Source organism: Streptomyces sp. NPDC050263 (assembly GCF_040655955.1).
Lineage (GTDB): Bacteria > Actinomycetota > Actinomycetes > Streptomycetales > Streptomycetaceae > Streptomyces.
Genome location: NZ_JBFAKW010000025.1, coordinates 1 through 56,351, shown reverse-complemented (window position 1 = coordinate 56,351; position 56,351 = coordinate 1). Strand labels below are relative to the sequence as shown.

At 70.8% G+C, this 56,351-nt stretch carries 54 protein-coding genes, 1 rRNA gene and 1 pseudogene (1 of these 56 running past the window's edge); 18 read left to right on the top strand and 38 right to left on the bottom strand.

Annotated features, from left to right (window positions below):
• The 3 genes from AB0J04_RS14625 to AB0J04_RS14615 all read right to left on the bottom strand — a co-directional run.
• Window positions 1–2,828: the start of a polymorphic toxin type 44 domain-containing protein gene (locus AB0J04_RS14625; protein ID WP_363168744.1), read on the bottom strand. Its footprint begins 3,577 nt before the window's first position; only the first 2,828 of its 6,405 coding nucleotides appear in the window; the start codon lies at window positions 2,826–2,828; its stop codon lies beyond the left edge, outside the window.
• 105 nt (window positions 2,829–2,933) lie between these two features.
• Complete coding sequence (locus AB0J04_RS14620) at window positions 2,934–6,545, bottom strand: LamG domain-containing protein (RefSeq protein WP_363168783.1); 3,612 nt, start codon at window positions 6,543–6,545, stop codon at window positions 2,934–2,936.
• A gap of 242 nt (window positions 6,546–6,787) precedes the next feature.
• On the bottom strand, window positions 6,788–6,940 hold the full coding sequence (locus tag AB0J04_RS14615) for a hypothetical protein (RefSeq protein ID WP_363168743.1): 153 nt from the start codon (window positions 6,938–6,940) through the stop codon (window positions 6,788–6,790).
• Between the two features lie 50 nt (window positions 6,941–6,990).
• Here AB0J04_RS14615 and AB0J04_RS14610 point away from each other — a divergent pair, with 50 nt between their 5' ends.
• Entirely contained in the window at window positions 6,991–7,812 is an 822-nt protein-coding gene (locus AB0J04_RS14610) for an SAM-dependent methyltransferase (protein ID WP_363168742.1), read from the top strand.
• A 75-nt stretch (window positions 7,813–7,887) separates the two neighbouring features.
• Here AB0J04_RS14610 and AB0J04_RS14605 read toward each other — a convergent pair whose 3' ends face one another.
• The 8 genes and pseudogenes from AB0J04_RS14605 to AB0J04_RS14570 form a co-directional block, all read right to left on the bottom strand.
• On the bottom strand, window positions 7,888–8,478 hold the full coding sequence (locus AB0J04_RS14605) for a sigma-70 family RNA polymerase sigma factor (RefSeq protein ID WP_363168741.1): 591 nt from the start codon (window positions 8,476–8,478) through the stop codon (window positions 7,888–7,890).
• Window positions 8,479–8,633: 155 nt separating this feature from the next.
• Window positions 8,634–9,341, bottom strand: coding sequence for a hypothetical protein (locus AB0J04_RS14600; protein WP_363168740.1), 708 nt, complete (start codon window positions 9,339–9,341; stop codon window positions 8,634–8,636).
• A 149-nt stretch (window positions 9,342–9,490) separates the two neighbouring features.
• Window positions 9,491–9,667: pseudogene (locus AB0J04_RS14595) on the bottom strand (peptidase M20); the annotation flags it as partial.
• A 134-nt stretch (window positions 9,668–9,801) separates the two neighbouring features.
• Complete coding sequence (locus AB0J04_RS14590; RefSeq protein ID WP_363168781.1) at window positions 9,802–11,229, bottom strand: HAMP domain-containing sensor histidine kinase; 1,428 nt, start codon at window positions 11,227–11,229, stop codon at window positions 9,802–9,804.
• A gap of 38 nt (window positions 11,230–11,267) precedes the next feature.
• Entirely contained in the window at window positions 11,268–11,984 is a 717-nt protein-coding gene (locus AB0J04_RS14585) for a response regulator transcription factor (RefSeq protein ID WP_363168739.1), read from the bottom strand.
• A 102-nt stretch (window positions 11,985–12,086) separates the two neighbouring features.
• Window positions 12,087–12,674: an FMN reductase gene (locus AB0J04_RS14580; protein WP_363168738.1), complete on the bottom strand. Its 588-nt coding sequence runs from the start codon at window positions 12,672–12,674 to the stop codon at window positions 12,087–12,089.
• On the bottom strand, window positions 12,671–13,777 hold the full coding sequence (locus AB0J04_RS14575) for an LLM class flavin-dependent oxidoreductase (RefSeq protein ID WP_363168737.1): 1,107 nt from the start codon (window positions 13,775–13,777) through the stop codon (window positions 12,671–12,673). Before AB0J04_RS14575 ends, AB0J04_RS14580 begins: the two co-directional genes overlap by 4 nt.
• 96 nt (window positions 13,778–13,873) lie before the next feature.
• Window positions 13,874–14,488, bottom strand: coding sequence for a TIGR03086 family metal-binding protein (locus tag AB0J04_RS14570; protein ID WP_363168736.1), 615 nt, complete (start codon window positions 14,486–14,488; stop codon window positions 13,874–13,876).
• Window positions 14,489–14,577: 89 nt separating this feature from the next.
• Between AB0J04_RS14570 and AB0J04_RS14565 the strand changes: the two genes are divergently transcribed.
• Complete coding sequence (locus tag AB0J04_RS14565) at window positions 14,578–15,399, top strand: helix-turn-helix domain-containing protein (protein WP_363168735.1); 822 nt, start codon at window positions 14,578–14,580, stop codon at window positions 15,397–15,399.
• A gap of 122 nt (window positions 15,400–15,521) precedes the next feature.
• Here AB0J04_RS14565 and AB0J04_RS14560 read toward each other — a convergent pair whose 3' ends face one another.
• From AB0J04_RS14560 to AB0J04_RS14545, 4 genes are all read right to left on the bottom strand, one after another.
• Window positions 15,522–16,334 (bottom strand): TIGR03943 family protein, encoded by an 813-nt coding sequence (locus AB0J04_RS14560; RefSeq protein WP_363168734.1) that lies wholly within the window; start codon window positions 16,332–16,334, stop codon window positions 15,522–15,524.
• Window positions 16,331–17,362, bottom strand: a complete 1,032-nt coding sequence (locus AB0J04_RS14555; protein WP_363168733.1) for a permease — start codon at window positions 17,360–17,362, stop codon at window positions 16,331–16,333. The genes AB0J04_RS14560 and AB0J04_RS14555 overlap by 4 nt, the downstream gene beginning before the upstream one ends.
• 129 nt (window positions 17,363–17,491) lie before the next feature.
• Window positions 17,492–17,977, bottom strand: coding sequence for a MarR family winged helix-turn-helix transcriptional regulator (locus AB0J04_RS14550; protein ID WP_363168732.1), 486 nt, complete (start codon window positions 17,975–17,977; stop codon window positions 17,492–17,494).
• Window positions 17,978–18,109: 132 nt separating this feature from the next.
• The gene (locus AB0J04_RS14545; protein WP_363168731.1) at window positions 18,110–18,589 is read right to left on the bottom strand and encodes a hypothetical protein; all 480 of its coding nucleotides are present in this window, start codon (window positions 18,587–18,589) and stop codon (window positions 18,110–18,112) included.
• Window positions 18,590–18,744: 155 nt separating this feature from the next.
• On the opposite strand from AB0J04_RS14545, the gene AB0J04_RS14540 reads away from it, so the two are divergent.
• The 3 genes from AB0J04_RS14540 to AB0J04_RS14530 all read left to right on the top strand — a co-directional run bounded on the left by AB0J04_RS14540 (window position 18,745) and on the right by AB0J04_RS14530 (window position 20,285).
• Window positions 18,745–19,080 (top strand): YnfA family protein, encoded by a 336-nt coding sequence (locus AB0J04_RS14540; RefSeq protein ID WP_363168780.1) that lies wholly within the window; start codon window positions 18,745–18,747, stop codon window positions 19,078–19,080.
• Window positions 19,081–19,137: 57 nt separating this feature from the next.
• Window positions 19,138–19,914 carry an SDR family NAD(P)-dependent oxidoreductase gene (locus AB0J04_RS14535; protein ID WP_363168730.1) on the top strand — a complete coding sequence of 259 codons (777 nt, stop codon included), beginning with the start codon at window positions 19,138–19,140 and terminating at the stop codon, window positions 19,912–19,914.
• Window positions 19,915–20,003: 89 nt separating this feature from the next.
• Complete coding sequence (locus AB0J04_RS14530; protein ID WP_363168728.1) at window positions 20,004–20,285, top strand: hypothetical protein; 282 nt, start codon at window positions 20,004–20,006, stop codon at window positions 20,283–20,285.
• A 41-nt stretch (window positions 20,286–20,326) separates the two neighbouring features.
• Here the strand turns inward: AB0J04_RS14530 and AB0J04_RS14525 are convergent, their stop codons facing one another.
• A complete protein-coding gene (locus tag AB0J04_RS14525) occupies window positions 20,327–21,520 on the bottom strand; it encodes an RtcB family protein (RefSeq protein ID WP_363168727.1) in 1,194 nt (397 codons plus the stop codon).
• Window positions 21,521–21,741: 221 nt separating this feature from the next.
• Between AB0J04_RS14525 and AB0J04_RS14520 the strand changes: the two genes are divergently transcribed.
• From AB0J04_RS14520 to AB0J04_RS14510, 3 genes are all read left to right on the top strand, one after another.
• Entirely contained in the window at window positions 21,742–22,596 is an 855-nt protein-coding gene (locus AB0J04_RS14520) for a DUF3558 domain-containing protein (protein WP_363168726.1), read from the top strand.
• A gap of 118 nt (window positions 22,597–22,714) precedes the next feature.
• Window positions 22,715–23,707 (top strand): DUF3558 domain-containing protein, encoded by a 993-nt coding sequence (locus tag AB0J04_RS14515; protein ID WP_363168725.1) that lies wholly within the window; start codon window positions 22,715–22,717, stop codon window positions 23,705–23,707.
• Between the two features lie 76 nt (window positions 23,708–23,783).
• Window positions 23,784–25,106 (top strand): DUF2637 domain-containing protein, encoded by a 1,323-nt coding sequence (locus tag AB0J04_RS14510; protein WP_363168724.1) that lies wholly within the window; start codon window positions 23,784–23,786, stop codon window positions 25,104–25,106.
• Window positions 25,107–25,196: 90 nt separating this feature from the next.
• Here the strand turns inward: AB0J04_RS14510 and lysS are convergent, their stop codons facing one another.
• The gene (lysS, locus tag AB0J04_RS14505; RefSeq protein ID WP_363168723.1) at window positions 25,197–26,969 is read right to left on the bottom strand and encodes a lysine--tRNA ligase; all 1,773 of its coding nucleotides are present in this window, start codon (window positions 26,967–26,969) and stop codon (window positions 25,197–25,199) included.
• 182 nt (window positions 26,970–27,151) lie between these two features.
• Between lysS and argS the strand changes: the two genes are divergently transcribed.
• Window positions 27,152–28,921, top strand: a complete 1,770-nt coding sequence (argS, locus tag AB0J04_RS14500; RefSeq protein WP_363168722.1) for an arginine--tRNA ligase — start codon at window positions 27,152–27,154, stop codon at window positions 28,919–28,921.
• A 69-nt stretch (window positions 28,922–28,990) separates the two neighbouring features.
• Here argS and AB0J04_RS14495 read toward each other — a convergent pair whose 3' ends face one another.
• The gene (locus tag AB0J04_RS14495; RefSeq protein WP_363168721.1) at window positions 28,991–29,368 is read right to left on the bottom strand and encodes a peptidase inhibitor family I36 protein; all 378 of its coding nucleotides are present in this window, start codon (window positions 29,366–29,368) and stop codon (window positions 28,991–28,993) included.
• Between the two features lie 266 nt (window positions 29,369–29,634).
• Between AB0J04_RS14495 and AB0J04_RS14490 the strand changes: the two genes are divergently transcribed.
• Genes AB0J04_RS14490 through AB0J04_RS14480 form a run of 3 tightly spaced genes read left to right on the top strand, consistent with a single transcriptional unit; the run spans window position 29,635 to window position 31,557 of the window.
• Window positions 29,635–30,453 (top strand): peptidoglycan-binding protein, encoded by an 819-nt coding sequence (locus AB0J04_RS14490; protein ID WP_363168720.1) that lies wholly within the window; start codon window positions 29,635–29,637, stop codon window positions 30,451–30,453.
• Entirely contained in the window at window positions 30,450–31,430 is a 981-nt protein-coding gene (locus tag AB0J04_RS14485; RefSeq protein ID WP_363168719.1) for a DUF2690 domain-containing protein, read from the top strand. Before AB0J04_RS14490 ends, AB0J04_RS14485 begins: the two co-directional genes overlap by 4 nt.
• Window positions 31,399–31,557, top strand: coding sequence for a hypothetical protein (locus AB0J04_RS14480; protein WP_363168717.1), 159 nt, complete (start codon window positions 31,399–31,401; stop codon window positions 31,555–31,557). Before AB0J04_RS14485 ends, AB0J04_RS14480 begins: the two co-directional genes overlap by 32 nt.
• Here the strand turns inward: AB0J04_RS14480 and AB0J04_RS14475 are convergent.
• Both AB0J04_RS14475 and AB0J04_RS14470 read right to left on the bottom strand, forming a co-directional pair.
• Window positions 31,547–31,864 (bottom strand): type II toxin-antitoxin system PemK/MazF family toxin, encoded by a 318-nt coding sequence (locus tag AB0J04_RS14475; RefSeq protein ID WP_363168715.1) that lies wholly within the window; start codon window positions 31,862–31,864, stop codon window positions 31,547–31,549. The genes AB0J04_RS14480 and AB0J04_RS14475 overlap by 11 nt on opposite strands.
• 200 nt (window positions 31,865–32,064) lie before the next feature.
• Window positions 32,065–32,496, bottom strand: coding sequence for a hypothetical protein (locus tag AB0J04_RS14470; RefSeq protein ID WP_363168714.1), 432 nt, complete (start codon window positions 32,494–32,496; stop codon window positions 32,065–32,067).
• Window positions 32,497–32,599: 103 nt separating this feature from the next.
• On the opposite strand from AB0J04_RS14470, the gene AB0J04_RS14465 reads away from it, so the two are divergent.
• Window positions 32,600–33,385 carry a DUF4253 domain-containing protein gene (locus AB0J04_RS14465; RefSeq protein ID WP_363168713.1) on the top strand — a complete coding sequence of 262 codons (786 nt, stop codon included), beginning with the start codon at window positions 32,600–32,602 and terminating at the stop codon, window positions 33,383–33,385.
• Window positions 33,386–33,392: 7 nt separating this feature from the next.
• Here AB0J04_RS14465 and AB0J04_RS14460 read toward each other — a convergent pair whose 3' ends face one another.
• Entirely contained in the window at window positions 33,393–34,592 is a 1,200-nt protein-coding gene (locus AB0J04_RS14460) for a PLP-dependent aminotransferase family protein (protein WP_363168712.1), read from the bottom strand.
• Between the two features lie 181 nt (window positions 34,593–34,773).
• Between AB0J04_RS14460 and AB0J04_RS14455 the strand changes: the two genes are divergently transcribed.
• Window positions 34,774–35,007 (top strand): hypothetical protein, encoded by a 234-nt coding sequence (locus AB0J04_RS14455; protein ID WP_363168711.1) that lies wholly within the window; start codon window positions 34,774–34,776, stop codon window positions 35,005–35,007.
• On the opposite strand, the gene AB0J04_RS14450 is transcribed toward AB0J04_RS14455, so the two are convergent.
• Window positions 34,947–36,290: a helix-turn-helix transcriptional regulator gene (locus AB0J04_RS14450; RefSeq protein ID WP_363168710.1), complete on the bottom strand. Its 1,344-nt coding sequence runs from the start codon at window positions 36,288–36,290 to the stop codon at window positions 34,947–34,949. The genes AB0J04_RS14455 and AB0J04_RS14450 overlap by 61 nt on opposite strands.
• 188 nt (window positions 36,291–36,478) lie before the next feature.
• Here AB0J04_RS14450 and AB0J04_RS14445 point away from each other — a divergent pair, with 188 nt between their 5' ends.
• Window positions 36,479–37,261 (top strand): DUF4232 domain-containing protein, encoded by a 783-nt coding sequence (locus AB0J04_RS14445; RefSeq protein ID WP_363168709.1) that lies wholly within the window; start codon window positions 36,479–36,481, stop codon window positions 37,259–37,261.
• A gap of 61 nt (window positions 37,262–37,322) precedes the next feature.
• Here AB0J04_RS14445 and hemB read toward each other — a convergent pair whose 3' ends face one another.
• The 6 genes from hemB to AB0J04_RS14415 form a co-directional block, all read right to left on the bottom strand.
• Window positions 37,323–38,315: a porphobilinogen synthase gene (hemB, locus tag AB0J04_RS14440; RefSeq protein ID WP_363168708.1), complete on the bottom strand. Its 993-nt coding sequence runs from the start codon at window positions 38,313–38,315 to the stop codon at window positions 37,323–37,325.
• Between the two features lie 232 nt (window positions 38,316–38,547).
• Window positions 38,548–40,254: a bifunctional uroporphyrinogen-III C-methyltransferase/uroporphyrinogen-III synthase gene (locus AB0J04_RS14435; protein ID WP_363168707.1), complete on the bottom strand. Its 1,707-nt coding sequence runs from the start codon at window positions 40,252–40,254 to the stop codon at window positions 38,548–38,550.
• Entirely contained in the window at window positions 40,251–41,207 is a 957-nt protein-coding gene (gene hemC / locus AB0J04_RS14430; RefSeq protein ID WP_363168706.1) for a hydroxymethylbilane synthase, read from the bottom strand. The genes AB0J04_RS14435 and hemC overlap by 4 nt, the downstream gene beginning before the upstream one ends.
• A gap of 5 nt (window positions 41,208–41,212) precedes the next feature.
• Window positions 41,213–42,937, bottom strand: coding sequence for a glutamyl-tRNA reductase (locus tag AB0J04_RS14425; RefSeq protein WP_363168705.1), 1,725 nt, complete (start codon window positions 42,935–42,937; stop codon window positions 41,213–41,215).
• Window positions 42,934–43,698, bottom strand: coding sequence for a redox-sensing transcriptional repressor Rex (locus AB0J04_RS14420; RefSeq protein ID WP_363168703.1), 765 nt, complete (start codon window positions 43,696–43,698; stop codon window positions 42,934–42,936). Before AB0J04_RS14420 ends, AB0J04_RS14425 begins: the two co-directional genes overlap by 4 nt.
• A gap of 261 nt (window positions 43,699–43,959) precedes the next feature.
• Window positions 43,960–44,232, bottom strand: a complete 273-nt coding sequence (locus AB0J04_RS14415; protein ID WP_363168702.1) for a glutaredoxin family protein — start codon at window positions 44,230–44,232, stop codon at window positions 43,960–43,962.
• 102 nt (window positions 44,233–44,334) lie between these two features.
• Between AB0J04_RS14415 and AB0J04_RS14410 the strand changes: the two genes are divergently transcribed.
• The 3 genes from AB0J04_RS14410 (at window position 44,335) to AB0J04_RS14400 (ending at window position 47,977) form a co-directional block, all read left to right on the top strand.
• Window positions 44,335–45,282: an HAD-IB family hydrolase gene (locus AB0J04_RS14410; RefSeq protein WP_363168701.1), complete on the top strand. Its 948-nt coding sequence runs from the start codon at window positions 44,335–44,337 to the stop codon at window positions 45,280–45,282.
• A 403-nt stretch (window positions 45,283–45,685) separates the two neighbouring features.
• Complete coding sequence (locus AB0J04_RS14405) at window positions 45,686–46,462, top strand: ECF subfamily RNA polymerase sigma factor, BldN family (RefSeq protein WP_363168700.1); 777 nt, start codon at window positions 45,686–45,688, stop codon at window positions 46,460–46,462.
• Between the two features lie 279 nt (window positions 46,463–46,741).
• Window positions 46,742–47,977, top strand: a complete 1,236-nt coding sequence (locus tag AB0J04_RS14400; protein ID WP_363168699.1) for a DUF5667 domain-containing protein — start codon at window positions 46,742–46,744, stop codon at window positions 47,975–47,977.
• A gap of 83 nt (window positions 47,978–48,060) precedes the next feature.
• Here the strand turns inward: AB0J04_RS14400 and AB0J04_RS14395 are convergent, their stop codons facing one another.
• The 10 genes from AB0J04_RS14395 to rrf all read right to left on the bottom strand — a co-directional run bounded on the left by AB0J04_RS14395 (window position 48,061) and on the right by rrf (window position 56,295).
• Entirely contained in the window at window positions 48,061–49,122 is a 1,062-nt protein-coding gene (locus AB0J04_RS14395) for a lysophospholipid acyltransferase family protein (RefSeq protein ID WP_363168698.1), read from the bottom strand.
• A gap of 14 nt (window positions 49,123–49,136) precedes the next feature.
• Complete coding sequence (locus tag AB0J04_RS14390) at window positions 49,137–50,228, bottom strand: NAD-dependent epimerase/dehydratase family protein (protein WP_363168697.1); 1,092 nt, start codon at window positions 50,226–50,228, stop codon at window positions 49,137–49,139.
• A 284-nt stretch (window positions 50,229–50,512) separates the two neighbouring features.
• Window positions 50,513–50,611 (bottom strand): AURKAIP1/COX24 domain-containing protein, encoded by a 99-nt coding sequence (locus tag AB0J04_RS14385; protein WP_003948845.1) that lies wholly within the window; start codon window positions 50,609–50,611, stop codon window positions 50,513–50,515.
• Window positions 50,612–50,799: 188 nt separating this feature from the next.
• Complete coding sequence (locus AB0J04_RS14380; protein ID WP_004984898.1) at window positions 50,800–51,012, bottom strand: helix-turn-helix domain-containing protein; 213 nt, start codon at window positions 51,010–51,012, stop codon at window positions 50,800–50,802.
• A gap of 134 nt (window positions 51,013–51,146) precedes the next feature.
• Entirely contained in the window at window positions 51,147–51,962 is an 816-nt protein-coding gene (locus AB0J04_RS14375) for a phosphatase (RefSeq protein WP_363168696.1), read from the bottom strand.
• A gap of 267 nt (window positions 51,963–52,229) precedes the next feature.
• Window positions 52,230–53,402: an acetoin utilization protein AcuC gene (locus AB0J04_RS14370; protein ID WP_363168695.1), complete on the bottom strand. Its 1,173-nt coding sequence runs from the start codon at window positions 53,400–53,402 to the stop codon at window positions 52,230–52,232.
• Window positions 53,353–54,573: an MFS transporter gene (locus tag AB0J04_RS14365; protein ID WP_363168694.1), complete on the bottom strand. Its 1,221-nt coding sequence runs from the start codon at window positions 54,571–54,573 to the stop codon at window positions 53,353–53,355. Before AB0J04_RS14365 ends, AB0J04_RS14370 begins: the two co-directional genes overlap by 50 nt.
• 75 nt (window positions 54,574–54,648) lie before the next feature.
• On the bottom strand, window positions 54,649–55,380 hold the full coding sequence (locus AB0J04_RS14360; RefSeq protein WP_363168693.1) for a VC0807 family protein: 732 nt from the start codon (window positions 55,378–55,380) through the stop codon (window positions 54,649–54,651).
• Window positions 55,381–55,461: 81 nt separating this feature from the next.
• Window positions 55,462–56,106, bottom strand: coding sequence for an HAD family hydrolase (locus tag AB0J04_RS14355; RefSeq protein ID WP_363168692.1), 645 nt, complete (start codon window positions 56,104–56,106; stop codon window positions 55,462–55,464).
• A gap of 72 nt (window positions 56,107–56,178) precedes the next feature.
• Window positions 56,179–56,295 (bottom strand): 5S ribosomal RNA (gene rrf, locus AB0J04_RS14350).
• Window positions 56,296–56,351: the final 56 nt, after the last annotated feature.

Below are 56,351 nucleotides of genomic sequence, written 5' to 3'. Positions count from 1 at the left end.
TCGCCGCCGTCGTCCACGGTGAGGGGCATGCCGTACGTGGTGTCGTACGTCGTCTTCTGCTTGACCGTGCGGGTGCCGGTCGAGGTCTTGGTGCGGTTCGCGGTCTCACCCGGCTGGACGATCCAGGAGTCCGTGGTGCCCCAGCTGTAGGCGTGGCTGCCGGTCTTGTGGGACCAGGGGGTGTTGATGGTGCCGCTGACCTCTTCGGCGCCGTTGTACACGATGGTCTCGCGGACGAAGCCGGCGTACTGGCGGGAGTCGTCGAGGGCGGTGCCGACGGAGTCGGTGACCTTCTCCACCCGGGAGGTGCCGTCGAGTTCCTTCTCGCCGTTCAGGCCGCGCATGTAGAGCGTGGACTTCTTGGAGCGCGGGCCCTCGTCGGTGTCGCCGGAGGTCTCCACGACCTTGCCGTAGCCGCGCCACTGCGACCAGGTGCGGTTGGACGCCTTGGTCAGGCCCTCGTCGTCGGCGTAGGCCCAGCCCGCGCCGCCCTGGTAGTCGTAGTACGTCTCGCCGGTGTCGCCGTGGCCGTAGGGGTCGTCCTGGAAGACGGACGTGACCACGTACTTGTGGAACCAGTCCAGCACCGGGGTCGCCCCGGACTGCGACCACTTGACGGGGAAGCAGCGGCGGGTGTTCTTGTCGACGTCCGCCGGCATGCTGGAGCCCCAGATGCAGTCGGGGCCGGAGTAGTTGGCGGTCAGCGTCGAGCCGGTCTCGGACTTGATGGTCCGCACCCGCCACTTGATGTAGCGCAGGGTGTCCGGGCCGCTGCCCTCGACGTGGTTGGAGAGCTGGACGCCGCCGAAGACCACCGGCGGCATCGCGGCCGCGGTGCCGTTGGCCTTGCCGGTGTTCTGGATGGACTTCAGCCACAGGCTCGCCGAGGAGGCGTCGCCGGTGTCGGGGAAGCTCTGGTCCAGGTGCCAGGTGTCCACGTCCCGGCGGGTGGTGCCGGCGCCGGTCCACACCGAGGTGGTGACGTCGGTGAGGCGCTTGCGGGTGAAGAACGCCGGGCCGATCTGGGTGGTGCACTTGGTGCTCGCCGCGCAGATCATGTCGAAGGGCACGTCGGGCCAGTTGGCCTTGGTGTCCTTGGTCAGGTCGGCGCAGCCGCCCGAGACGACGCAGCGCTCGGCGTAGGCGAAGCGGACCTGCTGGGCGGCGGGCTTGGCGTAGATCAGGTCGCTGCGCAGGCCGTAGTCGATGCGGTTGAGGTAGCCGCCGCGGGTGTAGCCGGTGCCGTTCACCGACGTGTCGGCGTTCTTGGAGTAGTAGTTCGTCTCCTTGCCGTACCAGTACGCGGAGGCGTTGTCGTGGGTGTCGACGACGTAGTCCAGGTTCCAGCGCCAGGCCTGGCTGCAGAAGGAGTCGCCGAAGCCGGTGGACTTGTAGCAGGGCTCGCCGGAGTCGTCGCCGAAGACCGGGACGGTGAACACCGAGTTGGTGACCGGGTCGTCGTCGGCGGTGCCGTTGTCGCTCCAGCCGGGCAGGCGCTGCTTGCCGAAGAAGTACTGGGTGCCGGACACGTCCGTCACCTTCCAGTACTCGGTGTTGTTGTCGCCGTTGCCGGTGGCGCCGGTCAGGTGCTCGACGCGGGTGCCGTCCTCGTTCTTCAGCTTCCACGAGCCGCCCGACGCCTCGGACAGGGCCGCGGTGTCACAGGCCGCCTTGTCGGCACAGGCGTTGACCAGCTCGACGGCCTTGCCGTTGAGGACCAGCGTGGAGTTGGCGTACTTCCAGCACAGGTCGCCCTTGCCGGACTGGCCGTCGTCCTTGCAGGAGCCGTACTTGCGCTCGATGTAGGACTCGGTGATCGAGAAGCCCTCGCCGACCACCGAGGTCTGGCTGTTCTCCCCGGCCGTGCGTCCGTCCACCGAGGCGGAGTCGTAGGAGATCGACAGATTCGGGGACGGGCCGGCCGTCGCCGGGGGAACCCGCAGCGGGTAGCTCCAGGTGAAGTCGCCCGTGCTGCCGCCGGCCTCCCAGGTCGCGGTCGGGGACAGCGGGGTGGCGCTGTAGTCGCCCCCGCCGCCCGAGCCGTCCGCAGCCGCGGCCGCCGCGAGCAGCATCGGGGTACGCGCCGAGACGGTGCCCGTCACGGTCTGCGCCCCGGCGTCGTTGCCCGCGCCCGGCACCGGGGTCTGGGTGCGGCAGGCCTTCTTCTCCGGGGTGGTCAGGGCACACGCCGGGAGCGTCACCAGGGTCAGCCGGGGACCGAAGTTGCCGCCGTAGACGTCCTTGAAGGAGGCGTAGCTCAAGGAGACCCGGAGCTTGTCGCTGTCGCCCTTGCCGGACACGGCCGCCGCCGGCGCGACGGTGAGCAGGACGCCGTTGACGCCCGCCTTCTTCGCCGCCGCCGAGGACTGCACGCCGAGCGCCACCCGTTCGGCCGGGCCGGAGGCCACCGCCCGCTTCTTCGCGGCCTTGGCCGCCGGGGCGGCCGGCACCTGGGCCAGCTTGATCCCGAGCCCGCCCACGCTGACCGCGGCCTCGCCCCTCGCCGCGACCTCGGCCGTGACCTTGCCGGGGCCCGGCCAGGCGGCCTTCTTCACCCGCTCACGGGTCTGCTGGGCGGCCAAGGCGGCCTTGTCCTTCGGCGCCTTGGAAGCGCCGGCCTTGAGCACGCCGACCTTGTCGATCTTCGCGTCGGCCGGATCCTCCAGCTTCCTTCCGGCCGCCGGGGTCTGGGCCTGGGCGGCGAAGTCGTAGCCCGCGGGAGTCACGAGCTGTGGAAGGAGGGACAGGGAGAGGACGAGCCCGCCACGACCGAGCCAGCGACGGACGACCGCCCCTGGCGGGCGTTTACGGAAGGGTCTTGAAGACACGGTGATTTCCCCCGGTGTTTCGGAAACGGGAACGGTCAGGCGAAAGGGGCAGCGCGAGGCAGGGCAGGGCGGGCGACTGCGCCCGCCCTGCCCGTCCCGCGGCTGCTACTGCTCGGTGTTGCGCCGGTCGGCGATCGCGCTGGTGGAGGTGGCTCCGGCCCAGACACGGACGCTGTCGATCGTTCCGGGGAAGTAGCGCGCGGCGGCGCCGTTGATCTTCGCCCGGCCGATCTCGAACGCCCCGCCGCCCTGCCACGGGGCCGAGTACGACACCCCGTCCTCATCGCCCATCTGGGCGCTGTCGACGTAGAGCTTGAGCGCGCCGAGCCTGGAGGTGTCGTCGAGGTCGGCCGCCGCCTGGGCGTCGTGGACGACGGTCAGCATGACCGGCACGCCCAGTTGGGCCGTGGTCAGCGCGGTGGACTCGCTCTCGGTCCAGACCGCCCCGGCGCCGTCCTTGTCGGGACGGCCGAAGGTCCAGCGGCCCTGGGTGCTGCCGACCGGCTGCTCGTACCAGACGCCCCAGGAGGACTGGCTCGTCCCGGACTGGCCGAACACCTGCACCGCGTACGACTTGCTGGTGTCGGCGAGCTTGGCCGGGTCCAGCGTCACCCAGGCGGTCGCGGTGAACGAACCGGAGTCGTCGACGACCGGACCGGTGGCCGTGGCGTACCCGCTGGTGCCGTTCAGGGTCATCCGCTGCGTGGTCGTGACCTCTTCGCCGATGTCCGGGTCGCCGGTGGTGAACTGGGCGAGCGCGGCCCCGTTGAGGGTGAGGTTGCGGCCGAAGCCGCTGGTGTCCTTGACCGTGGTGCCGGTCGCGTTGGCGAGGTCCGTGGCGTCCCACTTGGCGACGAGCGTCGGGACCGGGTCCCCCGAGGTGCCGTCGCTGACGTCCTCGTCCTCCAGCCAGGCCTCGTGGGCGACCTCGGTGTCCGCGAGCGCGCGGGACCAGACCTTCACCTCGTCGATGGTTCCGGCGAAGTTCTCCTTGCCGGCCGCGGCGTGCCACAGCCGTCCGACCTGGAGGTTGCCGGACGCCTTCCACGGGGTGACCGTGAACGGCGTCGGATTGCCCTGCGGAACGCCGTTGACGTAGAGCTGGATGGTATGCGCCGCCGCGTCGTAGACGCCGGTCAGGTGCGTCCAGACGTTCAGGACCGGCGGCTTGGCGCCGATCGAGCGGGTGATCGCGGGTTCGGCGACGTCCGTCTGGTGGCGGTTGAAGATCCAGGCGTTGTAGGCGGTGGAGTAGTACAGCTGGAACCCGGAGGCGTTCGTGCCCGCCTGGGACAGGACGGTGTAGTTGACGTCCTTCTTCGTCAGCCGCGCCCAGGCCGAGACGGTGAAGGACTTGGTGGTGTCCAGGACCGCGCCGGAGGTGGCGAGGTAGGCGCTCGTGCCGCCCAGCTTCGCCGCGCCGGAACCGCTGCGGGCGAGCGTGTCCCAGGTGGCCCCCGAGGAGGTCAGCGGGTGCTGGGTGGCGGTGGTGGCGTCGGTCAGGGCGTTGTCCAGGTGCCAGATCCCCGAGGGCTGCTCTGCGCCCTTCACCAGGAAGCTGTAGTAACCGGTCAGCGAGCTGTGGCCGGCCGCGTCGTAGCCCCAGACCTGGACGGTGTTCTCACCGGCCTGGTTCGGCGTGATCGACTGGGTGTGCGAGGCGCCCTTGGCGACGGTGATCGGCGAGGAGACCGAGCCGCTGTTCAGCTTCCACTTGTAGCTGACGACGTCCGACTGGATGCCGGCGGTGTTGGGGTTGGTGTCCGCGGGGGTGAAGGTGAACTTGCCCGGGGTGCCCACCCCGCCCGCGGCCGGGTCGGTCTCGGCCGGCTTGTAGACGCCGTCCGCGCTGGTCACCACCGGAGGCGGCGGCGAATCGGTGTCGACCCGGAAGTAGCACCAGGAGGACCAGGCCGAGTCCAGGACGCCGGTCACGCCCCGGTCCGTCTTGTAGTACGCCTGCGTCTTGACCCGCATCCGGTAGTCCGTCTGCGCGGACAGCGCGCTGGAGGTCGCGTTGCGGGGGGCGTTGTCGGCCACCCACGCGCCGTCCGGCGAGGCCGCGTACCAGGCGCGGCTGGAGCCGTCGGCCTTCCACACCTCGAACAGGGCGCGCAGCTGGGAGTTGGCGGCGTCGGCCGACTGCACCGTGGCGAGCATCTTCGGCGTGGTGTCGCTGGTGGCGAAGGGCAGCGTGGAGGTGTTGCAGGCCCGGCCGGTGGTGCCCTGCTGGACGCCGTACGAGGTCGGCTTGCCCGGGTAGGAGACGTAGGTGACCGACAGCTTGGCGTCCTTGCGGAACCGCGCCCAGGCGCCCCCGTCGGACTCGTCGTGCGCGGTCAGCGAGAAGGTGATCTGCGACTCCTTGTTCGCGGCGTAGGACGCGAGGGTCGTCGTCAGGTTCTCGTTGGTCTCCTCGGCCACGTTGTCGCTGAAACGCACCCAGTTCGCCGGCTGCGAGGGGCTGCACAGGCCGCCCCGGCCGTAGGCCACGTTCCGGTCGCCCATCAGGTCCACCCCGGTGGGGCGGGACGACCAGGTGGTGCTGGAGGCGATGCCCTTGTTCACGCGGGTGAGGTCGTACCAGTGCGGATCACAGGTGAAGGTCCACTCCTGGTACACCTCCATCGTCGCGTCCAGGATCTTCTTTCCGTGGATCGAGGAGAGCGGGTACTCGAAGTACATGCGCTGGGTGTACGGGCTGTTGGAGCAGAGGTAGCCGGCGTAGTTGGAGCAGCGTCCGACGCCTTTGTCCCCGTCGAACTTCCAGTACTTGGTGCCGTTGGAGGCCAGTGCCGTCCAGTCGCCCAGCGCGATGCCCTTGGTGGGCGGGTCGATGTAGAGCGGGAAGACGGTGTCCTCGCCGTGCAGCAGGGCCGGGTCGGGCGTGATCTCCAGGGTGGTGTCGGTGACCTTGAGCGGGAGGTCGGCCGCGGCGTCGCCGCTGCTGGGGGCCTCGGCGGGGGCCGGCTCGCCCTCGGCGGCGGCCAGCGGGGTCGCTTCCTCCGCCGCCTCCGCCTCCTCCGCTGCCTTTGCCTCCGTCTCCGTCTTCGTCTCTGCCTCCGCCGAGTCGGCGGTGCGGACGAGTTGCGTGCTGACACCGGCCGTCGTGTCGTCGGTCGTCGCGGCGCCGTCGGCCGATGCGGCGCCGTCGGCGGCTGCGTCACCGGCCGAGTCCCACATCTGTCCCGCCGGGCTCTGGAAGACCGGGGTGCCGTCGCCGTCGCGGGCGACGAAACCGCCGTCGGCCGTCGGAGCGATGTCCAGGCCGTCGGCGGAGAGGGTCATCCTGATCTTCGCGAGCGCCGGGTTCTTCGCCGCCGCCGCGGTCCTGACCACGAGCACCGACGTGTAGCCGGAGCTCAGCGCGGTCAGTTGCAGATCGACGTCCGGAAGGACCGAGGCGTAGGTGGCGGTGGCGCCGTCGAGCCGGGGCTCGGGGAGCGCGGTCGGCCAGCCGAACTCCAGTTCGTGCCCGGCGTCCTCGAGGGCGACCAGTCCGCGCCCGCTGCCGCCGCCCGAGAAGGTGACGTCGGCCGTCGTGTTCTTCGCCCGCACCGAGCCGTCGGCCTCGCGCACGAGGGTGGTGTCGATGGCGGCCCAGCTGCCGTCGTCCCGCCGGGCCCGGACCGGAGCCGCGTTCATCTCCTGGGTGAAGGTGCCGTCCGGGTTGGCGAAGACCTGGGACGACTCGTCGGTCGCCGCGTCCACGGTCACCCGCTCACCGGTCTTCGCCGCGCGTGCGCTCGCCTCCGACTCCGGAGTCCGGTCGGCCGCCACCGCGGCCGTCGTGTCGTCGGCGGCTGCGGGAGTCACCCCGGCCGCCGGAACCACACCCCCCAGAAGGGCGACGGCTATCGCCCAACTCCGGGTTCTTCGACGCCAATCGTGCAGCCGTGTCTGAGTGAACACGGACCCCCCCGTCTTCTTAATTTTTCATTACAAACAAGCTGCGAGGATCATGTGTTGGCCAAAACATGACCGTCAACAGTGTCGTGTGTCACATTGACCACCCGCGTCACATCTGTCATGTCCACCGAAAACCGACCGGCAACCGCTGCGGCTCGTTCGAACAACACCCCACAATGAACGATGATCTGATGGTCACTCACGACAGTTCCCTCCAGTGGTGGGACGCGAGTCCAGGACGGAGTCAGGGATCATGAGCTCTTCCCACGACGACGGCAGCAGCGCCTCTTTCAAGATCGACACGACGAAGCCCCATCCGGCCCGGATGTACGACTACTTCCTGGGCGGGAAGGACAACTACGAGGTCGATCAGGAGGCCGCCGAGAAGTTCATCAAGGCGGCTCCCGAGGTGCGGGCCGGCGTGCGGGCCAACCGGAGCTTCATGCACCGCGCCGTCCGGCACGTCATCGCCGAGGGCGGTGTCCGCCAGATCCTCGACATCGGCACCGGCCTGCCGACCGAGCCCAACGTGCACCAGATCGCGCGCGCCATCGCCCCCGAGACCCGGATCGCGTACGTCGACAACGACCCGATCGTCAGCACCCACTCGATGGCCCTCATCGGCGACGACGACACGGACACCTCCGTCGTCCTGGCCGACCTGCGCGACCCCCGGGCGATCCTCGACCACCCCGACGTCCGCAGGATCATCGACTTCGACCAGCCGGTGGCCCTGCTGCTGGTGGCCATCATGCACTTCATCACCGAGTCGGAGGACCCGGCCGGACTGGTCGCCACCTTCCGCGACGCGCTGCCCGCCGGCTCCTACCTGGTCCTGTCCCACGCGACGGGCGACGCCCACGAGGACGGGCGCAAGGACGCGGCCGCCGTCTACAAGAGCGCCACCGCCAGCATGAACCCCCGCGGCCGCGCCGAAGTCCTGGAATTCTTCGGCGACTTCACGCTCCTCGACCCGGGCCTGGTCCTGGTCCCGGACTGGCGTCCCGAAGAGCCCCCCAAGCCCGACACCCCGCCGATCGGCATCTACGGCGCGGTGGCCCGCAAGAACGGCTGAGTCGGGCGGGGGTCGGGCGGGCGTCGGGCGGGGCGTCGGGCGAGGAGCGAGGGTTCGTACAGGACCTGGAGGTCCCTACAGCAGATCCACCAGCGTCGCCCGCGCCCGCGCCACGCGCGAACGGACCGTGCCGACCGGGCAGTCGCTCGCCCGGGCCGCCTCCGCGTAGGGCAGACCGGCCAGTTGCGTGAGGACGAACGCCTCCCGCCGCTCGTCCGGCAGCGCGGCCAGCAGATCCAGCAGGACGACGCCGTCGTCGAAGCCGGGCAGGTCGCGCGGCTGGACGCGCTCCGCGGCGACCTGCCAGTCCGGGACGTCGGACAGCCGGGGGCGGGCGGCGGCGTACCGGTGGCTGTCGACCACCGCCCGGCGGGCGATGGACAGCAGCCAGGACCGCGCCGAGGAACGGCCCTCGAACCGGTGCAGGCTGCCGAGGGCGCGCAGGAAGGTGTCCTGGGCGAGGTCGTCGACCGCCTGGGGGTCGGCGCACAGATGGGCGACGTAGCGCAGGACGTCGCGGTGCAGCGCGCGGACGAACTGTTCGACGGCGTCCGCGTCACCGGCACGGGCGGCGAGCGCCCACGCCGTTATCGACTCGTCCCGGGAGGCATGGGATGCCTGGGGTGGCTGAGTCGACTGGGACGGCTTGGAGGCAGTACTGATCACCTGGTGTCCTTCTCGGATCATCCATGAGGGCACGCCTGAGGCCATGCGTCAGGGCATGTGTCAGGCCATGCGTCAGGGCATGTGTGAGGGCATGAGGAGAAGAAGAGACAGCCGTCGGCGGACGTATGGCGTCGGACGTGACGTCGGACGTGGCGTCAGAAGCCGGCGGCGGTCCTCAGGGGTGGGCCCCTCGTGGTGATCGCGTAGCCGAGAAGGAGAAGCCGCGGCGCCCGCTCCGATCCGCGGCGGCTGAACCGGACGCACGGGCGCTCCGGAGTGACGGGCAGGGCGAGCAACAGGCGCAGCGGCGCGGCCAGTCGGCCGGCCACGGCGCGCAGGATCCGGAACACGGCCTTCTCGCCGTGGGCCAGCCACAGCCCGCACAGCAGCGCGGCGAGCAGGTGGGCGGCGAGCATGCCGAACGAGGACGAGCCGCCTGCTCCGACGGCCTCAGCCAGGTGGTCCGTGTGGTCCATGGAACCCATGTGGCCCATGTGCCCCATATGGCCCGCGTGACTCATGCCGCTCATGCCGCTCATGCCGCTCATGTCACTCGTGCCGCGCATGCCGCTCATGTCCATGGAGTCCGTCTCCATGGGGCCGGCCGATCCCCGCCCGGCCAGGGAGAACGCCGTGTGCAGGACCGTCTGGGCGGCGACCACGACCGTCACGACGAGAGGGAGTCCGCGCTCCCGGCCCGCCAGGCACCAGCCGGTGGCGCCGGTGAGGGCCAGGCTCGCGGCGAGCGCCCACGCGGGCACCTCGGAGCCGGACATCATCACGTGTCCCAGGGCGGCGAGCAACACGCAGACGGCCGCGAACAGCGCGGCCCGCAGCGTGCGAGAACACCACCCAGCGGCCATGGCGACTCATCCTCGCATCCGGACAACGGTCGACGTGCGGGGGTACGGAATTCCCCCCGGTCCGCAACTCAATCCGCCGGCTGTGACCTGCCTCACCGCACGCCCGCTGTCCGCACCGCCGTCACCGCCGGCGCCCGCGCCGTCTCCAGGGCGCGCAGCGTGGGCAAATCCATGGACCACAGGTCGACGTCCGGCCCGAGCCGCTCCAGCCGTCCGGCGAGATGGTGCTGGATCTCGGACTCGGCCGGACTTCCGCCGACGCTCGGTATCGCGATCAGCTCCGTCAGCGTCCGCCCGACGGCCTCCTCGTCCACCGCCGCCGGCACCGCGGCCCCCGGTCACCGAGCACGCCCCACTCCCTCCGTCACCGGCGGGCCGCTCCGGCCGCTCCCGCCGCTCCCGCCGCTCCCGCCGCAGAAGGCATACCTGCTCAGCCCTGCCCGCTGCTACGCGGGGGGCGCTACGCCCTGTCCGGCGGCCCGCCGCCCACCGTGAACCCGATCACCGAGCCGCCGCCCGCCCGCCGGAAGGCGAACGGCCCGCCGCCGTGGGCCATCGCCACCTCGCGCACGATCGACAGGCCGAGTCCCGAACCGGGCAGGGAGCGGGCGTCGGCGGCGCGGTAGAAGCGGTCGAAGACCCGGGTCAGGTCGGCCTCGGCGATGCCGGGCCCGCGGTCGAGGACCTCGACGCGGACAGCCCCCGGCCGGGCGGGACCGGTGACGGCGATCTCGACCGGCGCCCGGCCGGCGCGGTCGAACTTGGTCGCGTTCTCCACCAGGTTGGACACCGCCCGCTGGAGCATGCCCGGCCGCCCGTAGGTGGTGGTGTCGCCGCTCACCCGGAGCAGGACCTGCCGTCCGGTGCGGCGCCGGGCGAGGCCCGCGACCTCCTCCGCGATGTCGGCGAGGTCCAGCTTGCGCGGCGGCTCGGTGTCGGACTGGCCGGCCGCGAGGTCGACCAGCTCGTTGACCAGGTCGGTCAGTTCACGGGCCTCCTGGCCCAGATCCGCCACCAGTTCGGCACGGGCGTCCGGCGGCAGCTCGTCGATGCGGTGCAGCAGCGAGATGTTCGTCCGCAACGAGGTCAGCGGTGTGCGCAGTTCGTGCCCCGCGTCCTGGACGAGCCGCCGCTGGTCCTCCTCCGACTGGGCGAGCCGGCCCAGCATCCGGTCGAAGGCGCGGCCCAGCCGGCCCACCTCGTCGTAGCCGGTGACCGGCACCTGCACGCCGAGCCGGCGCGTCCGGGCGACGTCCTCGGCCGCGGTCGTGAGAATCACCAGCCGGTGGGTGATGCGCCGGGCCAGCCACCAGCCGAACAGCCCCGCGGCCGTCACGACGGCGATCATCAGGACCAGCGTGCGCTGCTGGAGCGCCCGCAGCAGGTCCTCGGTGTCGCTGAACTCCTGCGCCACCTGCACCGCGCCCCGGCCGCCGCCCAGCGAGACGGTCGCGATGCGGTAGACGTCGCTGCCGACGTCCACGTCCTTGTGCTCGATGATCCGCCCGGACGTCGCGGCGGCGGCGATCGTGCGGTCGGCGGCCACGACCGGCAGCCCGGGAGTGCCGTGGTCCACGACCGAGCCGGCCGGGCCCAGCACCTGCACGTCCGTCCGGGCCGGCCGCACGAGGTCGTGGCCCGGCGCGGCCGAGGAGAAGTCCTCCGGCGTCATCCGGGTGTCGCGCACCTCGTCCCGCAGATCCTGCACGACCTCGTCGAACACCGACTCCTGGTCGACCCGGACCAGCCGGGCGGCCGCCGAGTACGACAGGACGCCGATCAGGACCGTGACGGCGGCGGTCACGGCCGCGAAGGACACCGCGAACGTGGTGCGCAGCGACACCAGCTTCGGCCGCGGCCGGGACACGACCCGACGCAGCCGCCGCAGCAGTCCCGGACCGCCCAGACGGCTCACCCGCTCGCCCCTCAGTCCTCCCGCAGCACGTAACCCACGCCGCGCACGGTGTGGATCAGCTGCGAGGCGCCCGGCTGGTCCAGCTTGCGGCGCAGGTAGCCGACATAGACGGCGAGGTTCTTGGAGCCGGGCCCGAAATCGTAGCCCCAGATCCGGTCGTAGATCGTGGAGTGGTCCAGGACGATCCCGGCGTTGCGCACGAGCAGCTCCAGCAGCTCGAACTCGGTCCGGGTCAGCTCCAGCTCCCGCCCGCCCCGCCAGGCCCGCCGCGCCTGCGGGTCCATCCGCAGCCCGGCCGCCTCCAGGTGCCGCTGCTGGGGAACCTGCTTCGGGACGTCCGGCGCCACGGGCGCGGCGTCGGGGTTGGTCCGGCGCAGCAGCGCCCGCAGCCGCGCGAAGACCTCCTCGACGTCGAACGGCTTGACGACGTAGTCGTCGGCCCCCGCGTCCAGACCGGCGATCCGGTCGGCGGTCTCCACCAGCGCGGTCAGCATCAGGATGGGCGTGCGGTCGCCCTCGGCGCGCAGCACCCGGCAGACCTGGAGGCCGTCGATCCCGGGCATCATCACGTCGAGGAGCAACACGTCCGGCGGATTCTTGTGGGCGTGCGCCAGCGCCTCGACGCCGTCGGCCACCGCGGTGACCCGGTAGCCCTCCAGGGCCAGGGCGCGTTCCAGGGCGTTGCGGATGGCACGGTCGTCTTCGGCGAGCAGCACGGTGGGAGGCACCTGCCCAGTCTGCCAAGGCCTCCGGCGGTTGGGCGGTGCGGACGGTCCTACGATCACCCTTCTTACTCGGCTCTCACCGTCCGGACACGCCTGTCTTCGTCCTCAGACGCCGGACGGGCTGCTGAGGGCCGCGAGCTGTTCCGCGAAGGGGACGACCGTGAACTCCTCCTTCACCGGAGCCGACGGAGTCATCTGCGCCGCCAGCTCCCCCGCCGCCCGTTCGATCCGCTCGGGCAGGCCCTCCGCGCCCCAGTCCTCCGAGGCGGCGTAGACGGCCGTCGGCATGACGACGGCCCGCAGGTAGGAGAAGAGCGGCCGCAGGGCGTGCTCGAGGACCAGCGAGTGCCGGGCCGAACCGCCGGTCGCGGCGATCAGCACCGGCTTGCCCGCCAGCGCGTCCGGGTCGATCACGTCGAAGAACGACTTGAACAGTCCGCTGTACGACGCGCTGAACACCGGCGTGACGACGATCAGTCCGTCCGCCGCCGTCACCGCCTCCAGCGCGGCCGCCAGCTTCCGTCCGGGGAAGCCGTTGGTGAAGTTGTGGGCGATCTCGACGGCGAGGTCGCGCAGCTCCACGACCTCCACCTCCGCGTCCGTCCGCCCGGCGGTGGCCGCCGCCAGCCGGTCGGCCAGCAGCCGGGTGGACGACGGGACGCTCAGCCCCGCCGACACGACGACGAGCCTCATGCGACGTTCGCCCCTTCCTGTCCCTGAGCGGCCTGAGCGGCCTTGAGCAGCGACGCGTGGGTCGGCGCCTCCGGCACGTCGGCCGGCCGCCCGACCGCGAACTCCTTGCGGAGCACCGGCACGACCTCCTCGCCGAGCAGGTCGAGCTGCTCCAGCACGGTCTTCAGCGGCAGCCCCGCGTGGTCGAGGAGGAACAGCTGACGCTGGTAGTCGCCTGCGTACTCGCGGAAGGCGAGCGTCTTCTCGATGACCTGCTCGGGCGTGCCGACGGTCAGCGGGGTCTGGTCGGTGAAGTCCTCCAGGGACGGCCCGTGACCGTAGACCGGCGCGTTGTCGAAGTACGGCCGGAACTCACGGACGGCGTCCTGCGAGTTCTTGCGCATGAACACCTGGCCGCCGAGCCCGACGATGGCCTGCTCCGGCGTGCCGTGCCCGTAGTGCGCGTACCGGGCCCGGTACAGCTCGACCATCCGCTTGGTGTGGTCGGCGGGCCAGAAGATGTTGTTGTGGAAGAAGCCGTCGCCGTAGAAGGCGGCCTGCTCGGCGATCTCGGGGGACCGGATGGACCCGTGCCAGACGAACGGCGGCACGTCGTCCAGCGGCCTCGGCGTGGAGGTGAAGCCCTGGAGGGCGGTGCGGAACTTGCCCTCCCAGTCCACGACGTCCTCGCGCCACAGCCGGCGCAGCAGGGCGTAGTTCTCGACGGCGAGGTTGATGCCCTGCCGGATGTCCTGCCCGAACCAGGGGTAGACCGGGCCGGTGTTCCCGCGCCCCATCATCAGGTCCACCCGCCCGTCGGCCAGGTGCTGGAGCATCGCGAAGTCCTCGGCGATCTTCACCGGGTCGTTGGTGGTGATGAGGGTGGTCGAGGTGGAGAGGATCAGCTTCTCCGTCTGCGCCGCTATGAAGCCGAGCATCGTGGTCGGCGACGAGGGCACGAACGGCGGGTTGTGGTGCTCGCCGGTCGCGAAGACGTCGAGGCCGACCTCCTCGGCCTTCAGCGCGATGGCGACCATGGCCTTGATCCGCTCACGCTCGCTCGGCGTACGGCCCGTCGTGGGGTCCGGCGTGACATCGCCGACGCTGAAGATCCCGAACTGCATGGTCGCTCATCCTCCAGGTTGTTGACGGTTCAACTATACCTGGTGAACTGCGCCCCGCCCCCGGCTATTCCCACCCCCGCCGATCCCCCGCCCACGTCACTTCCAGTACGGGTCCCGGCCGGTCCGCGCGAGCAGCCGCTCGAACTCCGAGGCGTCCCCGGCCACCGCCACCGGCTCCCCGAACACCCCCATCTTCCGGGCCGTCGGCTCCAGCTCGGCCACCGCCTCCGCGAGCTGCGCGACGACCGCACGGTCCGCCGCCGGGTACTCCTGCCCGGTGGCCCGCGCCAGATCCCACCCATGCACGGTCAGATCCAGCAACGCCATCGAGCCGACCAACCGCGCCGGCATGTCCATCGCCCCGGTGGTCCCCTCCTCCGCCCCCGGCACCGACCACGCCGCCACCAGCCGGTCCGCCTCCGCCACCAGCCCCGCCCGCCAGTCCGGCCCCGCGCCCACCCGGTCCGGCGCCTCGCCGAAGTCCGACGCCTCCTTCGCCGCCAGCCGCTGGAACTGCACGATCACCTGGAAGACATGGTTGACCAGGGTCTTCACGTCGTACTCCGCACAGGGCGTGGGAGCCGCCAGCGCCGCGTCCGAAATGCCCCGCACCACCGGCACGGCCCGCTCCCGCGCCATGCCCAGCAGCTCACCGATGCCGTACGTCCTCGCACTGCTCGGGTTCGCGTTCGTGTTCGCGTTCGTGTCCATGCCTCGACCGTACGGACGCCGGACCCCGCCCCTCTTGAAGAAACGCGACGGAGAGACACGACGGAAGAAACACGACGTACGATCCGGACATGGCCGCCCCCCGCCGCGACACCCGCGGGATCGTCGACCCGGCCGGCCTGCTGACCCGCGTGCGGTTCCGCCGCCACCGGCCCGCCGAGCCGCTGCGCCGCCATGTCGAGACGTACTGGTTCATCGACTGGGACCTGCCCGAGCCCTACGCCTCCCACGTCGTCCCGCACCCCTGCGTCAACCTCACCTTCCAGTGGGACGAGGACGAAGGCCCCCCGTACGGCGAGCTGACCGGCGTCGCGCTCGGCCTGTTCACCCGGAAGCTGACCGGCCGCGGCCGGGTGTGCGGAGCGAAGTTCCGACCCGGCGGCTTCCGGCCCTACGCCCCCGACCTGCCCGTCTCGCACTGGACCGGCCGCGCACTGCCCGCCCGGGACGTCTTCCCGCGCGCCGACCACGACACCGCCCGGTCGGTCGTCACCCCCGCCGACGACCTCGACCGGGTCGCCGCGCTCGACGCCTTCCTGCTCTCCCTCGACCCGGCGCCGGACCCCCGGGCCGACCACGCCATGGCCCTGGTCGAGCACATCCGCGCCGACCGCGACCTCCGCAGGGTCACGGACCTGGCCGAGGCGGAAGGCCTCTCCGTACGACACCTGCAGCGCCTGTTCGCCGCGTACGTGGGCGTGAGCCCCAAGTGGGTCATCCTCCGCTACCGCATCCACGAGGCCCTGGAGCGCGCAAAGACCGAGGAGGCGCTGGACTGGCCGGCCCTGGCGGCCGACCTGGGCTACGCCGACCAGGCCCACCTGATCCGCGACTTCAAGGCGACGATCGGCGTACCGCCGACCGCCTACGCGCCCGCCTCGGCCAGGCGATAGCGCCAGGGCCTGTCCGGCGCTAGGGGGCTTCTGATGGATCTCCGCGGCGTCGCGACGCCCGGCACGCCGAGAGCACGCACCGAACGCCGCTCCTTCTCCCACGGAGATCCATCAGAAGCCCCCTAGTCGAAGGGCAGCGCGTCCATGTACGCGTTGGTCGGCTTCCGGATCTTCTTCACACCCCGCACGTCCAGCGCCACGGCCGCCGACGCGGTCCCCAGCTTTCCGGCCGGATGCCATACGCCGGTGACCGTGACCCAGGTGTCCGCCTTGGGCTCGGCCACCCCGTAGACCCGTACCTTGAGCGTCGTGGCGTCCGCCGCACAGCAGCTGACCAGGATCCGCGTCAGATACCACCCGTCCGCACCGTCACCGGCCGGGGAGGCGAACCCGGTCATCTGCACCGCCCGCCCCTTGATGGCCAGGCGGCGGTCCTGCTGCACCCGCTGGGTGAAGTCGGTGAGCGTGATCGGCAGCGGCGAGGTCGCGGGCAGCGGATCGAAATCGTCGTCGTCCACCGTCGCGACGGCCTTCGCCGGCTCCCGCGAGGCGGTGTACGACCCGAGCGCGGGCGGCGCGTAGAAGAGCAGGCTCAGCACGGGCAGGAACAGCAGCCAGGCGACCCGGGGCACCCGAGAGTGATCGTGCCCATGACCGTCGTCACCGTGGGGATCCCGCTCGGGGTGATCGTGCTCGGGGTGATCGTGCCTGCGGTGATCGTGCCTGGGGTGATCCCGGTGGTCGTCGGCCCGCCGCCGTCTGACGGCCGCCCACGCCTCCGCCACCCCCAGCAGCACCAGCACCACCCCGCCCGCGACCAGCAGCGGCCGCATCCCCGGCTTCACGTACCGGAGGTACTCCTCGGTGAACAGCGAGGTCCGCAGCAACCCGACCCCGCTCAGCACCAGCAACGCGACCTGCACGAACCGCTTCACAGCAGCACCCCTCCCACGACCACGCTGCACACCACCGCGACCACCGCCGTGGCCGACGAGAACCGCACCGCGAAGGCCCGCCCGAACGTCCCCGCCTGGAGCGCGATCAGCTTCAGGTCGACCATCGGGCCCACCACCATGAACGCCAGCCGCGCCGTCGGCGAGAACCCGGTCAGCGAGGCCGCGACGAACGCGTCCGCCTCGCTGCACACCGCCAGCACGATCGCCAGCGCCGCCAGGAACAGCACGGACAGCCAGGGCGACCCGGAGAACGTGTCGAGCACCGACCGGGGCATCGCCACATTGAAGGTCGCCGCCGCCATCGCGCCCACCACCAGAAAGCCCCCCGCGTGCAGGAAGTCGTGCTGGAAGCCCTGCCGGAACTCCGTCCACCGGCTGTGCCCGGCCTGGTGCCCGGTGTGCCGCACGGCAGGCCGCAGCCACTCCGCCTTCCCCAGCCAGAGCCACAGCCAGCCCATCGCGGCCGCCGTGATCAGCGAGGCCGCCAACCGGGCCAGCACCATCTCCGGACTGCCCGGAAACGCGACGGCGGTCGCCGTCAGCACGATCGGATTGATGGCCGGAGCGGACAGCAGGAAAGCGAACGCGGCCGCCGGCGCGACCCCTCGCCCGATCAGGCTGTTGGCCACCGGCACCGAAGCGCACTCGCACCCCGGGAGCACCACCCCGGCCAGCCCCGCCACCGGCACCGCCAGCGCCGGCCGCTTCGGCAGCAGCCGCTGGAACACACTGGCCGGCACGAACGCGTTGATCGCCCCGGACAGCGCCGTGCCCAGCAGCAGGAAGGGCAGGGCCTGCACGGTGACGGCCAGACACACCGTCCGCCACGCCTGCACCGCCGGCTCGTCCAACGACCGCCCGACCAGCACCAGCAGCACACCCGGCAGCACGGCCGCGCCCAGCAGCAAAAGCAGCCAGTGCCGCGGCAGTTCACGCCCCGGACGACCACCGCCGCGAACCTCCCCGGCCACCCCCGCCGCGGACGCCCGTATCTCCGTCTCCTGCATCCCGCCCCCAGAACTCCCCTGCGCCACTCATGTCGCGACCGCAGGACCAGACCGGACCGACCCTAGACCCGGCTTCCTGGGCCCGACTGCCTGGCCCCGACTTCGTGACTCGGGCTTGGTGGTCCCGCCCTAGGACCTGTCCTGGACCAGGCCTTCCCGCAACCGCTCCACCTGCTCCGCGCCGAACTCCACCGTCCGCCGCATGTGCCGCACGATCACCGCGAGTTCGGCGTCCCCGAGATCGTCGAAGAGCGGCATCCAGTCGCCGCCCAGCCGCTCCCACATCCGCCCGAACTCCGCGATCCGCTCCGGCACCGTCGCCACCAGCACCCGCCGCCGGTCGGCCGCGTCCCGCTCCCGGACGACGTAGCCGGCCCGCTCCAACCGGTCCACCAGCCGCGTCGCCGACCCGGTGGTCAGCCCCGTCAGCTCGGCGACCCGGCCCGTCGTCACCGGCTCCCGCTCCAGCGTCAGCAGGTTCAGACACTGCAGATCGGTCGGATGCAGCCCGAGACGGTCGGCGAGCGCCTGGTTGAACAGGGCATACGCGGCCATGTACCGGCGGGAGACCTCCGACAGCTCGTCCAGCAGCCGCGATCGCACGTTCCCCGACATCGCACCCCTTCGCCGGCGCCGTCCTCGACTGCCGTCCGCAGATGGTACGACGACGCACCAGCCCCACGGACGCCGGCAGAAACAGGCGCGGAAACAACAGGCTGAAAAGCACCAGGCTCAGCAGAAGCAAGCTCAGAAGAAATAGGCGTCCCCGGTGTCCAGCACCAGCACCTGCTGCCGGTCGTTGGACCGATTGCGATCCACCGCCCCACCGCCCCACAGGGTGTCGACGTCCATCGTCACCTCCGCCGGCCGCCCCCGCAGCCACACCCGCAACGCCAGCTGCTCCCCCAGCCCGTCCGCGGCCAGCGCCCCCGTCCGGCACACCACCACCTGCCGGCCCGTGCGCGCGCACCCGGCCGGCAGCCACTGCTCCCCCGCCGCCAACGGCACCGACCAGCGCAGCCGCACCGTCGAGTCGGCGACGTCCCCCGGACCGTGGTTGCGCGGAGTCAGCCGCACATCGACCCGGCCTCCGTCCATGACCGCGAAGCCGTGATACGACAGGTCGGCCTCGGGCTCCTCCTGCACCGCGTGCGCGGGCACGACACCCGCGCCCACCGCCAGCACGGCACCCGCACCCCACACCACGAGACCCCGCAACCTGCGCATGCCACCACTCCTAGATCAGAAACCGCCAGAAAACGCCAGAAACAGCCCAGGCGTTACGCAGGGGATGTATCCCACGCCTGGCGCCCCGCAGGCGCCCTCCAACAGGTGAACGGGGCACAGGTGACAGCACACCGTCATGCAAAGCTGCGGCCATGCTGCTCATCCTCCGCTCCGCCGCCCTCTTCGTCGTGGCCGCGTTCTTCGAGATCGGCGGAGCCTGGCTGGTCTGGCAGGGCGTGCGCGAACACCGCGGCTGGATGTGGACCCTGGGCGGAGTCCTGTCTCTCGGCGCATACGGCTTCGTCGCCACCTTCCAGCCGGACGCCCACTTCGGCCGCATCCTCGCCGCGTACGGCGGAATCTTCGTGGCGGGTTCGATCCTCTGGGGCATGGCCGCCGACGGCTACCGCCCCGACCGCTGGGACATCACCGGCGCGCTGATCTGCCTCGCGGGCATGGCTGTGATCATGTACACGCCCCGAGGTAATTGACTTGAGCACCGGCATATCCTGGCGAAAGCCAGCCGCACGCACGTCCGAGGAGCGCTCATGTCCACCGCCGCCCCGTCCGCCCCCTCCCGCATCGCGATCGTCACCGGTGCGAGCAGCGGAATCGGCGCCGCCACCGCCCGGCAGCTCGCCGCGGCCGGCTACCGCGTGGTCCTGACCGCCCGCCGCAAGGACCGCGTCGAGGCACTCGCCGAGGAGATCAACGCGGCCGGCCACCAGGCGACGGCCTACCAGCTGGACGTGACGGACCGCGCCGCCGTGGACGAGTTCGCCACCGCCTTCAAGACGATCGGCGTCCTCGTCAACAACGCGGGCGGCGCACTCGGCGCCGACCCCGTCGCCACCGGCGACCCCGCCGACTGGCGCACGATGTTCGAGACGAACGTCCTCGGCACCCTGAACATCACCCAGGCGCTCCTGCCGAAGCTGGTCGCGAGCGGCGACGGCACGGTGGTCGTCGTCTCCTCCACCGCCGGACACGGCACGTACGAGGGCGGCGCGGGCTATGTCGCCGCCAAGCACGGCGCCCACGTCCTCGCCGAGACCCTCCGCCTGGAGATCGTCGGCCAGCCGGTCCGCGTCATCGAGATCGCCCCCGGCATGGTCAAGACCGACGAGTTCGCCCTCACCCGCTTCAACGGCGACGAGGACAAGGCCGCCAAGGTCTACGAGGGCGTCGCCGAACCTCTCACCGCCTCCGACGTGGCCGAGACGATCACCTGGGCGGTGACCCGCCCCAGCCACGTCAACGTGGACCTGTTGGTCCTGCGCCCCCGCGCCCAGGCATCGAACACCAAGGTCCACCGGGACCTGTGACGGACCGGTTCTCTCAAGGCTCAGCCGTTTCGCCCCTGCCCCCACCCCGGTTCCGCGACCGAAGAAACGACTCTCCTAAACCCACACGGATGGAGATCGCCCAGAACCTGGCAGCTCACCTCTACTATCCGAGCTGCTTGTCCCTGGAACGCAAGCGCGCAGCCGCTGACTCGCTCACCGACCGGGTTCGCCCCACTGGCATGAGGGCTGCCTACACAAAACGCCGCTGGAATGAGTGCGAAGACCGAATTCTGCTCCAGCACAACAACCCGACGACGGCAGCCAAGGTGCTCGGCAGAACCGTGCAGAGCTGCAGTCTGCGCCTGTGGCGCTTGCGCAGCGGCCAAGTCCCCATGCCCAGCGATCAATAACCCAGCTCGGGTGGCCCCGGTTCCCCCTGGGGCCACCCGCCTCAGCCCTTCACGCAGACGAACTGCTTCAACTTCGCCACGACCTCGACGAGATCACGCTGCTGATCCATCACCTGGTCGATGTTCTTGTAGGCGCCCGGAATCTCGTCAAGCACGCCAGAGTCCTTACGGCACTCCACACCCCGCGTCTGCTCCTCCAGATCCTTCACCGTGAAGCGACGCTTCGCCGCGTTACGGCTCATGCGCCGACCGGCGCCGTGCGACGCCGAGTTGAAGGCCTTCTCGTTGCCAAGGCCCTTCACTATGTACGAGCTGGTGCCCATGGATCCGGGAATGATCCCGTACTCGCCTGACCCGGCCCGGATCGCTCCCTTGCGGGTCACGAGCAGGTCCATCCCCTCGTACCGTTCCTCCGCCACATAGTTGTGGTGGCAGGAGATCTCCTGTTCGAAGGTGGGCTTCGCCTTCTTGAACTCCTTACGGACGACGTCCTTCAGGAGCCCCATCATGATGGCGCGGTTGTACTTCGCGTACTCCTGCGCCCAGTAGAGATCGCTTCGGTACGCGGCCATCTGCGGGGTGTCTGCGACGAACACCGCCAGGTCGCGGTCGACCAGACCCTGGTTGTGCGGAAGGGCCTGCGCCACGCCGATATGGAACTCGGCGAGTTCCTTGCCGATGTTCCGGGATCCGGAATGCAGCATGAGCCAGACCGAATCCGACTGATCGAGGCAAAATTCGATCATGTGGTTGCCACTTCCAAGCGTTCCCATCTGCTTCGTGGCACGCTCCTGACGGAATTTGACCGCGTCAGCGATCCCGTCGAACCGCCCCCAGAAGTCGTCCCAGCCACCGGTCGCGAAGCCGTGCATACGCCCCGGCTCGACGGCGGTGTCATGCATCCCCCGCCCCACCGGAATGGCCTGCTCGATCTTCGACCGCAGTCGCGACAGATCCCCCGGCAGGTCGTTCGCCGTCAGCGACGTCCTGACCGCCGACATCCCGCAGCCGATGTCCACGCCCACCGCCGCGGGGCATACCGCACCCTGCATCGCGATGACCGAGCCGACCGTCGCGCCCTTGCCGTAGTGGACGTCCGGCATGACCGCCAGGCCCTTGATCCACGGCAGGGTCGCCACGTTGCGCAGCTGCTGGAGCGCACCCTCCTCGACCGACGTCGGGTCGGCCCACATACGGATGGGCACCTTCGCGCCCGGCATTTCCACGTACGACATATCGTCCTCGTTCCCCCGGATAAACCACAAAAGTCATCAGTCGCAAAACCGGTGCCAAGATCCACGAAACCGGACGGCGGACCGGCATCCACGGTGTTGCGTGCGATACACATTGTCTCCAGGGGCCACCCCCGCCCGGCAAGCGAATAACCAGCGGGGACACTGGACCACCCACCACCGAAACCACTCACCACCGAACTGACCTTCGAGAGGAGCCGACCGTGCAGCGGAAGGCGTACGTACCCGGCGTCGTCGCGCTCCTCGCGGCGCTGCTGGCCGGCTGCACCGGCAGTTCGGAGGAGGGCGGCTCGACGGACAACTCCAACCCGGGCGAGGCCGGCACGGCCGCCTCCGCCGCGCAGCCCGGCAAGTACGCCACGCTCCCGGAGGCCTGCGGCGTGGTGAGCCGGTCCACGCTCGACTCCCTGCTCCCCGGCATCAAACAGCTCGCCGACCAAACGCAGCGCGAGACCGCCTACGCGGGCGAGGCGACGCTGACGTACGACACGGACCGCAAGGTGGGCTGCCGTTGGAAGGTGGAGTCGACGGACGCCACCGACCACCTCTTCGTCGACTTCGAGCGCGTCGTCTCCTATGACAACGCCGTCAGCGACGACACCCAGGCCGAGACGCTCTTCGCGGCGGAGGTGACGGCGGCCGACCTCCCGGCCCCCGTCGCCTCCGCGACCCTCACCACCGGGCAGACCACCCCCACCACCGGCTCCCCCTCGCCCTCCCCCGCCGCGACCCTCTCGCCCCCCGCCTCCGCCTCCGCCGCCTCCGGCTCCCCCTCTGCCTCCGCCTCGGCCTCCCCCTCTCCCTCCTCCACCGCCGAAATCCAGCCCCGTCTGCTGGACGATCTGGGCGACGAGGCGTTCGTCGACGACGCGCTCGACAGTTCCGGTTCGACGGCCAAGCAGCGCACGGTGACTGTGGCGTTCCGCACGTCGAACGTCATTGTGACCATCGAGTACGAGGAGCAGCCGACGACCGTCGGCGTGGTGCCGGACAGTGAGGAAATGCAGGACAAGGCCCGGAAACTGGCCGCGCAACTGGCCGAGTCGCTGGCCGGCTGAGGCCACTTCGGCCCCGTCCGCACCCCCCTCGCAAAGCCTTCGAAGGGGAACCGCACAGCTTCTTCACCGCGTACCGTGGCCCCTCGGACCCGATCCGACCGCAGGAACCACGAGCGTCATGAGTGAAGGAACCATGCAGCGACGAGCCCAGCGTGACGGCCAGTTTGACCAGTGCGAGCAGCGTGACGAGCGAGTGAGGCGGGCCGGGGGGCGCAGCAGCAGCCGCGTTCTCGCCGCAGCCGTGGCCGTCCCGGTGCTGCTGTTCGCGGCAGGCTGCTCCTCGGACTCCGACTCCGGTTCCGGTGACGGCGCGCAGGGCGCGGGCGCGTCCGCCGGTTCCGGCACGGACTCGGCCGTGAGCGCCGCGCCGACCGTGCAGGCGGCGGCGTACAAGACGCTGCCCGAGGCGTGTGCGGTGCTGTCGAAGAAGACGTTGACCGAGTTGGTGCCGAAGGGGATCTCGGGCAAGGAGGGGACGTCCAGCGACACCGCGGCGCGGACCAGTTGTTCCTGGTCGAGTCTGGCCAACAACGGTGTGAAGGGCTCCCAGTTCCGCTGGCTGAACGTGTCGTTGCTGCGCTTCGAGTCGGACGCGACGACGGGTGACGGCGAGTCGCAGGCGAAGACGTACTACGCGAAGCAGGTCAAGGACGCCCAGGCGGTGTCGGGCGCAACGAACGCGAAGTCGCAGGCGGCGGCCGGGACGGGCGACGAGGCGACGCTGGTGGCGTACGACCTGAAGAAGACGGAAGGCGCCTTCAAGCAGCAGACGGTCGTGGCGCGGGTGGAGAACGTCGTCATCACGCTCGACTACAACGGCGCCGGTCTGGCGGGCGACAAGGCCCCGAGCGCGGACACCCTGACGAAGTCGGCGGAGAAGGCGGCGAAGGAGGCGGTGGCCTCGGTGCAGTCGGCCAACGGCGAGGGCGCCGGCGGCGGTTCGGGTACGTCGACGTCGAGCCCGGCCCCGTCGAAGACGGCCTCGTCGGGTGCGTCGGCGTCGTCGCCCTCGAAGGCGACGCCTTCGCAGTCGGCGTCGGCGACCGGGAAGGCCACGACGGCTGCGACGACCGCGGCTGCTCCGAAGGCTTCCGCTTCCGCAAAGAGCTGACGGACCGGCAACGCGTGCGCCGCACACATGTGCCACCCTGTTGCGCGCAAGAACACGCAAGGGGAGGGGAGTACGGGTGTCCGCGCCAATACAGCTGACCCGGTTGCACCGCGTTCTCATCGGCGTGGTCGTGACCGGCGCCGTGATCATCGCCGGCATCGGCTTCGCCGGTTCGTACGCGGCGGTCCGGGAGCTGGCCCTGGAGAAGGGCTTCGGGAAGTTCTCCTATGTCTTCCCGATCGGCATCGACGCGGGCATCTGCGTCCTGCTGGCCCTGGATCTGCTGCTGACCTGGATCCGGATCCCCTTCCCGCTGCTGCGGCAGACTGCGTGGCTGCTGACGGCGGCGACGATCGCGTTCAACGGCGCGGCCGCCTGGCCGGACCCGCTGGGCACGGGCATGCACGCGGTGATCCCGATCCTGTTCGTGGTCGCCGTCGAGGCGGCCCGGCACGCGATCGGCCGGATCGCGGACATCACGGCGGACAAGCACATGGAGGGCGTGCGCATCACGCGCTGGCTGCTCTCCCCGGTGCCGACGTTCCTGCTGTGGCGCCGGATGAAGCTGTGGGAGCTGCGCTCCTACGACCAGGTGATCAAGCTGGAGCAGGAACGTCTCGTCTACCAGGCGAGGCTGCGCTCCCGGTTCGGCCGGGCGTGGCGTCGCAAGGCTCCGGTGGAGTCGCTGATGCCGCTGCGCCTGGCCCGTTACGGCGTCCCGCTGGCGGAGACGGCCCCGGCGGGCCTGGCGGCGGCGGGCATAGAACCGGCCGTGCTGCCTCCGGCCCCCGCTCCGAGTCCGGCGCCGATCCCGGTGTCCGCGCCCGCGCCCCAGCCGGAACTGGCGGCGGCCCCCGCACCCCGGCAGGCGCAGCAGCCGCAACAGGTCCAGCAGCAGCCGCAGCCCCAGCAGGTCGACTACGCGCCCGCCCCCGTGCCCGCCCCCGCCGCGCCCGTGGACGACCAGAACCCCTGGTTCCAGGCTCCCCCGAGCGAGATGCAGTACCAGGGCGGCTACGACCCCTCCTACGACCCCACGGAGCAGTACGCCCAGTGGTACGAGGAGCAGCAACGGGCCGAGCAGTACCAGGACCAGTACCAGGAGGAGCCCCCGGTCCAGGAACCCTCCCCGGAGGAGACGGGTTCGTTCCCCATCCCGGTGGGCCCGGGTCGCAGCCGTGAGCTGGGCGAGGGCGGCGGCCCTCCGGAGCTCACGGAGGAGGACTACTACCTGGTCTTCAAGAAGTCGATAGACGGCAGCTACCCCACGTCGGGCCAGTTCAGGGGCGACGTGGAGGCGACGTACGGGGTCACGGTCCCGCAGCGGGAAGCCGACCGCATGGTCAACCGCTTCACCAACCGCCACACGGCGGAACTCCAGGAAGACCACATCGCGTAGCGGTTCGCGAGAAGTCCGCACGGCATCCGCACGGCATCCGCACGGCAAAGGGGGCCCTCACCGGAGGGCCCCCTTTTCGTACCGTTGCGCTTACTCCCCGAGCAGGGCCCGCACCCGCTCCTGCCCGACCGCCAGCAGCAGTGTGGGCAGCCGCGGCCCCGTGTCCCGCCCGACCAAGAGGTGGTAGAGCAGGGCGAAGAACGTCCGCTGGGCGGTCTTGATCTCCGGCGGGAGCTCCTTGGGCGTGGCGTCGGCGGAGAAGCCGGCCTGCACCTTCGGGACGCCGTAGACGAGGTGGGTGAGCCCGTCCAGCGACCAGTTCTCGGCCAGCCCGTCGACCAGCAGCCGCAGGGACTGCCGGGCGGCCTCGTCGAGGGACTTCAGCAGTTCGGCGTCCGCCTCCTCGCGCACGATGGTCCGCTGGTCGGCGGGGACGTGCGTGTTGATCCAGGCCTCGGCCTTGTCGTACCGGGGCCGGGCCTCGTCCAGGGCGGCGAGCGGGTTCTCGGGGTCGAGGTCGCTCAGGATGCGCAGGGCCTGGTCCTGGTGGCCGGCGGTGATGTCGGCGACGGAGGCGAGGGTGCGGTACGGCAGCGGACGCGGGGTGCGCGCCAGCTCACCGCCGGCCGTGCCCACCGCACGCGCGTGTGCCGCGACGTCGGCCGGGAGGGCGGCCCCCTCCGCCACCTTGGCGTCGAGCTTGTCCCACTCGTCGTAGAGCCGCTGGATCTCCTGGTCGAAGGCGATCTTGAAGGACTGGTTGGGCCGGCGGCGGGCGTACAGCCAGCGCAGGATCTGCGGCTCCATGATCTTCAGCGCGTCGCCGGGGGTGGGCACCCCGCCCTTGGACGACGACATCTTCGCCATGCCGCTGATCCCGACGAAGGCGTACATCGGCCCGATGGGCTGCTTGCCGCCGAAGATCCCGACGATCTGCCCGCCGACCTGGAAGCTGGACCCCGGGGAGGAGTGGTCGACGCCGGACGGCTCGAAGACGACGCCCTCGTAGGCCCAGCGCATCGGCCAGTCGACCTTCCAGACCAGCTTGCCGCGGTTGAACTCGCTGAGCCGGACGGTCTCGGCGAAGCCGCAGGCGGTGCAGGTGTAGGACAGCTCGGTGGTGTCGTCGACGTAGGAGGTGACCGTGGTGAGGTCCTTCTCGCAGTTGCCGCAGTAGGGCTTGTACGGGAAGTAGCCGACGGTGCCGGACGAGCCGTCGTCCTCGGCGGCCGCGCCCGAGCCCTCGGCGGCCTCGACCTCGGCCTCGTCGAGAGGCTTCTGCTGCTTCTTCGCCGCGGCGGCCGGGGCCTTCTTGGTGCGGTACTGCTCGAGGATGGCGTCGATGTCGGCGCGGTGCTCGATCGCGTGCAGGATCTGCTCGCGGTAGACGCCGGAGGTGTACTGCGCGGTCTGGCTGATCCCGTCGAACTCCACGCCGAGTTCGGCCAGCGACTCGATCATCGCGGCCTTGAAGTGCTCGGCCCAGTTCGGGTACGCGGAGCCCCGCGGCGCCGGGACGGAGGTCAGCGGCTTGCCGATGTGCTCGGCCCACGTGTCGTCGACTCCGTCGAGGCCGGCCGGCACCTTGCGGTAGCGGTCGTAGTCGTCCCAGGAGATCAGGTGGCGGACCTGGTGGCCGCGGCGGCGGATCTCGTCGGCGACGAGGTGCGGGGTCATGACCTCGCGCAGGTTGCCGAGGTGGATGGGACCGGACGGGGAGAGTCCGGACGCGACGACTACAACCGGAGCGGTGGCGACTGATGACTCAGTGCCGGGGGCTCGGCGCTCCGACTCCTCGATGACCTCATCCGCGAAACGGGAGACCCAGTCGGTGGTCTCGGTGCTCTGAGCCACGATCGGCACGTCCTCTTGATTCTGGAAGCGTTGATGGGAGTCCCGCATGGGGGTCCCCAGGTAATGAGGGGTCCCACGCTCATGGGGTTCCCATTCTCCCAGACGGCCCCGCGCCCGGGAAAACCGCTTTACCCCCCATGGGATACTGGCCGTGTCTATGCGTCCCCACGAGGAGAACGGCACCCACTCCTATGGCCCCGGTCACGTCCCTCAGCGACTCCGTCGAACAGCGTCTCGCGTCCGCCCTCTCGGCCACTCTGCCGGAGGCCGCCGGCTCGGACCCGCTGCTGCGACGAAGCGACCGGGCCGACTTCCAGGCCAACGGCATCCTGGCGCTGGCCAAGAAGGCGAAGGCGAACCCGCGGGAGCTGGCGACGCAGGTCGTGGCGAACGTGACGACCGGTGACGTGATCGGGGAGATCGAGGTCTCGGGCCCCGGCTTCCTGAACGTGACGATCACCGACCGGGCGATCACGGAGAACCTGGCCGCGCGGTACGCGGACGAGGCCCGCCTCGGCGTCCCGCACGCCGCGCACGCCGGCACGACGGTGATCGACTACGCGCAGCCGAACGTGGCGAAGGAGATGCACGTCGGCCATCTGCGGTCGGCGGTCATCGGCGACGCGATGGTGCAGATCCTGGAGTTCACCGGCGAGAGCGTGGTCCGCAGGCACCACATCGGCGACTGGGGCACCCAGTTCGGCATGCTCATCCAGTTTCTGGACGAGCATCCGCACGAACTGGACCACAAGGAGAAGCAGGTCAGCGGCGAGGAGGCGATGTCGAACCTCGACCGCCTCTACAAGTCGGCGCGGAAGCTGTTCGACGCGGACGAGGAGTTCAAGACGCGGGCGCGTCGCCGGGTGGTCGACCTCCAGGCCGGCGACCCGCACACGCTCGCGACCTGGCAGAAGTTCGTGGACGAGTCGAAGATCTACTTCTTCTCCGTCTTCGAGAAGCTGGACATGGAGATCCGCGACGAGGACATCGTCGGCGAGTCGGGTTACAACGACATGCTGGCGGAGACCTGCCGGCTGCTGGAGGAGTCCGGGGTCGCGGTCCGCTCCGAGGGCGCGCTGTGCGTGTTCTTCGAGGACGTGAAGGGCCCGGACGGCAATCCGGTCCCGCTGATCGTCCAGAAGTCGGACGGCGGCTACGGCTACGCGGCGACGGACCTGTCGGCGATCCGCGACCGCGTCTTCCACATCAAGGCGAGCTCGCTCATCTACGTCGTGGACGCGCGCCAGTCGCTGCACTTCAAGATGGTGTTCGAGACGGCGCGCAGGGCGGGCTGGCTGAACGAGGACGTGAAGGCGCACCAGTTGGCGTTCGGCACGGTCCTCGGCAAGGACGGCAAGCCGTTCAAGACCCGTGAGGGCGAGACGGTCAAGCTGGTCGACCTCCTCGACGAGGCGGTGGGCCGGGCGACGTCCGTGGTCCGGGAGAAGGCGGAGAAGGTCGGCCTGACCGAGCCGGAGATCGTGGAGAACGGCCGGTACGTGGGCATCGGCGCGGTGAAGTACGCCGACCTGTCGACGTCGGCGGTGCGGGACTACAAGTTCGACCTGGACCAGATGGTCTCGCTGAACGGCGACACGTCCGTGTACCTCCAGTACGCGTACGCCCGTATCCGGTCGATCCTGCGCAAGGCCGGCGAGACCCGCCCGGCCGCTCACCCGGAGCTGGCACTGGCCCCGGCGGAGCGGGCGTTGGGCCTGCACCTGGACCAGTTCGCGGAGACGGTGTCGGAGGTGGCGGCGGCGTACGAGCCGCACAAGCTGGCGGCGTACCTGTACCAGCTGGCCTCGCACCTGACGACGTTCTACGACCAGTGTCACGTGCTGTCGCCCGACAACGCGCCGGAAGTCGTGGAGAACCGTCTCTTCCTGGTGGACCTGACGGCCCGCACGCTCCACCTGGGCATGGCCCTGCTGGGCATCAGGACGCCGGAAAAGCTCTGAGCCGTGCCGTGGAGGGCGGCACCCCCACCGGGGTGCCGCCCTCTGGCGTGTGGCGGGTGCGGGCGTCGGTCAGACGCAGTTCACCCACGTGTTGGACTTGATGTAGTGGCTCTCGGGGGTGCTCGTCCGGTAGCCCCGGTACACGAGCGAGCTGGACCCGCCGTAGTCCTTCTCGGAGTACCACTTGAGGTCACAGGAATTGCCGTGGTTGTACCAGGACTTGAAGCTCTGGAAGACCGAGTACTGGGTCAGGTCCCGGTTCGTCCCCGCGATCTTCTGCATGTGGCCGGTGTAGTTCTGCCCGGCCCAGACGCAGAACCAGCCGGCCGGACAGTCCGACGCCGCCCGCGGCGCGGCCTGCGCCGCACTCGCGGCCCCCGCGCTTCCGGCCAGCAGACCACCGGTCAGCACGATCCCGCCGGCCACCGCAGCGAATTTCCTGATCATGCGCATGTCGCTACCCCTTCGTTGTGGACCGACCGCACCGGCCGGCCTGCCAACGAGACTGCGGGGCGCGGGGCGCGGCCGCCACGGTTGCCGCACATCTGACGGATTCACGGGACGTCGCCCTGCTGACCTGCGCAGACGTCATCCCTCGGGACGGTACGGCGGGACAGCTGGGACAGACCTTGTGCAGAGGTTGTGACGCTGATGCAGAATGCGGTGGAGTCGGGGACCGCTGACCACGGTCCATGACCGCACCTGGGGGGAACATGGCGCTCCGGAAAGCTCTGCCCGCCGGACTGGACCCGCGCGTAAGGCAGTTGGCGACGCACTTACGTCGTCTGACGGATCACAGCGAGCTGAGCATGCGTCAACTGGCCGTGAAGACGGGGTACAGCCAGAAGTCCTGGGAGCGGTACCTGGGCGGCAGATCGCTCCCGCCCGCGGAGGCCGTGGAGGCGCTGGCCCGGATCTGCGGCGACGATCCGGTCCGACTGCTCGCGCTGCACGAGGTCGCCGCCGACACCTGGGACAGTGCCCGCCCGCCCGCGTCCCCGTCGAAGTCACCGTCGAAGTCACCGTCGAGGGGACCCGAAGCAGAGCGAGCAGAGGCGGCTCCCCCGACGGAACCTGAGATTCCGGCGAACCCAGAGGCCCTTCCGGGGCGTGCGCTGCGCATCGCGCTCATGGCGGGGGCCGTCGCCCTGGTACTGGCCGTCTCCTCGGCGGTCCTCCTGGCCGTCCGCCTCGACGACGACCGCGACGCACAGGCGGTCGCGCCCCCAGCCCCGTCCGCCGCTGCGGCCTCCTCGCCGGATCGCGTCTACACCTGCGGGATCAAGCGGATCGACGGGCTCTGGTACGCGGGCATCAGCCCCACGCGGAGCACCGAGATCTTCTACGGCAGCGCGGGCCCCGAGGTGGCCGAGGCCCAGTGCCTGCTGCGCCGGGCGGGCATCTCGCCGGGCGGCATCGACGGGAAGTTCGGACCGCTGACCCAGCGGGCGGTCAAGGCCATGCAGAAGCGGTCCGGCCTGGACGTGGACGGCATGGTCGGACCGAACACCTGGAAGGCTCTGCGCGCATGACGGGGTCGACGCCGTCGCCGGGAGCCACGCTGCTGGCGGCGGCGCTCAGGGAGCTGCGGGACCGCACGGGCCTCACCCTGGCGCGCCTCGCGGACGAGACCGCGTTCAGCAAGTCGTCCTGGGAGCGCTACCTCAACGGCAGGTCCCTGCCGCCGCGCCAGGCGGTGCAGGAGCTGTGCCGCCTCGCCGGGGAACCGGACGGGCGATGCCTGGCGCTGTGGGAGATCGCGAAGTCGGAGAGACCCGGACAGCCGAAGAAAACACCGCAGCCACCGCCACCGCCGAAATCACAGCAGAATTCACAGACGCAGCCGCCGCCGCAGCCGCAGCCAAAAACACAGGCAGCGGCGACACAGCCTCAGCCACAGGCACCGCGGGTGGCGACGGCCGCGGCGGTCCTCGCGTCGGTGTGCGCGGTGCTGTTCGGGGCCGTCACCCTGACCCTGCTCCTCCTCCCGAACCAGCACCGCGCGCCCCGGCCGTCGGCGACCCCGTCCGTAGGCGGCCCGCAGTGCCGGGGGAGCACCTGCGAGGGCAAGGATCCGGTGCTGACGAACTGCGGCGGCTCGCCGGACACGCTCGCCGAGCACGTCACCGCGACCGGGGCCTCGATCCAGCTGCGGTACAGCAGGGTGTGCGGGGCCAGTTGGGCGCGGATGTGGGGTGCGCGGATCGGCGACCGGGTCGAGACACGGGCGGCCGGGAGCGGCGGCCGTCCGCACGGCGCGCGGGTCGAGAACAGGGTCGACGCGGACGCCTACGTCCACACGGCCATGACCGCGACCGGCCTCGACACGGTCGTCGAGGCCTGCTTCCTGCCGGTGGCGGGCGGTCGGAAGGAGTGCTTCGAAGCGCGGGCGGACCAGGTCACGCCGGAACCGACTCCACCCGCTCACACGTCCCCCGAGAGACGGACATCAAGAACACGGGCGCGAGGAGGGCCGGTTGGGCAGCCAGGACGATCCGTCGGCGGGTGACGCGCTGATCGGCTTTCTGCTGATCGGAGGGTTGGGCGTACTCATCCCGGCCTCCGTCGTCCTCCCGCTCGTCGGCTTGGGGATCTGGCTGTCGCACCGCTGGCGGGCGCGGCGCGTCAGAGACTGAGCACGGCCCGCAGCGCGGTGTCGACGCTCTCCATCTCCTCCATGGGGACGTCTCCGTGGTACTTGCCGTCCTCGAAGCGCGTCAGGCGGAAGTTGTACAGATCCGGGGCGACGACCATCCCCCGCAGCGGCATCGACACGCGCACGGTGACCAGCGACTCCGGCCGCTCCCCCGAGGTGTCGAGCAGGGCGCACAGGACAGCGCCCGAGTGCAGTTCGGCCACATGGTCGTTCTGCACGACGACGACCGTGCGATCCCGGCCCACCGTGGAGACCGTCCACACCTGTCCACGCTTCAGTTCTCCCACCCCGCGAGCTTACTGGGCGGGGCGCACGAACGCGCACCGCACCACCTCCCCGACCGCCCGCGCCCGCCCCCCGCTCCCGCCCGCTCCGCTCTCGGGCCAGGCGCGCGCCCGGCCTCAGATCTCCTCCCGCGCCAGATCCCCCGGAAGCCGATCCCCCGCGGCCGCCCGCACGGCGCGGAGGCGGTCCAGGTCCTCCTCGATCAGGAGAAGCGCCTCGAAGGCGTAGGCCGCGCCGGCCGGCGAGTCGCCCCGCAGGACCTCTGCGTACAGCACCGAGAGCCCTTCCCGGGCGGCGGCGAACAGGCCGCGGCCACCGGCCCGCCCGAGTCCACAGCCGGGCCGAGGACGCGGAGCAGCCAGCCGAGCGTCTCCCGTCGGGCGGGCTCGGAGAGCTCTCCGGCCAGAGCGGCGAGGGCCGCCGGGACGAAGGCGGCGGAGGCCGGCAGCAGGCCGTCGGCCGGAGTCATGACGTGGCCGTGCAGCGCGGTGAGGAAGGCCTCGCCACCGCCATGGTCCGCGGGGAGGGTGAGGACTTCCCTGATCCTGGCCGGGAGGTGCGCGGCACTCTGACCGCAGCCGCACTCCATCCGCTCCCAGTCGCTCTTCAGCAGCTCGATCTCGAAGAGACTCACGGCCTGCGCCCTCCCCTCGGCCCGCCCGCGTCGGCGGCCGTCGCGGACGGGAAAGCGTAGCCGCCGCCCGGCCGATGTCAGTGCGGCCGCCTACAGTCACCCCATGGCGACTCTTCCCAACCCGCTGCCCAAGCTGGCGTCCGACCCGAGCGGGCGTTCCCTCGGGCTCCAACTCCCGCCCGGGAGACTGATCGACGCGACGTGCGACGGTCCGTGGCACGAGCCGTTGCTGTGGCACGCGGAGCAGTCCGCGTCCTCCGGCAACTGGACGGCCCTGGGCGCACCGGCGGGGCGGGCGGGGCTGGTTCCGGTCCTGGTCGACCTCGGCGGCTCCCAGGGCGGCCCGCAGAAGTGGGAGTTGATGCCCGACGAGGTCTCCTACCCCGGGGACCACGACGCGGAGGAGGTCCTCGCGGAGTACTGGGAGGAGTGCGCGGCGCAGGGAGAGGAGTGGCCGGGCCTGGCCGCGTCCCCCGCCCTGACGGCGGATCCCGACGCCCGGGCCGCACAGATCGCCGACACCCTCGCGGAGCAGGGGCCGTCCTGGTTCAGATCGCCCTACCTCGCCCTGGTCCCGGCCCGGCGCAGCGCGGACGTCCCGGCGGCCGTCGGCTGGTCCGGCCCGGCCAACCACGAGAGCGACACGGCCCGGCTGTGCGCCGTCCTGCGCTCCTGGGAGGACCGCTTCGGCATACGGGTCGTCGGCCTCGGCTTCGACGTCCTCACGGTGTCCGTCGCCGCCCCGCCCACCACGGTCGAGGAGGCGGAGCGGATCGCCGCCGAGCACTTCGCGTTCTGCCCGGACAACGTCCTCCAGGGCGAGGGCACTCTGGAGGCCTACGCCCGGCAGCTCGTCGGCGAGCCCACCTGGACCTTCTGGTGGGACTGACCCGCGCTCACCCGGTGAGCCCGCGCCCCAGCCTGCGCAGCCCCTCCCCGATCTCCTCCGGCGTCTGCGTCACGAAGCACAGCCGCAGGGTCGACCGGTCGGGCTCGCCGGCGTAGAAGGGTGCGCCGGGCACGTAGGCCACGTCCTGGGCGACGACCTGCGCCAGCAGCGCGGCGGTGTCGTACGACTCCGGCAGCCGGGCCCAGAGGAACATGCCGCCCTCGGGCCGGTTCCACCGCGACCCCTGCGGCAGGGCCTCGCCCAGCCCGGCCAGCATGGCGTCGCGCCGCTCGCGGTACACGGCGGCCACCCGCGCCACATGGGCGTCGAGGTCGTTGACGGCCAGGTAGCGGGCGGCGGCGAGCTGGTTGACGGTCGGGGTGTGCAGGTCGGCGGCCTGCTTGGCGACCGCGCAGGCCCGCCGCAGCTCCGCCGGCGCGCGCAGCCAGCCCAGCCGTATGCCGGGGGCCATGACCTTGGAGAAGGAGCCGAGCAGGACCGTGCGGTCGCGGGCGTCGGGGTGCGCGGCGATCCACGGCAAGCGCTCGCCGTCGTAGCGGAGTTCGCCGTAGGGGTCGTCCTCGACGATCCACAGGCCGTGCCGGGCGGCGACGGAGGCGAGGGCGGCACGGCGCTCGGCGGGGAGGGTGCGGCCGGTGGGGTTCTGGAAGGTGGGGACGGTGTAGAGCAGCTTCGGCCGCTCCCGGACGACGAGTTCCGCGAGCGCGTCGGGGTCCGGGCCGTCCGCGTCTCCGGGCACCGCGACGATCCGCGCCCCGGCCAGGCCGAAGACCTGGAGGGCGGCCAGATAACAGGGGGCCTCGACGAGGACCGTGTCGCCGGGGTCGAGCAGCGCGGTCGCGAGCAGGGACAGAGCCTGCTGGGAGCCGGTGGTGACGAGCAGGTCGTCGGCGGTCGTGGGCAGTCCGCGTGCCGTGGTCCGGGCGGCGAGCCGCTCCCTCAACCCCGGCTCGCCCTCGGTCGTGGAGTACTGCAGGGCCTGCGCCGGGGCCTCCTCCAGCGCGTACCGGAACGCGGCGGCGACGCCCTCGCGGTCGAACAGCTCGGGCGCGGGCAGCCCGCCCGCGAAGTTGATCACCTCGGGGCGGGCGGTGACGGCGAGGATGTCCCGCACCGGCGAGCCGCCGATCGACCGGGCGCGCCCGGCCAGCGCAGGGACGGGGACGGAGACGGATGCGAAGGTCATGCGAGGCACCCTAGAGAGATGAGTGCCATCTACACACGGGTTTCTGACATATGGACGGGCGTCCCACGGCCCGTCCCAGTCGAGCCTTGTTTCCGCAGGTCAAACGCCATGGGACCGAACCGGCGTCCCGACTTGCCCGCCGAACGTGGCAGTCGCGGGCGGTACGGCCCAGGCTGTTCCCATGCCCACCCGCCGCATCCGCCGCCGCATCCGCCGCCGCGTCCGTCTGCTGGCCGTCGCGTTGACCGCCACCGCCGCGCTCACCCTGACCGCATGCCACGACGGCCAGGGCCTGCGCGACGAGGGCCCGTCGAGTTCCAGCACCCTGAACGGCTCCGGCGCCCTGCCCGGCTCCTACGGCGTGTCGAACGACCCCGCCGGCCCCCACGCGGAGCCGCCGAGCGGGAACTCGTAGGCGGGCCGCCCGTTGTTGCCGCTGGTGCGGAACGGCTCGCCGCCGTCGTCGAGGATGAGCGTGCCGTGCCGTGACCCGCTGGACCAGGACAGCTCCAGCCGCCAGCTCACGTCGTACGCGGAGGCGTCGGCGCTCACGTAGTAGATCTCCGGGTCGGTCGCGCTCACCTTGAACGGGAAGTCGGGGTGCCCCGCCTCGGGCACCAGCGCGGGCCGCGCCGCGTCGAGGGCGACGGTGAAGTAGCGCGTCGGCACTCCGCCGCCGCAGCCGACCCCGGGGTAGCCCATCGCGAAGTCGTTCCACGCGAGCGGCGAACGCTTCGCCACCGTACGGACCTTGACGTCGTCCACGACGACGGTCTCCTTACCGGTCCCCTGCACGGTGAACTCCAGGAACTGGCTCCCCGACGACACGGCCCCGTGCGCGGCCACCCAGGCGGGCGCGTCCTGTTCGAGGGGCGGTGGGGCGACCTTCCCCGGCTCCCGGTCGATCAGGTAGTGCTGCGAGCAGGGGTCCACCCAGGCGTAGGGCCGGGCGCTGACGGTCAGCGGGACGGCGCCGGAGGCCGCCGCGCCGCTGCCCTCCGCCGCAGCCGAGGGCGAGGCCACGGCCGACGGGGACGCGGATTCCGAGGCCGAGGCGGAAGCGGAGACGGAAGGCGAAGCCGAGCCGGAGCCGGACGGCGAGCCGCTCTGCGCCCCCTTCCCCTGCACGGAGGCCGCCGCCCCCACCGCACTGTCGCCGGAGTCCCCGTCCCGCCCCGAGCCACCGGACGGCAGGGTCAACGAGAGCGCGAGAGCGACGGACCCGAGACCGGCCACGACCCCGACACCGGCGAGCAGCAACGCCCGCCGCCGCCTCCACCCCCGCCCGCCGCTCTCCTCCGGGACGACCCCGACGTCCACGACCCCGACGTCCACGACCCCGACGTCCACGACGGCATCCATGGCACCGGCGTCCGCACGGCCCGCATCCGCGACGACGCCGACCTCCGCGACAGGATCGCCGCCGTCGCCGCCGTCCCCCTCAGCGGCCGGCTTCCTCCCCCGCACCGCATCCGCCAGCACCCACCGCCGGTGCAGCTCGACGAGCTCCTGCGGGGACGCCTTGCAGAGCCGGGCCAGCCGCTCCACCGGGGCGTAGTCCGTGGGGACGGCGTCCCCGTTGCAGTAGCGGTGCAGCGTCGACGTACTCATGTGGAGCCGCTTCGCGAGCGTCCCGTAGCTGAGCCCGGACCGCTCCTTCAACTGCCGCAGCAACTCCGCGAACTCGGCCGTAGACACCGTTTCCCCACTCCCCATGTCCCATCCCGGCGTTCCAGGGATGGTGCGTTTCACCAGGTCAGACCCGTTGTCGGCGTTCCAGCATCCCGGATCGTCCGGCAGGCGTGGCGGCCGGGACGGATCGCCTCCCAAGCTGTGGCCATCCAAGCACGTCGCTTCAACCCGCCATCCCGGAAGAGGACTTGACCATGCGTATCCGCCGCACCCGCCACCTGCTCGCGCTCACCGCCCTGGCGGCCCTCGCACTCACGGCCTGCAAGAACGGGACGGGCGTCCAGGACGAGGGCGCGTCGCAGCCGGCCTCGTCGACGACGAACTCCACCACGGCCCCGCCGACCCCCGCCACGAGCGCGACCACCGGCGCGACCACCGGCACCGGCACGACGACCGGCAAGACGACCGGGACCACGACCGGCACGGGAACGGGAACGGGAACGGGAACGGGAACGGGCACAGGGTCCGGCACCTCCACCACCCCGGCGAAGAACCCGCCGGCCGCGGCCGCCGCGGCGACGAAGACCGCCGACCCGTGGGACCCCGCGAACCGGGTCACCTGCAACGGCTCGAACACCAAGGTCACCGCGCAGACCCTCACCCGTCCCCTGAACCACATGCTGCTCACGGTCACCAACACCGGCAGCAAGGTCTGCGACCTCTTCTACTACCCGGCCCTGAAGTTCGACGGCGCGCAGTCGGTGCCGCCGGTGGACGAGGACACGCAGCCGCAGGCCGTGACGACCCTCGCGCCCGGCGAGTCCGGCTACGCGGGCGTGCGGCTGTCCGCCGCCGACGGCAGCGGCGAGGGCGGCTCGACCTCCAAGAACCTGACGATCTACTTCCAGGGCATGGACCCGGGCAGCGACGGCGGCCCGGCCGCGAAGCCGTCGCTGCCCACCGGAGGCGTCTACTACGACAACTCCCTGACGGTGACGTACTGGCAGCAGGACATGGAGGACGTCCTGTCCTGGTGACCCGCGGAAGGGTCACGCAGAAGGGCACGCAGGGGGAACAGGCAGGGGAACAGGCAGGGAGTTACCGCAGCTTCTGGGCCGCCTCGGTGGCCCAGTAGGTGAGGATGTTCCGCGCCCCGGCCCGCTTGATGCCGGTCAGCGTCTCGAAGATCGCCTGGTCCCGGTCGATCCAGCCCTTCTCGGCGGCGGCCTCGACCATCGAGTACTCACCGGAGATCTGGTAGGCGGCGACGGGCACGTCCACCGCGTCCGCGACCCGCGCCAGGATGTCGAGGTAGGGCCCGGCCGGCTTGACCATGACCATGTCGGCGCCCTCTTCCAGATCGAGCGCGAGCTCACGCATCGACTCCCGGAAATTCGCCGGATCCTGCTGGTAGGTCTTCCGGTCCCCCTTCAGCGAGGACCCGACGGCCTCCCGGAAAGGCCCGAAAAAGGCGGACGAGTACTTGACGGTGTAGGCGAGGACGGCGACGTCCTCCCGCCCGATCTGGTCAAGGGCGTCGCGGATGACCCCGATCTGCCCGTCCATCATCCCGCTGGGCCCCACCACATGCGCCCCGGCATCGGCCTGCACCTGAGCCATCTCGGCATACCGCTCGAGGGTGGCGTCGTTGTCGACGCGCCCTTCGGAGTCCAGCACCCCGCAGTGCCCGTGATCGGTGGTCTCGTCGAGGCACAGATCGGACATCACCAGCAGCTCATCGCCGACCTCGGCCCGAACATCCCGAATGGCGACCTGAAGGATCCCGCCCGGATCGGTCCCCGCCGTCCCGAGCGCGTCCTTCTTGGACTCCTCCGGCACCCCGAAGAGCATGATCCCCGAGACTCCCGCCTGCACGGCCTCCAGCGCGGCCTTCTTCAGACTGTCGCGCGTGTGCTGCACGACCCCGGGCATGGCCTGGATCGGCACAGGCTCGCTCACGCCCTCCCGCACGAACGCGGGCAGGATGAAATCAGCCGGGTGCAGCCGGGTCTCCGCGACCATGCGCCGCATGACGGGAGTGGTCCGCAGCCGACGAGGCCGCGAACCGGGAAAGGATCCGTACGTCGTCATGCACCTAACGCTACGCCCGCTCCTCACCCCCTTTTGCCGACGCCCAGTCGGGGTGCCGCCTGCCTTCCAGCCCGTCCGGCGCTTGAGGACGAGGCCGTTCAGGCCGAAGGGGGGTCTGGGGGCGCAGCCCCCAGGGATGGGAAGGGGAAGGGAACGGGAAGGGGAAGGGGAAGGGAACGGGAAGGGGCGGCGGGGGCGAAAACCCCCTACCGCCCCACCCCACACCGCTGCCTCAGGTAGCCCTGCGCCGCCGAGCCCCCGGCCGCCGCTCGCTGGGCCGGCTCACCTGGTCGCCCGCCTCCTGCGCAGCCGCCCGCCGCCGCAGCCCATAGTCGGCCAGCGCCTCCGCGAGCTTGTGCACGGACGGCTCCGGAGCCATCACGTCCACCCGAAGCCCGTGCTCCTGGGCGGTCTTGGCGGTCGCCGGCCCGATGCACGCGATGACGGTCACGTTGTGCGGCTTGCCGGCGATCCCGACCAGGTTCCGCACCGTGGACGACGAGGTGAACAGAACGGCGTCGAACCCGCCCCCCTTGATCGCCTCCCGCGTCTCCGCCGGCGGCGGCGAGGCCCGCACGGTCCGGTAGGCGGTGACGTCGTCGACCTCCCAGCCGAGCTCGATCAGCCCGGCGACCAGCGTCTCCGTGGCGATGTCGGCCCGCGGCAGGAACACCCGGTCGATCGGGTCGAACACCGGATCGTAGGGCGGCCAGTCCTCCAGCAACCCCGCCGCGGACTGCTCGCCGCTGGGCACCAGATCCGGCTTCACACCGAACGCGACCAACGCCTTCGCCGTCTGCTCGCCCACGGCCGCGACCTTGATGCCCGCGAAGGCACGCGCGTCGAGCCCGTACTCCTCGAACTTCTCCCGGACGGCTTTGACCGCGTTCACCGAGGTGAAGGCGATCCACTCGTACCGGCCCGTCACCAGGCCCTTGACCGCCCGCTCCATCTGCTGCGGGGTCCGCGGCGGCTCGACGGCGATCGTCGGCACCTCGTGCGGCACGGCCCCGTACGACCGCAGCTGGTCGGAGAGCGACACCGCCTGCTCCTTCGTACGCGGCACGAGCACCTTCCAGCCGAACAGCGGCTTGGACTCGAACCACGACAGCTGGTCGCGCTGGGCGGGTGCGGAGCGCTCACCGACCACGACTATCACCGGCCGACCGCCCTCGGGCGAGGGCAGCGCCTTCGCCTGCTTCAGGGTCTGCGCGATCGTGCCGAGGGTCGCCGTCCAGGTGCGCTGCCGCGTCGTCGTGCCGGCGACCGTCACGGTCATCGGCGTATCGGGCTTGCGCCCCGCCGACACCAGTTCTCCGGCGGCCGACGCCACGGAGTCCAGGGTCGTCGACACGACAACAGTGCCGTCGGACGCCCCCACCTCCGTCCAGCAGCGGTCCGAAGCGGTCCGCGCGTCGACGAATCGGACGTCCGCGCCCTGCGCGTCCCGCAGCGGCACGCCGGCGTACGCGGGCACGCCGACGGCGGCCGCGACACCGGGTACCACCTCGAAGGGGACGCCGGCCGCCGCGCACGCGAGCATTTCCTCCGCCGCGTACGTATCCAGTCCCGGGTCCCCGGACACCGCACGGACGACCCGCCTGCCGCCCCGCGCGGCCTCCATGACAAGATGTGCGGCATCGCGCACAGCGGGTACCTCAACGGTTGTTGACTTACCGTCAACAACCGTCGGGAGGGGCGCTCCCGTGCCCGGAAGAGGGTCCGACGAAGGACCCGCTTCCGCGTTCACGACGGCGACGCCCGGCCTCGCGTGCGTCCGTACGACGTCGAGCACCTCGTGCTCGGCGACGAGGACGTCCGCGTGCGCCAGCGCCTCCACGGCGCGCAGAGTCAGTAGTCCCGGATCCCCGGGTCCGGCACCCAGGAAGGTGACGTGCCCGTGTTCAGGACCAGCGGCTGGAAGGGTGGTGGGGCTCACTGTGCTCGCTCCCCCATCAGACCGGCCGCGCCCTGGGCAAGCATCTCGGCGGCGAGTTCGCGACCGAGCGCCATTGCCCGGTCGTGCGTCTCGGGCACGGGACCGGTGGTGGACAGCTGCACCGTACGAGTGCCGTCGGTCGTGCCGACGACGCCCCGCAGGCGCATTTCTTTGACAATCTGCCCGTCGGCCAGAAGGTCGGCCAGCGCGCCCACAGGGGCGCTGCAACCGGCCTCCAGGGCGGCGAGCAGTGACCGTTCGGCGGTCACGGCGACCCGCGTGAACGGGTCGTCGAGCTCACCGAGTGCGGCGACGAGGTCCGCGTTGGCCGCGGCGCATTCGATCGCCAGTGCTCCCTGGCCGGGAGCGGGCAAAACCGTGTCTATCGACAGGAAGTCGGTGACCTCGTCGAGGCGGCCCATACGGCTCAGGCCGGCCGCGGCCAGCACCACCGCGTCCAGCTCGCCCTCGTGCACGTACCGGATCCGCGTGTCGACGTTCCCGCGGATCGGCACCGTCTCGATGTCCAGCCCGTGGGCGCGCGCGTACGCGTTCAGCTGCGCCATGCGGCGCGGCGAACCGGTGCCGATGCGTGCCCCGCGCGGCAGGTCGGTGAACTTCAGCGCGTCCCGGGCGACGATCACGTCGCGGGGGTCCTCGCGCACCGGTACGGCGGCCAGGACGAGGTCCTCGGGCTGCGCGGTCGGCAGGTCCTTCAGCGAGTGAACCGCGAAGTCGACCTCGCCTTTGGCCAGCGCCTCACGCAGCGCGGTCACGAAGACGCCCGTGCCGCCGATCTGTGCGAGCTGCTCGCGGGAGACATCGCCGTAGGTGGTGATCTCGACGAGCTCCACGGGCCGTCCGGTCACCTGGCTCACGGCGTCCGCGACCTGCCCGGACTGGGCCATGGCGAGTCTGCTTCGCCTCGTCCCCAGTCTCAGTGCCTTACTCATGCCGTTCATGCCGGCCCTCGGTTCTCTGCGTTCTTCTCGGTGCTGTCCTCGGCCCGGGACACGGCGGCCACCGATTCCGGGTCGAGGTCGAACAGGGTCCGCAGCGCGTCCGCGTACCCGGCGCCGCCGGGCTCGGCCGCGAGCTGCTTGACCCGTACGGTCGGCGCGTGCAGCAGCTTGTCGACGACCCGCTTCACGGTCTGCGTGATCTCGGCGCGGTGCTTGTCGTCCAGCCCGGGCAGCCGCCCGTCCAGCCGGGCGATCTCGCCCGCCACCACCTCGGCGGCCATGGCACGCAGCGCGACCACGGTCGGCGTGATGTGCGCGGCGCGCTGCGCGGCGCCGAACGCGGCGACCTCGTCGGCGACGATCCGCCGCACCTGGTCGACGTCGGCGGCCATCGGCGCGTCGGCCGAGGCCTCCGCCAGCGACTCGATGTCCACCAGCCGCACCCCGGCGAGCCGGTGCGCGGCCGCGTCGACGTCCCGCGGCATCGCGAGGTCGAGCAGGAAGAGCACGGGCTGCGGGCGGGCGACCGTGGGAACCGACTCGGGCCCACGGCGCTCGGGGATCCGGCCGACGGTGGCTGCCATCGCGGCGAGCGCGGTGATCAGCTCGGCGTCGGCCTCGGGGCTGCGGCGGGCGGCGAGCCGCCGGTCCACGGTCGCGTTGTCGACCCAGGCGGCGTGCTGCTCCAGCGTGGCCGCGTCCATGCCGGCCACGGCGGCCTCCCCCAGCACGGAGAACCCGGACGTCGACTGCACGGGCGCCTGCTGGACGGCGGCCAGATCGAGCGGACAGCCCTCATCGGTCCCGACGGAGGTCGGCGGCAGCGGCCGCACGTCGTCCGTCGAGAGAGCCTCGGCGTCGAAGGCGGCGGGCAGTCCCGTGCGGCCCTCGACGGCCGTCGCGACCGCCTCCGCCGTCAGGACCAGGCCCGTCGCCCCGGTACAGGAGACGGCCACATCGGCACGTGTCAGCTCGGCCGGCACCGATTCCATCGGTACCGCACGGGCCGACACGCCCGTGCGGTCCGCCTCGACGAGTATCTGGGCGAGCCGCTCGGCGCGGTCGAGGGTCCGGTTGGCGACGACGACCTCGGCGACCCCGGCGCGCGCGAGGGTGGCGGCGGCCAGCGAGGACATGGAACCGGCGCCTATGACGAGCGCCCGCTTGCCCCGCGCCCAGTCCTGCACGTCCCCGCCCGCGGCCAGCTGCTCCAGGCCGAAGGTGACCAGGGACTGCCCGGCGCGGTCGATGCCGGTCTCGGAGTGGGCGCGCTTGCCGACCCGCAGGGCCTGCTGGAACAGGTCGTTCAGCAGCCGCCCGGCGGTGTGCAGCTCCTGCGCCCGGGCCAGCGCGTCCTTGATCTGCCCGAGGATCTGCCCCTCGCCGACGACCATCGAGTCCAGCCCGCAGGCCACCGAGAAGAAGTGGTGGACGGCGCGGTCCTCGTAGTGCACGTAGAGGTAAGGGGTGAGCTCCTCCAGGCCGACGCCGCTGTGCTGGGCGAGCAGCGTGGACAGCTCGGCGACGCCCGCGTGGAACTTGTCCACGTCGGCGTACAGCTCGATCCGGTTGCAGGTCGCGAGGACGGCGGCCTCGGCGGCCGGCTCGGCGGCGACCGTGTCCTGGAGCAGCTTGAGCTGGGCGTCCGTGGACAGCGAGGCCCGCTCCAGCACGCTGACCGGTGCGCTGCGGTGGCTCAGCCCGACGACGAGGAGACTCATGCCGGCATCACGGCGGGTACGTCCCCGTCGGGCCCCTGGTCGGTGGAGTCGTCGCGGCTGACGGGCACGGCCGCGACGGCTTCGTTCGCCGCGGCCTCCTCGCCGGCCTTGCGCTGCTCGTGGAAGGCGAGGATCTGCAGCTCGATGGAGAGGTCGACCTTGCGCACGTCGACGCCGTCCGGCACGGACAGCACGGTCGGCGCGAAGTTCAGGATGGAGGTGACGCCGGCGGCCACGAGCCGGTCGCAGACCTGCTGGGCGACGGCCGGCGGAGTGGTGATCACTCCGATCGACACGCCGTTGTCGGAGATGATCTTCTCCAGGCCGTCGCTGTGCTGCACGGAGATCCCGGCGACCTGCTTCCCGGCCATCGCGTGATCGGCGTCGATGAGCGCCGCCACCCGGAATCCACGCGAGGCGAACCCGCCGTAGTTGGCCAGCGCCGCGCCGAGGTTACCGATGCCGACGATCACGACCGGCCAGTCCTGGGTGAGACCCAGCTCGCGGGAGATCTGGTAGACGAGATACTCGACGTCGTAGCCGACACCACGCGTTCCGTAAGAACCCAGGTAGGAGAAATCCTTGCGCAGCTTGGCGGAGTTGACCCCCGCCGCGGCCGCGAGCTCCTCGGAGGAGACCGTGGGCACCGAGCGCTCCGACAGTGCGGTCAGCGCGCGGAGGTACAGCGGAAGCCGGGCGACGGTGGCCTCGGGAATCCCTCGGCTACGGGTCGCCGGTCGGTGAGTTCGGCCAGTTGCCACGGTGCTCCTGCGGGTAGAGCGGGGCTGCAGGCGGTCACACGTACCCGGACCGCCCCGTCGAGTGCAGGCTATGTCTTTGTGAACGCGTGCACAAAGATGGTGTCCGATTTGCCCGCCCAACGTGACCGGGGTCACGCGCATCATTCCAGGGGGCAAAACCGTCACTCTCCTCGTGAATCCCGCCCCCGAGACAAAACCGCCATCGATCCTAAACGACGTTCGGTACATCCTTGTACTACATGGTCAGTTCGGCCAACCGGCTCACCCGGCAAGCTCCTTGCGCAGCCGCCCCTCGTCCACCCGCCAGAAGGTGTGCTGACGGCCGTCGACGAGAACCACCGGGATCTGCTCCCAGTACTGGTCGTACAGTTCCCGGTCCTCGGTGATGTCCTTCCGCTCCCAGGGCACGCCGAGTTCCGCGCAGACCTTTTCGATCACGAGCTCCGCGTCGTCGCACAGATGACAACCGGACTTGCGAATGAGAGTGACCGACCGCTCGCCCGGGTCGGCCTTACGTCGAAAGAGGGGACTCATACCGCTATTCTCGCGCTTCTTTAACGGCCCGGTCGCGGAGAGTTCACACCCTTCGAACCTCGCGCCTGCGGAACCGCCGAACAGACTGGCTATGCTCACGCCATGGCCGCTCTAGGATGGCTCACTCCCCGTAGGCGCTCCGCCACGGCGCGGAGCGTGTTGGCAGGCGAGGCCTCGGCGGAGGCAGCCCGCAAGTCCACGCAGGAAGCACAGGACGCGCTCGACACCCAGGACACCCTGGACGCTTCCGACCGGGAACCGCAGTTCCCCGTGCACGGCGACGCGCTGGCCGCCGCCTTCTTCGACCTCGACAACACCGTGATGCAGGGCGCCGCGCTCTTCCACTTCGGCCGCGGCCTGTACAAACGGAAGTTCTTCGAGACCCGCGACCTGGTCCGCTTCGCCTGGCAGCAGGCGTGGTTCCGGCTGGCCGGCGTCGAGGACCCCGAACACATGCAGGAGGCCCGCGACTCGGCGCTGTCGATCGTCCAGGGCCACCGCGTCGCCGAGCTGATGTCCATCGGCGAGGAGATCTACGACGAGTACATGGCCGAGCGCATCTGGCCGGGCACCCGCGCCCTCGCCCAGGCCCACCTGGACGCCGGCCAGAAGGTGTGGCTCGTCACAGCGGCCCCGGTCGAGATCGCCCAGGTGATCGCCCGCCGCCTCGGCCTCACCGGCGCGCTGGGCACGGTCGCGGAGTCGGTCGACGGCGTCTACACGGGCAAGCTGGTCGGCGAGCCGCTGCACGGCCCCGCGAAGGCGGAGGCGGTACGCGCACTGGCGGCGGCGGAGAACCTGGACCTCTCCCGCTGCGCGGCCTACAGCGACTCCCACAACGACATCCCGATGCTCTCCCTCGTCGGCCACCCCTACGCCATCAACCCCGACACCAAGCTCCGCAAGCACGCCCACAACCTCGACTGGCGGCTGCGCGACTACCGCACGGGCCGCAAGGCGGCGAAGGTCGGCATCCCGGCGGCGGCCGGCGTGGGCGCGGTGGCCGGCGGCACGGCAGCGGCGATCGCCCTGTCCCGCCGACGGCGGTAGCCCCCCGAGAGACACGAGAAGCGGCCGAGGCGGTTGTACGACCGCCCCGGCCGCTTTCGTCATGCCGCCCGACAACACCCCACACCCACGAGCAAACCCGGCCAATCCAACGGTCGTACCCGCGTAACCCCCCATCCAGTCATGTTGTCCGCGCACAGCCACAACACGCCCCGTACCGACCCGAAACTCGAACCGTTTCGATCAAGAATCGCTCACCCTACGCAACTTGATCGAGCGTCAATAGGCCACAGAAGCGACGTAATCGATGATTTGAGCAACTCGGTGTAGCAGGGCCTGCACGAAGCGTTATTCTCCTCAAACGCAATCCGGTACCCCTCCTGTCGCTACGACGGGTGAACGGTTCCGTACTGCACGTGATGGAAGCTCTGCCTCTGGGAGTCCCGTGTACCCACACGTCGGGGTTGACACCTCGGGCCTGGCTACGCTGCGCGCAACGGTCGCTACGGTCCAGGACCTGTTGCGCGGCTTCGTCCCCACCGCGTACGCCGTCCCCGCCTTCGCCGCCGTACCCGTCGGCCCGTGCTACGCACTGGCCGACGGCACCGCCGCGGTCGGCAGACGAGGACGCACGGCCGGCGCGCCCGCGGCCCGCCGACCGGCCGCCGACAGCGACAGCGCCCGGATGATGGACCTCGTCGAACGCGCCCAGGCCGGCGAGGCCGACGCATTCGGACGCCTGTACGACCAGTACAGCGACACGGTCTACCGCTACATCTACTACCGAGTGGGCGGCAAGGCGACCGCCGAGGACCTCACCAGCGAGACGTTCCTGCGCGCCCTGCGCCGCATCGGGACGTTCACCTGGCAGGGCCGCGACTTCGGCGCCTGGCTCGTCACCATCGCCCGCAACCTCGTCGCCGACCACTTCAAGTCGAGCCGCTTCCGGCTCGAGGTCACGACCGGCGAGATGCTCGACGCCAACGAGGTCGAGCGCTCACCCGAGGACTCCGTCCTGGAGTCCCTCTCCAACGCCGCGCTGCTGGACGCCGTGCGCCGGCTCAACCCCCAGCAACAGGAATGCGTGACCCTGCGCTTCCTCCAGGGCCTGTCCGTCGCCGAGACCGCGCGCGTGATGGGCAAGAACGAGGGCGCGATCAAGACCCTCCAGTACCGGGCCGTCCGCACGCTGGCCCGTCTCCTGCCGGAAGACGCCCGCTGACCCCGCCCCTTCCGCTCCCTTTCCGCCCTCCCCCCGCCCACAGCCGACGCCACACACTCCGTGACGCCAACTCACCTTCAGTGAAAGTCCGTTGCCTTCCCGATCGGATCATCCGCAGTCCGTAACCCAAGTGCCGCGCCAGTCGTTGTGCGGGATACAGGCTCCCTGCGGTCACCTCCCGGCCGACCCCGATCACTCGATCGTGTGGACCCGGCCGGGAACGTGCAACCCTCAGGACCCCCGGGGAGTCGACCGTCATGACGAGAGGAGGTGCCGCCAGTGATCGCGAACGTATCGGCGCACCGGCGGGCGAACGCCTTCGCCCAGGCCCTGGAGGAGCAGTCCGACCAGGGCACGGCGGCCGAGCAGACCGAAGGATCACCGCCGGCACCGGCCGCTGCGGACCAGACCGGGCAGGGCCAGCTACTGGCCCTCGCCACGAGTCTCGCCGAGCTGCCCAAGCCGGAGATGGACCCCGAGGTCAAGGTCGTCCAGCGGGCCCAGTTGGTCGCCGCAATGGAGGCCATGCTGCAGGCGGGTGCCGCGGGAGGCGAAGCGTCGGACCCTTCGGTGCCGGAGCAACGCTCCCACCGGGCCAGGGGCACTCACCGGGCCGGTCCCCTGGGCAAGTTCCGGCCACGTTCCCGCCTGGCCAAGGGCCTCACCGCGGGCGGCCTCAGCGTCGGCGTCGCGGCGGGCGCCTTCGGCGGCGTGGCCGCCGCGAGCTCCGACGCCCTCCCGGGCGACGGGCTCTACGGGTTGAAGCGCGGCATCGAGGACTTCAAGCTCAACATCCTGGCCGACGGCGACGACGATCGCGGACGCACATATCTCGACCAGGCCTCCACCCGGCTCAGCGAAGCCCGCCGGCTCATGGAACGGGGCCGCAGCGGCGACCTCGACCACGAGTCCCTCGGCGAGATCCGCCGCGCCCTGAACGGCATGCAGCACGACGCGTCGGAAGGCCACCGCCTGCTCCACGAGGCGTACGAACGCGACCCGAACTCCCTGGGCCCCATCCAGGCGCTGGACGCCTTCTCCCGCTCGCACCGCGAGGCCTGGGGCGCCCTGCGCGACCGCCTGCCGGTCCAGCTCGGCGACGTCAGTCAGCAGGTCTCGTCGGTCTTCGAAGCCATAGACGAAGAGGTCGCCCCGCTGCAGTCCCTCCTCCCGCAACCCCCCGCCCAGGGCGGCGGCACCCGCCAGGGCGGCCCCGGCTCGACGTCCACCGGCACCTCGGACACCGGCCACTCGACCGCTCCGGGCACCGGCGCCGACACCTCCGCCGGCGTCGGCAGCAGCACCGGCAGCCCCAGCAAGTCGTCCACGTCGGGCAGCACCGGCGACGACGGCCTCCTCGGCGGCAACACCGGCGGCCTGCTCGACCCCCCGAAGGACACCGACACCACCACCCCGACCGCCAACACCCCCACCACCCCACCCGACGTCACCCTCCCGCCCCTCCTCCCCGGTCTGCTCCCAGGCCTGGGCATCGACAGCGAGGACGCGGAGTAACACCAGCACGCAACGGCTGTGGGGGCGCCCTTCTGAGAAGGGCGCCCCCACAGCCGTACCGCTGAACGGGAAGAACACCTGAACTAGAAGAACACCGACCGCCGCTGCACCAAAAGCTTGTACAGCGTGTGCTGAATCTGCTCCCGCACCTGGTCGGTCAGATTGAACATCAACATCGGGTCCTCCGCCGCCTCCGGCGGGAAACCGTCCGTCGCAATGGGCTCGCCGAACTGAATCGTCCACTTCGTCGGCAACGGAATACCGCCCAACGGACCCAACCACGGAAAGGTCGGCGTCAGCGGGAAGTAAGGGAAGCCCAGCACCCGCGCCAGAGTCTTCGCGTTGCCGATCATCGGGTAGATCTCCTCCGCCCCGACGATCGAGCAGGGGATGATCGGAGCGCCCTGCCGCAGGGCCGTGGAGACGAAGCCGCCCCGGCCGAACCGCTGCAGCTTGTAGCGCTCGCTGAAGGGCTTCCCGATGCCCTTGAAGCCCTCCGGCATCACCCCGACCACCTCGCCCTGCGCCAGGAGCCGTTCGGCGTCCTCCGCGCAGGCAAGGGTGTGCCCGAGCTTGCGGGCCAGCTCGTTGACCACCGGCAGCATGAACACGAGGTCGGCGGCGAGGAGACGCAGATGCCGTCCCGCGGGGTGATGGTCGTGGACGGCGACCTGCATCATCAGGCCGTCCATCGGGACCGTCCCGGAGTGGTTGGCGACGATCAGCGCGCCCCCCTCCGCCGGGATGTTCTCGACGCCCTTGACCTCGACCCGGAAGTACTTCTCGTACAACGGCCGCAGCAGCGACATCAGGACCTGGTCGGTCAGTTCCTCGTCGTAGCCGAAGTCGTCGACCTCGTAGTCGCCCGTGAGGCGTCGGCGCAGGAAGGACAGCCCGCCCGCGATCCGCCGCTCAAGGCCGCCCCCGTCCTCGCCCGGCCGTTCCTCACCCGTCACAGGAACATCATCCTGCCCAATCGCCCTGGTGGGCAGGGGCTGGACCTCACCGACCTCGCCGATCTCCCTGACCGGCGCGGGCTCGCCGTTCCTGCGCCGGCTCCCCGCGCCCCGGCGGCGGGGCGGCCGAGGCACGGCGCTCCCCCGGGTCCGGTCGTCGTCGAACGGAATGACCTTGGCGTCCGCCATCGTTGATGCGCTCCTCAGTTGGCGCTCTGCGTCGGGGGGTGGGCCGGCCGCCGGGCCGGGGACCGCCCGCCGCCCGGCAGCGGCAGCGACACCGCGGCGATCCGGTCGACCGCCCCGGCGACGGCCTCGGGCGGCAACAGTCCGGGTCCGTGACTGCGCGCGAACTCCGCGAACGTCTCGGCCGTGGTGTATCGGGGCGTGAACCCCAGCGTCTCGCGCATCTGGACCGTCGACACAACCCGGCCGTGGGTGAGCAGCCGGATCTGCTCGGGCGAGAAGTCCGTCATGCCGAGCGTACGCACCAGGGACCCCGCCCAGGTGACGGCCGGCAGCAGCAGCGGCACCGTGGGCCGCCCGAGCCGCCGCGAACACTGCGACAGCAACAGCGCGCCGTCACCGGCGATGTTGAAGGTGCCGCTGTTGAGCGTGCCCCGCTCCGGATCGTGCGAGGCGATCCGCAGCACCTCGATCACGTCGTCCTCGTGGACGAACTGCAGCCGGGGGTCGTAGCCGAACACGGTCGGCAGGACGGGCAGCGAGAAGTATGAGGCGAGCGGCGTCTCGGCGGTGGGCCCGAGGATGTTGGCGAACCGCAGCACGCACACGGCGACGTCGGGCCGCCGCCGGGCGAAGCCCCGCACGTATCCCTCCACCTCGACGGTGTCCTTCGCGAAGCCGCCGCTGGGCAACGACTTGGCCGGCGTGGTCTCGGTGAACACGGCGGGATCACGCGGCGCGGACCCGTACACGTTCGTACTGGACTTCACGACGAGCCGCTTCACGTTCGGCGACTTCTGACACGCCCCGAGCAGCTGCATGGTCCCGATGACGTTGGTCTCCTTGACCGTGGTCCGGCTGCCGCTGCCCAGCGCGGTCGCCGTCACGTCCAGGTGGACGACCGTGTCCGCGCCGGTCTCGGCGAGGACCCGCGCGATGGTGGGCTGCCGGATGTCGGCCTGGATGAAGTCGGCGCCCCCGAGATGGTGCTCGGGCCGCACGGCGTCCACGGCGACCACCCGGTCGACCTGTGGGTCACGCTGGATCCGACGCACGAACCGGCCCCCCAGCTGACGGGCCACTCCGGTAACGAGCACGACCTTCCCCAAGATCAGCGCCTTCCTTCCGTCCTGGAACCGCTGCCGCCCTGCCGAGTTCCCCGTCTGCGGGCCAACTTAGCGGGTCGGTGTTGCGCTGTGATGACCGCCCGATGCACGAGGTGACCAGAACGTGCGGTCGTACGCCCAGATCAGCCACGGTGGCCGTCCAGGCATACGCACGGCGTTCAGCCGACCGCACGACCCGTGCACATACGTGTGGCCCCCCACCGATAACACGATGGGGGGCCACACGACGCCAACGCGGCTCGCGTCGCGCGAAGTAAGACGTGCGCTTACTTCTTGTTGCGACGCTGAACGCGGGTGCGCTTCAGCAGCTTGCGGTGCTTCTTCTTGGCCATCCGCTTGCGCCGCTTCTTGATAACAGAGCCCACGACTACCCTCGCTCACTTCTCATCACTCGGTGCTGGGCGCCATGGGCCCATACGACCTACGAGGGGCTAGCCTACCCGCCCGCGGGCTGAGGTCGTAATCGAGGGGCTGGAGGGGCCCGAGACGGCCCTGAGGCCGGCCCCCTCCAGCCGGGAGCCCGCCCTGCGGACAGGCCCCGGGACCTCGGCCGTCAGGCGGTTTCCACCCCCACGTAGCTCTCGCGGAGGTACTCGTGAACCGCTTGCTCGGGGACGCGGAAGGACCGCCCCACCCGAATCGCGGGCAGATGACCACTGTGCACCAGCCGGTACACGGTCATCTTCGACACTCGCATCACCGAGGCGACTTCCGCCACGGTAAGGAACTGAACCTCGTTCAGAGGCCTCTCGCCAGCTGCAGCCATGACACACCTGAACCTTCCGCACTCGACTCTTCGGCCACCGGCTTCCCCTTCCGGTGACTCTTCGTCGCTGCGTGCTCACTCCCCAATGTAGGGGCGGGTGATGCGAGTGGGGAAGAGGTGCACCCATCAGCGGCCTACTGTGACAGACACGCTCGATTGAGTACGTAGCGGGTCAGCGGCCTGTAGTAACCGGACCGCACAGCGTCATCAAGTGGAACGACCACGGAGACGATCCCCTCGGCCTCCCCCACGAACAGCGCGGGGTCGTCGGTGTCCGCCAGTCCGACGGCCTCGAACCCCAGCTGACCTGCCCCGCAGACCCACCCGTGGTCCCCGATCACCAGCTCGGGCAACGGCCCCCCGCCCTCCGCGGCAGCCGCGAGAGCGACCCGAACCGGCAGCGGAGAATGGCTGTGCGCACCGGTCGCACAACCGGCGCGTTCGACCCCGGCCTCCCGGACGACCGCGACCCCCCGTACGTAATCAAGGTTGTGCGTACGTAGACCGAACCGGGTCGTTATGTCGACACGGTGACCCTGCGCCGGGGTGAGAACATCACATCCCGCCGCCGACAAAGCGTCCGCAAGACCGGCGTAGAACCCCAGCAGCCGATGGGGATGCCCGGTGCCGAGGAGCACGGGAGCACCACGCTGGGCAACCGAGGCGAGCCGCTCCGCGAACGCGTCGAGCGCGGCGACCGTCCGCTCGGGATCGATCACATCATGCCCCGACACGCATCCAGGATCGGCCGAAACCCCGCACTTGTCCGCCATCAACGCGATCAGATCCCGCTGACCCCAACTCCATTCAGGATCAAGCCCGATCAACACCCGAGGATCCCGAGCAGCGAACAGCCGATAACTCCGCAGACTCTCCTCCCGCGAGGTGGCCACCACCCCGGCCAGCCGCGCAGCAAGCAGATGTGCCCGAAGGGCCTCGGTACTCAACACACGTCGATGCTGACGCCCGAGAAGCAGTTCCGGGCCGGAAACGGGACCAACACAGCACCCTTGGCCTAACCGACTCAGCCCATCCGGGGCGCCCCTTCTGGGGGAGCTCGAGGACGAGGCCGGCCAGGCCGAAAGGGGGTCTGCGGGCACAGCCCCCAGGGCCGGCCACCCCTACCCGCACACTCCCGCCGCGCCCCACCCGCACGCTCCCGCCGCGCCCCACCCGCACACTCCCGCCGCGCCGCGCCGCGCCGCGCCGCCAGAGGCTTACGCCAGCAGCCCCCGCAACGGAAACACCGCCCGCCGAGTAGCCAACACAGCCTGATCCAGCCGATCCGCAGGGTCGTACCCGGCGTCCCACGCCTCCCACCCCACAGGCCACCGCCCGTCCGTCATCCGCCCCGGCCCCAACTGCCGCGTACGAGCGAACACCTCCTGCCGCCAACTCTCCGGAATCACCGTCTCCGGAGCCACCGGCACCCCCGCCACCACCCCGACCAGATGCGCCCACGACCGCGGCACCACCTCCACCACCGCATAGCCGCCCCCGCCCAACGCGACCCACTTCCCCCCGGCGTACTCGTGCGCCAGCTCATGACAGGCCACCTGCACAGCCCGCTGCGCGTCGAGCGACACCGCGAGATGCGCCAGCGGATCCTCGAAGTGCGTATCGGCCCCGTGCTGGGTCACCAGCACATCAGGCCGAAAGTCGGCGATCAGCTCCGGCACCACCGCGTGGAACGCCCGCAGCCACCCCGCGTCCCCGGTCCCCGCCGGCAGAGCCACGTTCACCGCGGACCCCTCCCCCGCCCCGGCCCCGGTCTCCTCGGGCCACCCGGTCTGCGGGAACAACGTCCGAGGATGCTCGTGCAACGAGATCGTCAGAACGCGCGGATCCTCCCAGAACGCCGCCTGCACCCCGTCCCCGTGATGCACGTCCACGTCCACATACGCGACCCGCTCGGCCCCCAGCTCCAACAACCGGGCGATGGCCAGCGACGCGTCGTTGTAGATGCAGAACCCCGACGCGCCCCCCGGCATCGCGTGATGCAGGCCGCCCGAGAAGTTCACCGCGTGCAGCGCGTCCCCGCGCCACACGGCCTCCGCCGCCCCCACCGAGAGCCCGGCGATGAGCGCGGACACCTCGTGCATCCCCGCGAAGGCCGGATCGTCCATCGTCCCCAGCCCGTACGACTGGTCCGCCGCCCCCGGCTCCGCCGACGCCGCCTTGACGGCCTCGACGTAGTCCTCCCGGTGCACCAGGCGCAACGTCGACTCCCCGGCGGGCTTCGCCGCGACGACGTCCATCTCCCGATCGAGCCCCAGGGCACGGACCAGCCTCCGGGTCAGATCCAGCCGGACCGGATCCATCGGATGCTCGGGCCCGAAGTCATAGCCCGTTACTGCCTCGTCCCACATCAGCTGTGCGCGGCCGCTCATGCCCGCCACCGTATCGGTCCGGTTGAGCGGCGAACGACCGGGCGTACACCAACGTCACCAGCACCAACACCATCGGCACCGCCATCGCCCCCCGGTAGCTCCAGGCATCCCCGAGCGCCCCCACCAACGGCGAACCGACCAGGAAGCCGACGTAATTGAAGATATTCAGCCGGGCGATCGCCGCATCCGAAGCCCCCGGGAACAACCGCCCCGCCGCCGCGAACGTCTGCGGCACCAGCACACACAGCCCGAGCCCCACCAACGTGAACCCCAGCATCCCCACCCACGCCCCGGGCGCGACGGCCACCACCGCGAATCCCGCGGCCGCCACCACGGCCCCCAGCCGCACCACCGCCGCGGCCCCGAACCGCCGCACCCCGACATCCCCTATGGCCCGCCCCAGCAGCGTGGTCACCATGTAGACGTTGTACGGGACGGTCGCCAGCTGCTCCGAACTCCCCAGCACGTCCTGCAGATACTTCGCACTCCAGTTGGAGACCGTCGAGTCCCCGATATAGGCGAAGGCCATCACCAGACACAGCGGCAGCAACAACTTGAAGCCGACACCCGACTGCGCTTCGGCGCCACTCCCGTCCTCCGCACCGGCCTCCGAGCCCCCGTCGACATACCAACGGCTCCCCACGAGAGCGACGGGCAGCAACACCGCCACCACCGGCAGATACGACACCCAGAGCGCGAGATGCCAGTGCGCCCCCACCCATGCCAGCGAGGCCCCCACGATCCCGCCCAGGCTGAACACCGCATGGAAACTGAGCATGATGCTGCGCCCGTACGCCCGCTGAAGACTGACCCCGAGCATGTTCATCGAGGCGTCCAGCGCCCCCACGGCGAGCCCGAAGACGGCCAGGGCGATCCCCAACTCGGGCAGTCCCCGCCCCGCCCCTACCGCGAGCAGCGCCAGCAGCACCACCGGCTGGGACCAGCGCAGCACCCGGCTGGGCGGTATCCGCTTCACCAACTGCTCGGTCGTCACACTCCCGACCCCGGCCAGGATGGGCACGGCGGCGAGGAAGACGGGCAGTAGCGCGTCCGAGACCCCGTACCGGTCCTGGATGGCCGGTATCCGGGTCACGAGCAGAGCGAAGGCGACTCCCTGCGCGAAGAAGCTGAACGCCAAAGAGGCCCTACCGCGCCGCAGCACATCTGTCATGGCGGCGAGCGTAGGGCCCCGGCGTACTCGTGGGTAGATCCAGCCAAAGATGAATTCTCCTCAGCTTTCCCGGCCTCACCGGGCGAGGGCGACCTCAGCCCTCCCGACCTCGGCCTCAGCAGCCTCTCCGGCCGCCGCATCGAACGCCTCGAACCTGACCATCGCCTCCATCGGCCCGGCCCCGAGCGCCCCACCGAGCCCGACCCCCAGACCGATCGCCACGACCATCACCACCGACCCGAGCCACACCATCGTGTCCACCGGCACGGTGTACGCCCCCACGACCCGTACGACGCACTCCGCGAGCAGCACCACACCCCACACGGTCGAGAAGGCCCGCTCCCGCCTCCCGAAGTCCGCCGACGCGACCGACGCCCCGCTCTCCAGCCGCTCCCAGGCAGCCTCCCTGACCGCGTCGCCCTTCACCAGGAACGGCTTGAGCCCCGCGGTCATCATCGGCCTCCCCAACGCCACGGAGACCAGGATCCCGATCCCGACCGTGCTGCTGACCCCGCTGTCCTTGGCCAGCATCAGCCGCGGATCCCCGGAGAGAAAGCTGAGCACCAGCCCGACGACGTTGACGACGAGGATGAGCCCCGCGAGCCCGTTGACCGTCCGTTCCCTGACCGCGCTCCACAGCGTCCGCCCGGCCGGCACGACACTGCTCCAGGCGAGAGCGGCGAAGGTGCTCATCCCGAACGCGCTCTTGAACAGGTAGTACGACCCGAGCGGCACCGCAACGTCCACGATGAGCGGGGTGAAGGCATTCAGCTTCTGGTGCCGGCTCTTGTGCTGGTTCGTCGTCATGCCCTCAGCTTCGCCGCCGGCACGGGTCCCCCAGTAGAAACGATCGTCCGGAGCTACGCATGACAAATGTCAGGCCGCCGGTCAGATCAACAGGTCGGCCAACTCCCCCATGCCGGAGAAGAGTTGAGTGGCGCCCGCCAGCTTCGCAGCCGGCGTCATCGCGGTGAACCCGTACACGTCCATCCCGGCCGCCACAGCCGCCCTCACCCCCAGCGGACTGTCCTCGACGACCACACACCGCTCCGGAGCCACCCCCATCCGCTCAGCCGCGTGCAGGAAGAGATCCGGAGCCGGCTTCCCCTTCCCGACATCCTGCGAGCTGAAGATCCGCGACTCGTCGAACCACCGGTCGAGCCCCGTCTTCCAATGCCCCACCCGAATCCGCTCATGGCTCCCGGACGAGGCCACGCAGTACGGGACCCCGTCCGCGGCCAGTTTCGCGAGAACGTCCACGGCGCCCGGCACCGGCTCCAACTCCCGCTCGAATGCCGCGAACACCCGCCGGTGAAAGGTGTCGTCGAACTCCGCCGGCAACCGCTCCCCCGTACGTTCCTGCACCAGGTCGTGGATCCGGTGCATGGCAGAGCCCATGTAGTCCCGGATGGAGTCCTCGTAGGAGGTGGGATGCCCGAGCTCGGTCAGATAGCCGGCCAGCAGCCGGTTGGAGATCGGCTCGCTGTCCACGAGGACACCGTCGTTGTCGAAGATCACCAGGTCGTAGCGCATGACTAGACCCTAAACGAGCCTGAATGCAGAAAACCCCCGCACCTGATGGTGCGGGGGTCTCCCGTAATATTTGTTCGGCGGTGTCCTACTCTCCCACAGGGTCCCCCCTGCAGTACCATCGGCGCTGTAAGGCTTAGCTTCCGGGTTCGGAATGTAACCGGGCGTTTCCCTCACGCTATGACCACCGAAACACTATGAAACTGTGAATCTGCCGCACCATACCGTGACCATGGCATGGGGCCGTT

Bases quoted from the DNA above. Each gene is read 5' to 3' on its own strand.
- AB0J04_RS14610 (WP_363168742.1), top strand. From the start codon at position 6,991: ATGAGCTCTTCCCACGACGACGGCAGCAGCGCCTCTTTCAAGATCGAC.
- AB0J04_RS14600 (WP_363168740.1), bottom strand. From the start codon at position 9,341: ATGGCCGCTGGGTGGTGTTCTCGCACGCTGCGGGCCGCGCTGTTCGCG.
- AB0J04_RS14580 (WP_363168738.1), bottom strand. From the start codon at position 12,674: ATGAGGCTCGTCGTCGTGTCGGCGGGGCTGAGCGTCCCGTCGTCCACC.
- AB0J04_RS14575 (WP_363168737.1), bottom strand. From the start codon at position 13,777: ATGCAGTTCGGGATCTTCAGCGTCGGCGATGTCACGCCGGACCCCACG.
- AB0J04_RS14570 (WP_363168736.1), bottom strand. From the start codon at position 14,488: ATGGACACGAACGCGAACACGAACGCGAACCCGAGCAGTGCGAGGACG.
- AB0J04_RS14565 (WP_363168735.1), top strand. From the start codon at position 14,578: ATGGCCGCCCCCCGCCGCGACACCCGCGGGATCGTCGACCCGGCCGGC.
- AB0J04_RS14555 (WP_363168733.1), bottom strand. From the start codon at position 17,362: ATGCAGGAGACGGAGATACGGGCGTCCGCGGCGGGGGTGGCCGGGGAG.
- AB0J04_RS14550 (WP_363168732.1), bottom strand. From the start codon at position 17,977: ATGTCGGGGAACGTGCGATCGCGGCTGCTGGACGAGCTGTCGGAGGTC.
- AB0J04_RS14545 (WP_363168731.1), bottom strand. From the start codon at position 18,589: ATGCGCAGGTTGCGGGGTCTCGTGGTGTGGGGTGCGGGTGCCGTGCTG.
- AB0J04_RS14535 (WP_363168730.1), top strand. From the start codon at position 19,138: ATGTCCACCGCCGCCCCGTCCGCCCCCTCCCGCATCGCGATCGTCACC.
- AB0J04_RS14530 (WP_363168728.1), top strand. From the start codon at position 20,004: ATGGAGATCGCCCAGAACCTGGCAGCTCACCTCTACTATCCGAGCTGC.
- AB0J04_RS14525 (WP_363168727.1), bottom strand. From the start codon at position 21,520: ATGTCGTACGTGGAAATGCCGGGCGCGAAGGTGCCCATCCGTATGTGG.
- AB0J04_RS14515 (WP_363168725.1), top strand. From the start codon at position 22,715: ATGAGTGAAGGAACCATGCAGCGACGAGCCCAGCGTGACGGCCAGTTT.
- argS (WP_363168722.1), top strand. From the start codon at position 27,152: ATGGCCCCGGTCACGTCCCTCAGCGACTCCGTCGAACAGCGTCTCGCG.
- AB0J04_RS14495 (WP_363168721.1), bottom strand. From the start codon at position 29,368: ATGATCAGGAAATTCGCTGCGGTGGCCGGCGGGATCGTGCTGACCGGT.
- AB0J04_RS14490 (WP_363168720.1), top strand. From the start codon at position 29,635: ATGGCGCTCCGGAAAGCTCTGCCCGCCGGACTGGACCCGCGCGTAAGG.
- AB0J04_RS14485 (WP_363168719.1), top strand. From the start codon at position 30,450: ATGACGGGGTCGACGCCGTCGCCGGGAGCCACGCTGCTGGCGGCGGCG.
- AB0J04_RS14465 (WP_363168713.1), top strand. From the start codon at position 32,600: ATGGCGACTCTTCCCAACCCGCTGCCCAAGCTGGCGTCCGACCCGAGC.
- AB0J04_RS14460 (WP_363168712.1), bottom strand. From the start codon at position 34,592: ATGACCTTCGCATCCGTCTCCGTCCCCGTCCCTGCGCTGGCCGGGCGC.
- AB0J04_RS14455 (WP_363168711.1), top strand. From the start codon at position 34,774: ATGCCCACCCGCCGCATCCGCCGCCGCATCCGCCGCCGCGTCCGTCTG.
- AB0J04_RS14445 (WP_363168709.1), top strand. From the start codon at position 36,479: ATGCGTATCCGCCGCACCCGCCACCTGCTCGCGCTCACCGCCCTGGCG.
- hemB (WP_363168708.1), bottom strand. From the start codon at position 38,315: ATGACGACGTACGGATCCTTTCCCGGTTCGCGGCCTCGTCGGCTGCGG.
- hemC (WP_363168706.1), bottom strand. From the start codon at position 41,207: ATGAGTAAGGCACTGAGACTGGGGACGAGGCGAAGCAGACTCGCCATG.
- AB0J04_RS14425 (WP_363168705.1), bottom strand. From the start codon at position 42,937: ATGAGTCTCCTCGTCGTCGGGCTGAGCCACCGCAGCGCACCGGTCAGC.
- AB0J04_RS14415 (WP_363168702.1), bottom strand. From the start codon at position 44,232: ATGAGTCCCCTCTTTCGACGTAAGGCCGACCCGGGCGAGCGGTCGGTC.
- AB0J04_RS14410 (WP_363168701.1), top strand. From the start codon at position 44,335: ATGGCCGCTCTAGGATGGCTCACTCCCCGTAGGCGCTCCGCCACGGCG.
- AB0J04_RS14395 (WP_363168698.1), bottom strand. From the start codon at position 49,122: ATGGCGGACGCCAAGGTCATTCCGTTCGACGACGACCGGACCCGGGGG.
- AB0J04_RS14380 (WP_004984898.1), bottom strand. From the start codon at position 51,012: ATGGCTGCAGCTGGCGAGAGGCCTCTGAACGAGGTTCAGTTCCTTACC.
- AB0J04_RS14370 (WP_363168695.1), bottom strand. From the start codon at position 53,402: ATGAGCGGCCGCGCACAGCTGATGTGGGACGAGGCAGTAACGGGCTAT.
- AB0J04_RS14365 (WP_363168694.1), bottom strand. From the start codon at position 54,573: ATGACAGATGTGCTGCGGCGCGGTAGGGCCTCTTTGGCGTTCAGCTTC.
- AB0J04_RS14360 (WP_363168693.1), bottom strand. From the start codon at position 55,380: ATGACGACGAACCAGCACAAGAGCCGGCACCAGAAGCTGAATGCCTTC.
- AB0J04_RS14355 (WP_363168692.1), bottom strand. From the start codon at position 56,106: ATGCGCTACGACCTGGTGATCTTCGACAACGACGGTGTCCTCGTGGAC.